Genomic DNA, 50,820 nt, shown 5'->3' on the forward strand with positions numbered 1-50,820 from the left:
GGCACCTACTGGATCATCTAATTTCAATTTATCAATTAATGCCACGCCAAAAACGATTACTGCACCCGCAATAGCACCGATTAAAACGGCATCAGTTGGAGACATTTGATCAGCTCCAGCAGTAATACCTACAAGTCCTCCAAGAATACCATTTAAGAACATAGTAAGGTCGTAGTTTTTGTACATTAAAGTCGATACTAAAAATGCAACTACTCCACCTGCTGCCGCTGCTAAAGATGTGGTAACTAATGTTAATGAAGTTCCGGCTGCATCTGCTGATAGAACCGACCCACCATTAAATCCAAACCATCCTAACCAAAGAATAAGTACACCTGCAGCTGCTAGAGGTATGTTGTGACCAGGAATAGCTTGAGGTTTACCGTCTGAGCTAAATTTCCCAATTCTCGAACCTAATAAATATACAGCAATTAAAGCTGCCCATCCACCTACAGAATGTACAAGAGTAGATCCGGCAAAGTCATAAAAACCTTCTGCGTCACCGATTTGGAAAGTAGATAAGAATCCGCCTCCCCATTGCCAAGAACCAACGATAGGGTATATAACTCCAACATAGATAATGGTAAAAATCATAAATGCACTAAGCTTAATACGCTCTGCTACCGCTCCAGATACAATTGTAGCTGCAGTTGCAGCAAACATTCCTTGGAACAAGAAATCAGTCCAATATGTATAGCCTTCATTATAGGCTAGATCTAAACCACCTTCTGCAGTAAGGGGAGAATCTAATCCAAAACCAGCAAATCCAAAAAAACCAGCTGCACCTTCTTCAAAACCAGGATACATCAAGTTAAAACCTACTAGACAGTATAATAATAATCCCACACAGATTATAAATACATTTTTAAAAAGTATATTAATTGTATTTTTTTGACGGGTTAATCCTATTTCTAAAAAAGAAAACCCTAAGTGCATGAAAAATACGAGTGCAGTACACACCATCATCCATACATTATTTATAGTTAACATTTCCATTGTTTAAGTACTATTTAAATTATTTTTTTGTTTTCGGTTGGTTAATCTTGCAGAGAATTAGCTTAGAGTTCCTCCGCCTTTTTCAGAAGTACGAATTCTGTAGGCTTCTTTGATGTCGGATACAAAAATCTTTCCATCTCCAACTTCACCTGTTTTCGCAGCTTCTAATATTGTAGATATAGTTACTTCTTCAAATTCATCATTTACTATTATTGATAAATAGCGTCTTTGTATATCTGTTGTGCTATACGATACACCACGATACACACTTCCTTTTTGTTCGTTACCTACACCGGTAACATCCCAATAAGAAAAAAACGTGACTCCTTTTTCGTGCAAAGCTTCTTTCACAACTCTATATTTAGATCTTCTAATGATTGCTTCTATTTTTTTCATAAAGAATAAAAGTTAAAATTAATGTTAAATTCGAATCAAAAATATGTCAAATTATATTTTACATCCAAATTTTATAGGGTAAAGACGTAATTTTTATCATTTATTGATATTTACCCCCTAAAAAATTAGGGGTATGTATTTTTAAAGTAAAAAAATGAAGATTTTGCACTTGGTTAAATCCTCATTTTTTACGAAAACGTTTTCATTAGAGTTTATTGATAATCAGAACCCTATAATTTTATGAAAAGCCACGTTTTATTTGCTGTTTTTTGCAAAAATGGCATTATCAAATTCGTAAATAGAGGTCCTTATTTTGTGATTATTTTATCCATTCGCGCCTTTTTTTATTGAGCTCAGAAAATTGGTATTGAATGTTTTGTTTTTCTTTCTGGTTCCTTAATGATTTGTTAATTTCATGAACTTGAAATACTATTAGATCGGAAATATTATGAAGAAACAAGGAATGTATCTACCAGAATTTGAGCACGACGCTTGTGGTGCCGGATTTATATGTAGCTTAGAAGGGAAAAAGTCAAATGACATCATACACAAAGCATTAGAAATTCTCGAAAAATTAGAACATCGTGGCGCGGTAAGTGCAGATGGCAAAACTGGAGATGGTGCTGGTATATTGATCGATATCCCGCATGACTTTTTTGTAGAGCATTGTGACTTTGATCTTCCTGAGTTTGGTGAGTATGCAGTAAGTAATGTTTTTCTGCCAAAAAAAGAAAATCAAAGACAATTTTGTATAGATACATTCGAAAAGAATATTATTGATCAAGGTCTTGTACTGTTAGGTTGGAGAGATGTACCTGTAGATCATATACATTTGGGAGAAATAGCTGCTACGACTGAACCTTTTATTAAGCAAATATTTATTGGTAAAGGAGATAAGGATCAAAGCTATTTTGATTTCAATCTTAAATTGTTTACCGCAAGAAAAGTTACAGAGCATACTATTTATGGTTCTAAACTCTCAGAAAATAAGTTTTTCTACTTACCTAGCTTATCAACAAAAACCTTGATATTTAAAGGTCTTTTAATGCCAGAGGACATTAAGTTATACTATAAGGACTTGTTAGACCCAAAAGTGGTTACTAGGTTAGCATTAGTGCATCAGAGATTCTCTACCAATACATTTCCAACTTGGGACTTGGCACAACCTTTCCGATATATGTGTCACAATGGAGAGATTAATACCCTAAGAGGTAATGTAACCAGAATGCGCTCTAGAGAAGAGTTGTTAAAGAGTGATTGGTTTGGTGAAGATATTAAAAAAGTACTACCTGTTGTATTAAAAGGAAAATCTGATTCTGCTTCAATGGATATGGTTGTCGAATTATTATTAATGACAGGAAGATCACTACCTGAAGTAATGATGATGATGGTTCCGGAAGCATGGGAGAAGAATCCTGAAATGTCTGAAGCCAAAAAAGCATTTTACGAGTATAATTCTTGTGCGATGGAGCCTTGGGATGGTCCGGCTTCAATTCCATTTACCGATGGTAATTATATAGGTGCGGTACTAGATAGGAATGGATTGAGACCTTCTCGCTATAGTGTTACAAAAGATGGTTATGTAATCATGTCATCAGAAACTGGTGTAGTAGATATAGAACCAAACAATATTGAGTTCCACGGTCGATTAGAACCGGGTAAAATGTTCCTGGTGAATATGGATGAAGGTAGAATCGTAAATGACGAAGAGATAAAAGAAGAAATTGCTTCAAAATATCCATATAGAGAATGGTTAGACAATAATTTGGTACATCTAAAAGATATACCATATAATGATTGTCCTTTATTTTTAGGCGAAGAAACCATTACAAAACGTAAAGAAGTATTTGGGTATACACAAGAAGATATAGATACAATCATTGCTCCGATGGGGCAATTAGGTAAAGAACCTATTGGTTCTATGGGATCAGATACACCAATTGCTGTACTTTCTGAACGTCCTCAATTGATTTATAATTATTTCAAACAATTGTTTGCACAGGTTACCAATCCGCCATTAGATGGTATTCGTGAAGAATTGATTTGTGATATAAGCTTAACATTAGGAGCAGATTACAATATATTTGATATTGATCAAAAGCATTGTAATAAATTAAAGATCCAAAATCCAGTAATTTCTAAAGAGGATCTTGATAAAATAAAAACGTATTCGGATAAAGGGTTTAAGTCTACTTCGGTTTCAATGTTATATAATATTAACCGTGGATTAAATGGCCTTGAAGATGCTTTAGATAAGCTGTTAAAAGAGGTGTCAGACGCGATTGATGAGGGAACCAATATTATAATTCTTTCTGATAGAAATGTTAGTAAACATAGAGCTCCGATTCCGGCACTTTTAACTTGTTCTTATGTAAATAGTGGATTACAAAAGCTAGGTAAACGATCAAAAGTTAGTATCATTATCGAATCTGCTGAGCCAAGAGAAGTACATCATTTTGCATTATTATTTGGATACGGAGCCAGTGCTATTAATCCATATATGGTGAATGAAATTATAGGGGAGCAGATCAAAGAAAATAATATTACAGATCTAGTTTTTGAAGATGCAATCTATAACTATAACAAAGCAGTAGGTAAAGGAGTATTAAAAGTAATGAATAAGATAGGTATTTCTACTTTAAACTCTTACCGAAGCTCTCAATTGTTTGAATGTATTGGTATTAATACCAAAGTTGTGGATCAATATTTCCCAAATACGGCAACTCGTATAGAAGGAATTGGGCTATATGAAATAGAAAAAGAAATTGCAAAGCGTCATAAAAGGGCATATGTTGAGCAAGAAGTGGCTGCCGATTTAGATTTAGAAATTGGGGGACAATATCGATGGAGACGTAATGGAGAAAAACATCAGTTTAACCCATTGTCGGTTGCAAAACTTCAAAAATCTGTTCGCGATAACGATCCTAAAACATATAAAGAGTATGCAGAATTGATCAATGAACAATCCAAGAGTTTAATGACAATTCGAGGGTTGTTGGAGTTTTCTAATTATGATCCAATTCCATTAGAAGAAGTTGAACCTTGGACCGAAATTGTAAAACGTTTTAAAACAGGAGCGATGTCCTATGGCTCAATTAGTAAAGAAGCTCATGAAAATCTTGCTGTGGCAATGAATCGTATTGGTGGTAAAAGTAACTCTGGAGAAGGAGGGGAAAACCCACTGAGATTTTATAAAGATGTTAATGGAGATTGGAAAAATAGTGCGATTAAACAAGTTGCTTCTGGGCGATTCGGAGTTTCTTCGAATTATTTAACTAGCGCAGCCGAGATTCAGATAAAAATGGCTCAAGGTGCAAAACCAGGTGAAGGAGGGCAATTGCCAGGACCAAAAGTAAATCCCGAAATAGCTAAAACACGTAATTCAACTCCTTATGTTGGATTGATTTCACCTCCACCGCATCATGATATTTATTCTATAGAAGATTTATCACAATTAATTTATGATCTTAAATCTGCAAATAGAGACGCAAGAATTAACGTAAAACTAGTTTCTGAAGTTGGGGTTGGTACTGTTGCTGCTGGTGTTGCTAAGGCAAAAGCAGATGTAGTTTTAATTTCTGGATTTGACGGAGGAACTGGGGCATCACCTTTAACTTCGTTAAAGCATGCTGGATTACCTTGGGAACTTGGTATTGCAGAGGCACAGCAAACGTTGGTAGGTAATAATTTAAGAAGTAGAGTAGTTGTGGAGTGTGACGGGCAATTAAAAACTGGTCGTGATGTTGCTATTGCTTGTTTACTGGGAGCAGAAGAGTTTGGATTTGCTACCGCACCATTGGTTGCTTCTGGTTGTGTCATGATGCGTGTATGCCATTTGAATACATGTCCTGTAGGGATTGCAACGCAAAACCCAGAATTGCGTAAGAAATTCAAAGGAAAACCAGAACATGTAGTGAACTATATGTATTTCGTAGCTCAGGAATTACGAGAGATTATGGCACAACTTGGTTTCCGTACTGTTAATGAAATGGTAGGACAAGTAAATAAGTTAGATCATAATAAAGCTATAGAACATTATAAAGCAGCTGGCGTTGATTTAACACCAATCCTACATCAAGTTGAAGCACCCGAGGGAGTAGATATTTATAATACAGAAACTCAAGATCATGGACTTGGAAAGTCTATTGATTTTGAAATTACTGAACAAGCCCATCCAGCGCTTTTCCGTAAAGAAAAAACCACCTTAGATTTTGATATTTGTAATACAGATAGAGCAGTAGGAGCAATATTAAGTAATGAAATCTCTAAGATATATGGAGCTCAAGGACTACCAGATAATACCTTGAAACTAAACTTCACTGGATCTGCAGGACAAAGTTTTGGTGCATTTGCCACCAAAGGATTAACAATGGTCGTCAATGGAAATACCAATGATTATTTAGGAAAAGGACTTTCTGGTGCAAAACTAATTATTAAAGTGCCCGAAGAAGCTACAATTGTACCAGAAGAAAATATCATTACAGGAAATGTAACCTTATACGGTGCAACAGCTGGAGAAGTATACATTAATGGTAAAGCAGGTGAAAGATTCTGTGTTCGTAACTCAGGAGCTAAAGCCGTAGTAGAAGGAATAGGAGACCATGGATGTGAATATATGACCGGAGGAGTTGCCGTAATTCTTGGAGAGGTTGGTCGAAACTTTGGAGCCGGTATGTCAGGTGGTATCGCTTATATCTATGATGATAAAAAGACTTTTGAAGCACATTGTAACAAAGAAGCATTAAATCTTGATCCTGTTATAGAACAAGCAGATATCAATGAATTGAAAGAGCTAATCGAGAATCATTACAATGCAACATTAAGTCCTCTTGCACAACGAATCCTTGAAAATTGGGAACAAGAATTACCGAAATTTATAAAGATATTCCCAGAGGAATATAAGCAAGCCCTAAAACGATTAGAAGAAGAAAAATTAGCACAAGCATAAAAAACGATAATAAACATGGGAAAGATAACTGGATTTTTAGAATTTGAAAGAGAGATTGAACAGTACCAACCTGTTAAAGATCGTATAAAAGATTATAAGGAGTTTACGGTAGAAATGCCTGAAAAGAAACTCAAAAATCAAGGTGCACGTTGTATGGATTGTGGTATCCCATTTTGTCATAGTGGGTGTCCTCTTGGCAATTTGATTCCTGATTTTAATGATGCTGTGTATCGTGGTAAATGGGAAAAAGCAGCAAACATTCTTCACTCAACAAATAATTTTCCTGAGTTTACAGGAAGATTATGCCCGGCACCCTGCGAAGAAGCATGTGTATTAGGAATTAATGAAGACCCTGTTACCATAGAAAATATAGAGAAAAACATTGTTGAACAAGCGTTTAAGAAGGGATGGGTAAAAGCAAACCCACCAAAAGAAAGAACAGGAAAAACGGTAGCGGTAATAGGATCAGGTCCTGCTGGATTAGCAACAGCGCAACAATTAAATCGTGCAGGGCATTTAATAACAGTTTTTGAAAGAGATGAAAAAGTTGGAGGATTACTTCGTTATGGAATACCGGATTTTAAAATGGAAAAGCAGGTAATAGATCGTCGTATTGCAATACTCGAAGAAGAAGGAATCATTTTTAAAACCAACACACATATAGGAAAGGATATCAAAGCAGATGATCTAAAAAGTGAGTATGATGCTGTAGTATTATGTACAGGAGCAACGGTACGTCGCAATTTACCAGTTAAGGGAGCTAATCTAAAGGGGGTTGTACAAGCCATGGATTTTCTACCTCAAAACAACAGACGAGTTGATGGGATCAAAGATCTTGGAGAAGAAATTATGGCGACCAATAAAGACGTAATTGTTATTGGAGGGGGAGATACCGGATCTGACTGTATTGGGACTTCCGTACGCCATGGGGCAACATCTGTCACTAATTTTGAGATTATGGGTAAAGCCACTATAGAACGCCCAGCACATCAACCATGGCCATTTTGGCCAATGCGTTTGCGCACTAGTTCTTCTCATGAAGAAGGAGTAGAGCGTAATTGGAGTATTTCTACCAAAGAGTTCTTAGGAGATGAAAAAGGAAATCTAAGAGGTTTAATTACTTCTGAAGTAGAATGGGTAAAAGAAAATGGACGATTTACCTTAAAAGAAATCCCAAATACTGAAAAAGAATGGAAATGTGAGCTAGCACTATTGGCCCTAGGGTTTACAGGTTCAGAACCCACTATTGCAGAACAACTAGGAGTTGATATGGATGCTAGAACAAATATAAAAGCTACCGAAGATAATTATGCTACTAATGTAAAAGGTGTTTTTGCCGCAGGCGATACGCGTAGAGGTCAATCTTTGATTGTTTGGGCCATCGCCGAAGGTCGACAAGCAGCATATCATATAGATACATATTTAATGGGATCTTCTAATCTTCCACTTAAAGGAGAAGGAGATTTACCAAGAATTTAAGCTGAATTAATATTTTAATTATTAGTGTTAATAAAAAGGCTGCTAACATGGGAATTAGCAGCCTTTTTTTATTTTAAAAAATAGGCTTGATATTAACTTTCTAATATTCCAATATAGGTTGTTTTTTATGGCTTACTATACTTAGATTAGATGTTAAAATGGTAAGTTCTTTAAATCAACATTACCACCGGAAAGGATGATTCCAACTTTTTTATTTTTGAATTTATCCTTTTCTCTAAGTAATGCCGCAAAAGGAACAGCACAAGAAGGCTCGATTATAATTTTCATACGCTCCCAAATTAATCGCATAGAAGATATGATTTCATCTTCTTCGACCCTTATGATTTCCGAAACATAATTTTGTATAATAGGAAAGTTGATATCCCCTAACTGGGTTTTTAACCCATCCGCAATAGTATTTGTGGTTGTATTACTTTCAATTTTACCGCTTTGTAATGATCGATATGCATCATCGACTTCAAAAGGTTCACCACCGATTACTTTACAGTGATTACTATAAAAATGTGCAGCAAGAGCAGTACCGGCAATTAATCCACCACCTCCAACTGGGGTAATGATATAATCAAGATCAGCATGATCTTCTAATAACTCTAACGCTGCAGTGCCTTGTCCCAATATAACATCTAAATTGTTGGATGGATGTAAAAAAGTAGCGCCTTTCTCTTCTTGAACTTGAATCGCAGTTTTCTCGCGATCTTCAAGAGTAGGAGGGCATTCAATAATTATACCTCCGTAGCCTTTTACGGCATCTTTTTTTACTTGCGGAGCAGTAGAAGGCATAACAATGTATGCTTTAACGCCTAGCCTTTTAGCGGCTAAAGATAATGCTTGAGCAAAATTACCAGAAGAATGAGTAACTACACCCTTTGATTTTTGGTTTTTGGATAATCTAGAAATAGCACACGTTGCTCCCCTCATTTTAAAAGCTCCCATTCGCTGGAAGTTTTCACATTTAAAAAACAATGTAGCTCCAGAAATTTCATTAAGTAATCTCGAAGTCAATACTGGAGTTCTGTGAACATGCGATTTGATTAACTTATGACAATCTTTTAACTCATTTTGGGTCATGTTGACTATAGAATTGAAGTTGCCTAAAATTAAGTTTTTTTTAGATACCTGGTATATTTATACGTTGTTTTTGATCCAAGGTGTATATCGATATTCTTCTGTTCGAGAAGCGGTTTCTCGATTTTTTATAGTAAGATAGTTCTTATCCATTTGTTTGCTTCGATATCCTAAAAGATGAAAAAAGGGTTTAGTAAAAAAACGTGCGATTTTTCGGTTTACTGTTAGCGTATCTTTTTTTCTAGATTTCCATTGTACTCCTGGTAAAAGAGTGAGTAAATTATCAATGTTGGCATTCCGCAATATTGCAGATAAATGTAGAAAGAAAGTCGGAATTCTTTTTATGGCAAAAAATCCATCGTTACCCTGACTTTGATATAGTGGCATAAAAATTTTTCCGTGTTTACTGGAAGTAATAATTTTTTGATTGCTAATTGCCAACTCTTGGCCTTTCCGTATTTTTTGGAAGTTGACAAATCCAGGTTTCATTGTAAAGGTATCTCCATTCAAAATTTCATGCCGCCAATAGATTTCATAAACGTTTTGATGATCTAGTGTTCTCTTAGATAATTCCTGATGAAAGTGTTTGTAATCAATATCGGTTCTAGACACACTTCCAGTAAAAGCAAGTGTGAGATATATAAAAGCAATATTGTTTGTTATTGAGACAATATCATCATGGTGACCCGCCTCGAAACCAAAAGCTACATAGCCTAGTTCATTGATGTAACTCAGCAATGGCCCTTCTAAATATTCTTCAATACCTAGAATAACAGGGACAGGATATTGCATAGTGTATTTTCTGTTTAACAGACTATCATTAACCGTAAGAAAAGGTATAGTTTTGCTTGAGGTAGTATGCAGATCCATAAAATAGAATGGACCATTTTCAGTTTTAAGAATACTTTTAATAAGGGCATAAATTTCTTTTTGCTGAGCAATATCCGTATTAGTAGCATTGGATTTACACTGAATAAGAGATTCTATATTTTTGCTAGTCCATAATCTATTTAAATCTTGTTTATCATATCTTTTATTGTGTTCTAATGCCCAGAGATTACCACTAATGGCATAAATATTCCCCTTAACGGGCGTTTTTTTTTCATTAAGTTCTTCAATTACTTTGTGCAATGCAAATACACCAGCAGGTTCGTTTCCGTGAATTCCACCAATAAAAATGAGTGTAGGACCTTCATGTGACCCTTTTATACAACCTATTATACGTTCTGTTTCTAATGTTTCGTTTAACGCTTTGCTATATACTTTAATCATGATCAAACGCAATTACATCTTTTATAGTTATAATACCTACCAGATCTTGTTCTTGCACTACAGGTAAACAACCAATTTCATGCATTTTCATAAGGTCAATCGCTTGTTTTATGTTCGTTTTTGGTTGCACTGTTACTACTTTTTTAACCATAATATCTGATACAATACGTTGATCATTAATCTTTTCTTGATCCTGAATTTTTTTTACATGATTCCAAGTTAACAAGCCAGAGAGTTTACCTGATTCGCTTTCTACTGGTACATGGTGAATCTTTTTCCATTTCATTATACTTGTTGCAAGGCTTGCCAAATCGTATTCATCTACCGTGAATAAATTAGTAGACATGATATGGCCTACCAGAGATGTATCATCTAAAATTTCAGGAATGCTTTTAATTGTTGGCCAATCATGACCAGGAAATCTATTTTGTTGGTTTTGGTATATGGTTTTAGTAAGCGCTCGTAGCGCATTATCTTTTTTCATGCTTTTCTTAAGAAAACGATAGTTTTTAACAGCCCATTCATTTGGGGTATTACCTTTTGTTCGATTTTCTATGACCTTCAGAAGTCTTTCGATATCATTGTTGTCAATATTTGCTTTTTTTAATCCGGTATATGCAATTGGTAAAAGTTCATGCAATATAAGGTCTTGAACCGAAATTGATTTATTCATCCATCGTAAAATAGAGTCTTTACCCATCCTGGCAGCCTTAATAAAATTTCCTTTAGCATCTCTAAAATCCATATTTGCAGGCATGTTATCAAACTTTGAAGGACGTCCGATCATTAGGCCTGCCCAAAACGCAAAATTAGAGACTTCATCAAGTATGGTGGGGCCAGATGGGATATAACGATTTTCAATTCTTACATGGGGTTTTCCTTCACTTATTCCATAGCAAGGTCTATTCCATCTGTATACCGTGCCGTTATGCAAATTGAGCGCTTGAAGTTTTGGAATAATACCTTTTTTGATTTCTGAGAGTGAATTTTTAGAAATATCCCTGGACAATACGACCTTATGTAATGCAATATCGTTTTTAAATATTTCTAATACCGAACCTGATGCCCATTGATTACTAAAAGTTACTCGTGCTCGTCGATCTTTGAGAGCATTAGAGGCACTACGAATATCCATACTTTGTCTAAAAAGCGCAATGCGTGTTTCGCTCCACAATTCTCTACCAAATAATAAAGGAGAGTTTGCACTTACTCCTAGTACAGGAGCTGATATGGCTTGTGCCCAATTATAGCTAGATACAAAATCTTGAGGAGGAATTTGCAAGTGCATTTGAAAGCTGGTATTGCAAGCTTCAAAAAGTACATTTTTATGATGTATATTTAATTCATCAACCCCTCTGATATGAAGTTCAAAATCAGTACCTCTTTGCGCTCTTAATATTTCATTAAGCATCTGATATCTTGGATTGGGAGTCATATAAGCTAGTTCGAGATGACGTTTTCTGATAGTGGGTAAAATACCAGTAAGTAAAACTTTAGTGTCAAATTCTCTAGAAGTAATTTTGGCTTTGGTTAATAAGTTGTTTAGTTGCTTTTCGACTTTTGAAAAACAGTCTTTTTTTAATTCTAACGGATCCAGGTTGATTTCCAGATTGTACCTGGCCAATTCTGTCGTAAAATGAGTATCGTTAATGCGTTTTAATATTTCTTCCGAATTTTTTGCAGGTCTCCAGTGGTTGTTAACCAAGCAAAACTCTTGCTCGGCACCTATTCGAATAATATCATCTTCAATTAAGCCTTCTTCTAGCATGATTTCTAAGGCTTCTATATCATCAAGTAAGTGTTCTATAAATCTTGCTCGACTTTTTTTGTCGACTTGACCTTTTACATTATGTTCCCCCATAATTAATAAATATTAAAAATCTGATAGTTACAAACCGCACTATACTAATTTTAAAAATATTAGCTTTTTTAGTCAAAAAGAATGCTATTTGTCATAGTTCATCAAATATTTGGGATTATTAGCTTGTTTTTGTTCGTAATACGGCAGATGGCAGACTTGTGTCTATACTTTTAATCTATAAGTAATATTACTTTTTTTTACCTATTAGAAGTGTATTTACACCCTCTACATTATTGTGTTCAGTCCAGGTTATATTATTTGTGAATTTAGATTTCAAACTTTCAATTTTTGAAGTATCTTTTAGCAATATTCCTGCGTTAAAGAGAATATATCCTCCAGATTGTAAAAGTCGTAGCGATTGTTGCCAAAATTTTTCTTTATAAAATAATTCGGGAACTATTTGATCAATAAAAATATCGATAACGATAATCTGATATAGGTTTGTGCTTTCTTTTACATAGTTTGAGGCATCTTCACAAATGATATTTAGATGTTTGCTATTACATATATTAAACTCGTTTTTAGCAATTTCAATTACTATTTCATCAATCTCTACGGCAGTAATTTTACCTTGATGATTGAATCTGTTTTGTAGTACAGGAATGATACTACCACCACCTAATCCTAATAATAATATTTCTGCTGTATGGGAAACTTCAATTTTTGAAAGCCCAAAGGTCAGTACTTTCTCTAATGCACCATAAGAATAATTAGCATGTTCACTATCCAATACCTTTTTACCATTAATCCATGTTACCTCAAGAGTACCATTAATCTTTGAAGTAATTCGTTTGGTTAATGGCCAGATATGACTAATAATCTTCTTCATGTATCCAAGTTTCTAAGATAAAAACACTGATCTCTTATTTTTTAGAATGTAAGAGATCAGTGTTTTTCTTATGTATTATGATAATTATAGTGCTAAGGAACCTGCTAAAGCAACGGCATGATCATTTTCGACACTACTGCCACTTACTCCTATGGCTCCTATAATTTCGCCTTTCTTATTTTTAATAGGTACGCCGCCTGGAAAAGAAATTAATCCATTATTAGAATGTTCTATGTTGAATAGAGGTCCTCCAGGTTGAGAAAGTTCTCCTATAGCTCCTGTATTCATATCAAAGAAGCGAGCGGTTTTAGCTTTTTTAATTGAAATATCAGCAGATCCTAACCAGGCTCCGTCCATACGTACAAATGCCAAAAGATTTGCACCTGTATCGACAACAGATATGTTCATTTTGGTGTTTAATGAAATTGATTTTTCTTTTGCAACTTCAATAATTTTTTCGGCTTGTTCTAAAGTAATGTTCATGTGTTACTAAATTAAGTTGGTATACATTTTTATTTTTTGTGGATGTAAGATATTATATAAATGTATTAAAATGCGACTTGTATTCTTATATTTTTTATAAATTAATAAGCAACCTTAAAACCTATAGATTATGAAAAAACATCAATTATTATTAATTGTAATTGTTTTACAACTTATTTACTCATTTACATACAGAGCACAAGCTCAAAATGAATCAGATTACTACCAGAGAGAAAGAAATTCCCCTTATCTAAGAGAAGGACCCTACCAAGTTGTGACCGATTCAAATTATACTATTTCTCCTAATATATTGGTGCATCGTCCTAATAATACAAAAAGAGGTCCTTTTCCGATAATGTTATTTCATCAAGGTGGTCCGGGTATTGTAACTCCAAGAAGTTATGATGTTTTTATGAAGCACTTAGCTTCTTATGGTTATGTAGTAGTAGTACAGGCTATTACATTTCCTCCGAATCCATTGAGAGATGATATGAAATTGATTTTGGATTGGATAGAACAACAAGTTGCTGAGGGAGCAGATGGGTGGAGAGGCTATGTTGATACTTCAAAACTCATTGTGGGAGGGCATTCTTATGGAGGTGTCGTGGCTTCTTCATTTATTGTTAATCAACCAGAAAGAGCATTAGGTATTGTTTACTTTGCTTCTAATGCCGCACCAGCACCTTTGCACGCATTAGAAAATTTTAAAGGAAAAGTATTGATGATTGGTGGTTCGGAAGACACAGTTGCAAGTCCTGATGTACAGAATGAAACTTTTGACAGATTTACTAGTACTTCTTGTAAAACGAATTTGTATATAGAAGGAGCAGACCATGGTGCTTTTGGTGTATATGATAGAGATTCACCTGGTAGTATTGGTAGAGAGAAAGCGACAGAATCAGTACGTCATTTTTTTGTCAGTTTTATGGATGCAAATTTTAAAAATAGTTTAAGAGGACTTTTTTACTTTTTTATTCCCAGGCTCCAACCTAATACAGTAGCTAGCTTTACTTCTTCTTGCAACCCTTTTGAAAACGTTTTAGTTAAAGATGAATTAAATAATGTCACAGTGTACCCTAATCCTGTTATGAACACCGATCTTAATATAAAAGTTAATGATGTAATCAAGTATAGTTATAAACTTCATGATGTCTGGGGTATGGAAAAGAAATCAGATACCAATATTATGGGAAATATCACTATACCTGTTGCTGAATTACCCAAGGGAATTTACTATATTACGGTAAGAGCAAAAGGAAAGAAAAAGGTAATAAAATTGAGAAAGAATTAACACTTTTAATACAATAAATCCATCTGTTCTATAATAGTTGGATTTATTTGTTTTAATCCACTCAAGATACCTGAACATGGACTTTTTATTTTATTGTTTTATCGCTAAATAGTATCGAACCAGTTTAACGTTTTTATCCAAAGTGGATCTTGAAACTTTCGCCTAAAAAAACCAAAATGACCAATTTTATTTGTAGGAACCGAAGCTAATTTGATAATCTCTAGTTCTTTATCTGATTTTTCAAATTCCTCATGTATTCTTGTAATAGCCTTTTTGGTACCTATAGGATCGTCTTCGATGCCTAAGGTTAGTAATTTATTGGTATAGTTGTCATAAAAAAAATGCATCCCGTTACTTTCCAATTGCCCTTTCATATCTACTTGCTTTCTTCGATTATGCCATTGGTCGATAACTCCTTTGGGTATATCTTCTAACATTCCTAGTTTTTTTCCAGGAAAGTAACCATAGATTCTGGTAATTGAGGGGAAAAAAATATGCCACAGAAAATATATTTTAGTTTTTTGATTTTTGGACCAATCTTTATAATAGGCCGTTTGTGCACCAATATTTATAACACCACTAATAGCTGCATTCTTTTCTGTCATTCCTATAATAGTGCCACCTATACTATGGCCAAGAGTTACAATTTTATGTTCTGGAAATTCTTTTTTTGCAAAATCAATAACAGCGGCAAAATCTTTTTGACCCCAATCTGCAAATGAAGCTTTAAACCCTCTTAGTTTTTTTGGTCGAGACTCCGCAATACCTCTATAATCATAGGTGATTACGTTATATCCATTATTTGCCATAAATATAGCATAATGATGATATAGTTTTTTGTCTACAGCAGTAGCTGAATTGACTATTAGGGTTTTATGTTTATCAATTGACGGGTTACATCGGTATACCATGCTTGATAAAACATAGCCATCAATTGTGTGAATTTGTACCATCAATATAATTATTTTGTTCAAACCATGTTATGGTTCTTTTGAGAGTCTCGTCAATAGATACTTTTGGCTCATATCCTAATTCATTTTTAGCCTTATCTCCGTTCAAAAATTGGCCTGCAGACATTACAGCTATTGCCGTATCGTCGAGTAGAGGTAATTTGCCCCCATATAACTTGTATTTTGTCATTTTAATTTTGGAAACCAGTTTTGCTAGCCCTAGAGGAACCTCTTTTGGCATCGTATCAATACCTGCGATAGTTATGATTTTCTGTATTAAATCTTCCATGGTGATATTTTCTCCAGTAATAAGATAACGATCACCTATATTACCATCAATACATGCTGACAATAACCCTCGAGCTGCATCACCAGCATAAACAACATTTCTGTTTCCATTGACATAACCGGGTAAAGTTTGATTTACGGTGTTTGTAATAATACGCCCTGTTGAAGGTCCGTAATCGTATTCGCCAAAAGTCATAGAAGGTATTCCGATAACTATCGGAATACCTTTTTTTCCCGCTTCTCGGGCCATATTATCCATAAGCCATTTTACATGAACATATGCAGATTTACTTTTTGGACTAGCGGTATAGTATTCATCTTCATTGGCTATACCTTCCTTGGATTTTGGAATTGCAATTGCCCCTCCAAGATATAATGCTTTTTTAACACCACTTTCTTTAACAGCATCGATAAAATTATTCATTTGGTGTTTTGCTATTTTGATTTCCTCTTTAAGAGATTTAGGAACAGTAGGGTAGTAGGCACCACAATTTAGAACATAATCGAGATCTCTAAATGATTGGATAAGACTTTCTTTATCATTTAGATCGGCAATTTTGCTTTGGTATTTTAAATCGCTAATAGAGGATAGGTCTGAAGTAGTTCTATGTATTGCAATCAAAATATTTTCATGATTACTCTGAATATGTTTAGCGACATGATGCCCTAACATTCCGGTGGCTCCTATAACTCCAATTTTTTTCATATGGTTGGGCTATTACATTTCTTAATAAAAGACATAGCATCCTAACAGGATGCTATGATGTAATGTGTAAAAGTATGTATTTTAAGCTTCTTCTTGCTCCTGTTCTTGTTTTTGTTCTTGTTGCTGTTGTAGTTCAAGAGCTTTTTGCTTTTCTTCCTCTAGTTGTTTTTTATAGCTTTCTTCGCAGAGTTGTTTAAGTTTTGATAAACCATTACTCCAGGTATCACCCATTGCTTCTTCCATATCACTAAAAACCATCATTAAATTAAATGGATAAGGCATTTCACTATGAAAACCCCATGTGATTTTTGTCGCATCCGCTTCTTTCGCTAATTTTATATATCCTTTAGCTTCGCTTTCATAAGGAGCGTAAAACTTTAAGTCGGTCTCAAATAGATTAGGAGCTTCCATCTTTGCTATAGTTTGACTTCCTTTACCAACATCTTTGACTTCGCTATCCCAACTAGCAGTAGCACCTATTTCTCCATCGGTTCCCGTCATTTCTTTTTTCATATTAGGATCTATATCATTCCAGGGACTCCAATTGTCTAAATCCTCTAAACTATTTACATTTTCCCAGGCAGTTTCAATAGGAGTATTAACAGTGATAGATTTTTCATAGACCATTTCTTTAGATACAAAAGCAGCTGCGATTAATACAATTGCTATAAGTATAATAAGTACGAGTACTATTTTTTTTAAAGCTTTCATAAGGTTGCTATTTATTTTGTTATTTATTGAGTTGTTAACCAAAAAGTTACTTTTGGTTTGTAGTAAATTTATTGATTTTTCTTACATCTTTCAAATTTGTGCGCGGTAAGCCTTCTGTTGGGCAATAGATTATGGGTATATACAACAAAAAAATCCAACCACATTGGGTTGGATTTTTAGTATACTAAAATTATTGAACAGTATATCTTAGAAAATACTATAACCTACTATAATCGAGGTGATTGGGTATTTTGCTTCACGATTAACAAAGCTACTCAGCAAATCTCTATTAGTATTATATCTAAACTCTACACTGTATTTGCTTTTATAGTTAAATCCGATACCTAGTCCAAAATTACCTTTGCTCGAGAGTTCTAAACTGTTTTCTGTAACAGAAGTTCTGCCTGTGAGATTATTAGTGATTGTCTCTTTTCTATCAAGTTTTGAATTTACGTCTATATCGATGACATATGCTCCTGTTATAAATAAACTGGAGAAATTGTTAATAAAAATATAGTGCCTTAAACCGATAGGCAATTCTATCGATTTATAATCAATGCTTGCATTTAACAATCTACTATTACCAGAAAAAGATTGATCTTGTATTACTACTTCTGCATCCGATTGAAAATATTGATATGTAGGTTCTATAAATAGTCCCCATTTTCCTTTATTGAAAGGTAAAATATACTCTGCCTCGATACCCAAACTAAAGTTTTGTTTGCTCCCAAAGTCATAAACCCTTAGAGTTTCATCACGCTCTTCAAGTTTCAAAGAAGCAAGATTCATTCGGGGTCTTATTGTCAGATTAAATGAACCCTCATTTTGATTTTTCTCATAAAGAACAGCTTCGACATCTGGATTACTACATGTGTTGTAATCAACAAATAAGTTTATCATTTGATTTTTATAATATCGAAGTGCTTCTACCTTTTTAAGAGATATTTTATCACATTTTAGAGTGTTCCATAGCTGTTGTTTATATCTTGTGTTTTTCCCAATTTCGCTTTGCGATACTTTATACCTTTTATAGATCAGTTGTTCAATAGGTTTATCTTCTGTTTTAAAGAAAAATTTTCGCAAAGTTTGATTTTCATATAGATATAGATTTGCTTTTCCTTCAACCAGTACTTTTAGAAAAAGTGTTTCAAGTTGAAACTCAGGGTTTCTATCTGTACTTAAATTATCTATTTCTTCTTTTGATTTATCTATATTGACCTGGTGTTTTTGGTATTTTGATTTACCAATAATTCCGAATTCTTTAATTGTACGTATGGTTTCAGATTTTGATTCAGCATCTTCAGAGGTTTTATATTCAATTTGAGTAGGATTGTTTTTCCAATCCATGTTTTTGATTAGGCATTCAACTTTTTCTCCTGCATTCGTAATAAAGTAACCGCTTTCAAATTTAATTTGAGCTTGACTATAATAGCTCAAAAGTAAAAACAGTATGGTTAATGTTTGTTTGTTCATTGATTTTGACATTTTAACGTTTTAATATATAATATAGGTGTCATAACACAGCAAATCTTACCTAGCTATCGACATTTTTTTTGTTTTGATTTTTTTATCATGAATTTTTGAGCTGCTTGGACAGCTCACGATCTTCTCTCTATTTTTAATTTTGTGCAAAGCAAAAAAAATCCAGTCTCATTTAATGAAACTGGAAAAATTTAGATATGAAATTATTTCTTAGTTATTCAACATCACGGGCATAACCAGCATGGTTACATGTTCTCCCTCGTCTAAGCCATCGACAGGTGTAAGTATTCCTGCTCTATTTGGTAATGACATTTCTAACTGTACATCATCAGCATTTAGGTTATTAAGCATTTCGCTCAAAAAACGTGAGTTAAATCCGATTTGCATATCATCACCATGATAATCACAGGTTAATCGCTCTTCAGCTTTATTAGAATAGTCAATATCTTCTGCAGATACATTAAGCTCTGCTCCAGCAATTTTTAGACGTATTTGATGCGTTGTTTTATTGGAGAAAATAGATACTCTTCGCACAGAATTTAAAAACTGGGTACGTGCAATAGTAAGTTTATTAGGATTCTCTTTCGGGATTACAGCTTCATAATTGGGGTATTTACCATCAATTAATCTACAGATTAGTTGTGTCTCGTCAAAAGTGAACTTTGCATTCGATTCGTTATACTCGATCAATACTTCACTGTCACTTCCTGCTAAAATACCTTTTAATAAATTCAGAGGTTTTTTTGGCATTATAAACTCTGCCGATTGCGATGCTTTAACATCTTCACGACTATATTTTACTAATTTATGAGCATCTGTGGCCACAAAAGTTAGTCCTTCTGTAGAGAATTGAAAAAAGACACCACTCATTACGGGTCTTAAATCATCATTACCAGTTGCAAAAATGGTCTTACTAACAGCAGTTGCTAAAATATCTCCTAATAATGTCGTTGCACTTGGATCTTCTAGTTCTACTGCTTTTGGAAACTCTTCACCATCTGCATATGCTAAGGCATATTTACCATGATTTGAGCTAATTTCTACAGTGCTATTATCTCCAGAAACAAAAGTTAGAGGTTGCTCTGGAAAAGTTTTAAGTGTTTCAAGAAGTAATTTGGCCGGTACTGCAATAGTTCCTTGATCAGAAGATTCTACTTCTAACTTTGCAGACATCGTAGTTTCTAGGTCTGATGCAGAAACGGTTAATGAGTTGTTATCTAATTCGAACAAGAAGTTATCTAAAATAGGTAAGGTGTTACTATTATTAATGACCCCTCCTAATACTTGTAATTGCTTTAATAAGTATGAACTGGATACTATAAATTTCATCTGTTTTTCTTTATTGTTTATTAGTTGTCAGATGAAATTCGCCTCAATAGACCGTAGTTAAACATTACCAGGATCCTATCGGCTCATTTCATAAGTGTGTGACTAGTTTTGTACAGTTTTACGCAAATATAATTGTAATCTATAAGGAATAGTGTATTCAAAAAACCATAGTTATTAACAAACCTAAAGGAGTTATTGACTATCTTGAATATTTACGAATTGCGAATTGCGAATTGCGAATTGCGAATTAAGGTTTGGAGCCGTCATCCATAAGTTTATCCGTATAATGTGCTTTATGTTTTGGTGTAGAAAAACGCTCTTTATTATAAGATGCCGATTTACCTTTAGGAATTGATAAACTTTGCCATTCTTCATTTTTTATCATTTTTCCGATAAAGACAATCTGCCCAATGTGATATGCATAATGTGCTAATTGTCTATTTATAGCTTCGGTGATCGAGTGTTCTATATTTCGAATGTATACAGGTTGATCAAAATTAGTTGAATTGATACTTTCCAGAGCTTCAAATAGACATTGCCAACCTTCTTCCCATTTTAACATGAGTTCTTCTTTTGCTTTAATGTCATCTTCAAACTCAGCATCCCGCTCTCGCCATTCTTTTTCACCATCAGAGGTTAAGAAATCCGTCCATCGTGATTTCATGTTTCCCCATAGGTGTTTTACAATAATGGCTATACTATTACTCTCGTTATTATACTGCCAAAAGAGTTTTTGACCTGGTAGCTGATCCATAGTTTTTTCACCTAAGGATTTATAGTATTTAAATTGTTTTAGTATTCCTTCAAGATAGGCTTCAGTATTCATTGGTTTGTGCTTTTATTCTAAAGATACTTATTTTTCACACGTTCATGATATATTATGGGGATTGTATTTTGATAGCGAAACCTTCCTGCATGCTGCAGGGAGTTTTCATCACTACAACAAAACCTTCCTGCATGCTGCAGGGCGTTTTCGTTACTACAACAAAACCTTCCTGCATGTTGCAGGGCGTTTTCGTTACTACAACAAAACCTTCCTGCATGTTGCAGGGCGTTTTCGTTACTACAACAAAACCTTCCTGCATGTTACAGGACGTTTTCGTTATTATAATAAAGCCTTAAGCAATGGATATTTCCCTTGAAATAAGAGTTTAGAATAACATTTTACGTTTTCTCACTAACAACCATATTACAACGGGGGCTCCAATTAATGAGGTTATGGCATTAATGGGCAAAGTATATTCGCTAGATGGTAATTGCGCTATACTATCACATATAAGCATTATAATACTACCAATTAGTACTACTGCAGGAATTAATGTTTTATGATTCGAGGTATGAAACAATTGCCTGGTAAGATGCGGTACTGCTAGCCCAATAAATGCAATAGGACCTGCAAAGGCAGTACTGCTACCAGCTAATAACCCAGTAGCAATAATGATGGTAAAACGACTGGTTTTGATGTTTAATCCTAGACTACGAGCGTAGTTTTCTCCTAAAAGTAAGGTGTTTAATGGTTTAATTGAAGCAACAGAAAGTAACATCCCTAAGAATGAGATACCAAAAAATATAAGAACATCTAACCAAGATAAGTTACCAAGACTTCCAAATCCCCAGAAAACATATTGTTGTAATTGATCAGCAGGAGCAAAGTAGGAGAGTACACTTACAATAGCGGAAGTAATACTACCAAACATAAGCCCTATAATTAGTATTGCCATAGTATCTCTTACTTTTATAGACATGAGCATCACGGCAAATAGTACCAAAACACTTCCTAAGCTGGCGGCAATAACCAACCCCCATTTAGAAACCAAAAAGCTGGAGAAGGTTGCACCGGCAAAAGTACTACCCAATATTAATAAAGCTACCCCTAGAGTTGATCCTGAGCTAATACCTAAAACAAAAGGACCGGCCAAAGGATTTCTAAATAAAGTTTGCATTAATAAACCCGAAACGCCTAAGCCGCTACCTACAATAATTGCGGTAAGTGCTTTTGGTAATCGGTAATCTACAATGATATGTCTCCAGGATTCTTTTTCTACAGGTCCACCAATTAGACTGCTTAAGGTATCTATCCAAGGAATAAAAACAGAACCTAAGCTTATGTTGGCAATAAAACAAATGAGCATGAATACAGTAATACCTGCAAAAACCTTCTTATATGATTTGTTTGGGGTCAAATTACTTAAGTTTTTCGAAAAAATAAGGTTCGTAATCAACTAATACTTCTGGATGCGCAATGTGGATAATGTCTTTAAGAATAAGATCAGGTCGCATTGGACCTAACTCATAATAAATCAATCCTCCTTTTGGACCCATTTTTAATGTTGAAGAATATACGGTTTTATTTTTAAATGCATCAAATGCCTCATACTTATGATTTGTTTCTCTAAGTTCGGATAGAGATTTAGAATTTCCGGATCCAATCCATAGTTCTGCTTTTTGCGCTTTTTCAAGTACACTTTCAAAACTTAAGGCTTGGCTTCCGGTTTTTGGGATGTCGGCCCATAAATACGTAGTATTGGCATCTTTTAGAAATCGAGCAATAAAACTATTTCCTCCTGGTACATGCCATACATCTTTAAACATATTACCAGACATCACCGTAGGAGAGTTTGTTGTGTTTTTAGCTAATGTTGAAGCCTTATTATACTCTTTTTTGATATTCTGAAAAACATCTTCGGCAATAGTTTCTTTTCCAAAAAATGCAGCTACAAACTTTATCCATTCTGCTCTACCAATTGGATGTTCTTCCATCCAAGAGCCATTCATTACCACCGGAATGCCTGTTTTTTGAATGAGATCATAGGCCTTGGTATCTCCTGAGGCTGAAAAACCAATAATAAGTTCAGGGGAAAGCTCTAATACAACTTCAGTATTTAGATTATACTCTTTGCCTAGTTCTTGGATAGAACCATTATCAACTAATGCTCTTGTTTTTTCTGAAGAAATATAATCTGTGTGCGGAAACCCTACTAGTTTTTGTTCGAGGTTTAAATACTCAAGCATAGGCACATCGGTAGTCGAAGTTACAACAACCCTCTCAACAGGTACTTCTACAAAGACGGCACTGTTGGAGTCAAAAGGTCTTTCAGTTCCTTTAGGGTGTAAAATGTAGGTGAGTTCATATTTTGCATCGGGCCACGGAGTGGTGACTTTGATTTCTTTATAGGTGCCATGATTTTGTATGGTAAATCCTTTGGCATATTCAATACTTTGAGGTGCCAGATACATAACAGTAAGCTGATCGGTAGTATTGGCCTTTTTTTTGCAAGAACCGCTAACTAGAAATAAAGATATGATGATAAAGATGTTACGCATGTACTATCGTTTTGTGAAAATTGCATTGTATTGATTCGTGATTAAACTTAGATATTTTTTTGGGAATCCCGATAAAATTTGACGTTAATTTGTGATTCAGAAATTGTAAAAAAGCAATAATTATAATGATTATAGCACCTGATCAAATGAATAATGTACCGTTTTTATGCTCCTGGAGTGGAGGGAAAGATAGTTGTTATGCATTACATATGGCAGCAGCACAAGGGTTAAAACCTGTTGTCCTGCTTAATGTATTGAACGAATATGGAGATCGTTCCCGATCACATGGTATACCCAAAGAAATATTACAGGCGCAAGCGAAAGCACTTGAATTACCCATTCATTTTTTTGAAAGCACCTGGAGCGATTATGAACGTTTATATATTGAAAATCTTATTGCGTTAACACAACGCTATAGTCTTAAGGCTTCTGTATTTGGAGATATAGATATAGAATCTCATAGAGCTTGGGAAGAGAAAGTTTCTAATGCTGCAAATCTGAACGCAGTTTTACCAATATGGCAACAGCCAAGAAAGAAATTAGTGCTCGATATGATAACGTATGGAATCGAAGCCATTATAGTTTCTTGCAATCACACTTTGGGACCCGATTTTTTAGGCCGAACGGTAGATAAAACATTGATTAAGGATTTAGAAGCTTTAGGGGTGGATGCCTGTGGAGAAAATGGAGAGTATCATACACTGGTGACTAACGCACCTCTTTTTAAGAAAAGGGTAAAAGTGACAATAACAGATAAAGAAGAATCTTCGAACTATAATTTTGCTAGATTAGAATTGCTTTAGGTTATATAGAGATCACCTCACCATAAGCAACCTGAATGGTAAACGAATCTTTAAGGTGCAGGTGTCTAATATTGGAAAGTAATGCTCTAATCGGGCCGGCATGAGTAACAATTACAATTTTCTCTTCGCGGATATGGTCTAAAGTATTGTAGAAGTCCAATATTCGTTGTTGAAGCATTACGTAGGACTCTCCGTTAGGAACCTGAATATTGACAAAATCATTCATCCAGGGATCCAACTCTTTGCTGTGAATAGTATCCCAAGGCTTTAATTCCCAATCTCCAAAATTGAGTTCTTTAAGACGATCGTCATAAATTATTTCTTTTTTGAACGTTTTGGCTAAGAGTTTACAACGCTGTAACGGGCTACTATATACTCTAGAAATAAGTTCTACCGGAATCTGCTCATGAATTTTTTTCACTTCTGAAGGAAAAGAGTCAGTTATCCCCAGATCACTTTGCCCGTAGCAAATGCCTTTTTCGATATTGGGAGTTGTATGTCTTACCAGATAAATTTCCATAAGGATATAAAGGTAAGATAAAATACGACTTCGCTAAGTTGCTGAACAGCACCGGCACAGTCACCAGTCTGACCACCAATCCATTTTTTAAATTTTGCTGCAAGAAACATTTTTGAGATATACATAGGTACAATAACAAAAAATACCCATGGGTTCTTGAAAAAAAACAAAGGCGCAATACCAAAAATACCACTTGTTATTATCATATTTATGCTCATACTTTTTGCAGCCGGTTTGACCTTACTATCGTCTGTATCCCGAACATAAGGATGTGTAAAAATCAAAGTGGTAGCAATAAACCGACTTAGACTATGTCCAGAAATTAAAACCAGAGGGATATAATGCATTTCAGTTTCTCGTAATGCCGCAAATTTTATAGATAAAATTAGAAGTAACCCGGTGGTGCCATAAGTTCCTAAGCGAGAGTCTTTCATGATTAAAAGAATTTTACTCTTAGTCCAACCTCCGCCAAACCCATCACATACATCTGCAAACCCATCTTCATGAAAAGCCCCCGTAGTGTATATGGTTGCTAGCATTGAAAGTAGTATTGAAATTTCTACCGAGAAAATAAAGGAAGCACCATAAAATACTAAAGCCCCAATACCACCTACTATACTTCCAACTAGTGGGAAATATTTTGAGCTTAATCGCAGGTATTGGGGGTTGTGATTTACCCATTTAGGACAAGGGATACGAGTAAAAAACATTAATGCCGTGAAGAAGATATGTATTTCTTTTTTCATTGAAGTAAAAATGTATCAACATAGTATTTCCAAAGAGGAATAAAGGATAAAACAATTGCACTGATCGATATTGTGATTCCAATGATTCCAATTTTGTGTTTTTGCATCACAGAAATAACCCCTAGTAGTAAGGCTAAAAGTGCCAGAATAATAGCGCCTATTGTATAGATGTTATAGATCGTCTCAATAAAATATGTTTCAGACCAAGATACTATATCCTCTTTGGTTACATCTTCTTGATGTGTTAATGCGATTAACTCATTTCGATTTTTTAGGTATACCATAAAAATTCCGATAAAAGCAATAACAATAGATAGGATTCCTTTTTTCATTTTATCTATAATTTAATTATTACAACTTTCTAATTGCTAGATACTCCAGCACTCTCAAAACTAGCCATCTGGTTTAAAAAATTAATTGAAGACACTATAATGGGATATGCTACTGCTGTTCCGGTGCCTTCTCCCAAGCGCATACCTAAATTAACAAGAGGTTCTTTTTTTAGAAAATCTAGCATTTTTTGATGCCCTTGCTCTCCTGATGTATGTGCAAATATACAGTAGTCGAGAACTTCGGGATGCATGGCATTAGCGGCTAATAATGCAGAGGTAACTATAAAACCATCGATAATAATAGTCATTTTTAATTCTGCCGCCCTTAATATAGCTCCAACCATCATTACAATTTCAAAACCACCATAGTACATTAACATATCCATATGGGTTGAAGGAGTGTATGTATTATAGACTTCAGTAAGGACTTTTTGTTTTACTTTAATAGCTTCGCCATGAAGCCCCGTACCAGAGCCAACACATTCAGCAATGGGAGTTTTTGTATAAAATGACATCAATAGTGATGCAGAAGAGGTATTGCCTATTCCCATTTCACCAAAACCTATAATATTACTACCGTCATTATACGTTTCAGTAACGATATCTGCCCCTTTCTTGATGGCTGCATTACATTGTTTTGGACTCATGGCTGATTGGTGTTGATAATTTTGGGTGCCAAAGTCAATTTTTGCATCGATTAGGCCAGTGATACTCCCAAAATCATGATTTACACCGGCGTCTACAATCTTAAGATCAATGTTATTTTGTTTGCATAATACATTAATTGCTGCTCCGCCATTTAAGAAGTTATATACCATTTGTGCTGTAACTTCTTGGGGATAGGGGTTAACTTCTCCTTTTTTTGCGATGCCGTGATCTCCTGCAAAAACAAGAATTGTGGGTTTGGTAAGTTTAGGAAGATCTGTATTTTGAATCATTCCTATTTGCAATGCAACTTTTTCTAACATACCAAGAGCACCAATCGGTTTTGTTTTATTATCTATTTTCTCTTGAATTGTTTTCTCTAGGGTGAGATTTGAAATCTTTTTAATATGAAAATCCATACATGTTGTGTGATTTATTTAGCGTTTTTGATTTCGACAGGTATCCCAGAGACCATTAGAATGGCTTTATCGGCATGCTTGGCTATATGTTGATTCATCCATCCTTGCAGCTCTGTAAATTTTCTACCTATTTCAGTTGCAGCATGTACTCCCATACCAATTTCATTTGAAATAATGATTATGGTAGCATCTTTTTCTAAAAGCTTATCAAATTCGTTTTTGGCCTGTGATAGTGATAACTCAATATCGTTTTTAGTATCAACAAAAAAATTGGTAAGCCATAAAGTAACACAATCAATTACAACTACGCTTTTATCCTGAATTACCTTAGCGAGTTGTTTTTCTTCTTCGATAGAAGTCCATCGTTGATCCCGATCTGCAATATGTCTATCAATGCGTTTGCGATGATTATCGTCCCAAATCCTCGAAGTAGCAAGGTAATAAGGAGTGTTAGAAAGTTGCAAGGCAAGATTTTGAGCATAACTGCTTTTTCCTGATCGCTCACCTCCCGTTATGTAATACAACATTAAAATTCGGTTTTTAGAGAAACAAAGTTAATCGAATACATTATTTATTTGTGAATATTACTTCGAATTCATCAAAATATAATACATTCGCGCAGAATTTTGGTTTTGATACACTATTCTATGGTGTTGAAAATTAAAAGGGAATCAGGTGAAACGAAGTACGATGGAAAAAGTGCAATTTACGATTTTTATAAATCGTAAATCTAAAGTCGTAAATCATAATTCCTGAGCTGTTCCCGCAACTGTAAGCTATGCCGACAGACACTGATGTTTAAAAATATCAGTACAAAGTAGGTGCTCGTTGTTACTTCTTATAAAACCACTGCCTGAATAGGTGGGAAGGTAAACAACAAGACGCAAGCCAGGAGACCTGCCTTAATTCGATTAATATCAAACTTTCGGGATAAAGGTTTGGGTATGGGTAAACTACATACTTTTTTCCGGTAATTGTAAAATTAAGTAAGTAAAATAATGAACAAAAAAATGTTTTTTGGGGCAGCATTTTTAATGCTGGGATCTTCTTTAGTATTTGGACAAGAAGAAACTCAAGTAGATGAGAACGTGAACGAATTAGAAGAAGTTGTTATTTCGGATTCTAAATTTAATTTGAAACGTGAGCAAAGTGGTAAAGTGATTACTAAAATAACTGCCGAAGAGTTAGAAAGAAGCCAGGGGCTATCAGTAGCAACTGTTTTAACTAGAACTGCAGGGGTATTTATTAATGGAAGTAATAGTGCACCAGGACAAAACTTAGGGGTGTATATTAGAGGTGGTCGAAACCGTCAGGTAGTTATTAGAGTAGACGGAGTAACGGTTAGTGACCCTTCAACTTCTGCAGGAGATTTTGACTTACGATTGTTATCGGTTAATCAAATCAAAGAAATCGAAATTCTTAAAGGAGCTTCTAGTACGTTATATGGATCAGGAGCTGCAGCTGCTGTAATTAACATTACAACCAAATCAGAAAGTAAAAAACCGATTTCAGCTACTTTTCAATCTAGTATAGGAACTAATCAATCTCAGGAAGATCAGGATTATGACATTAATGAGTTTGTAAATCTGGCATCTGTTAATGGTACCTTAGGAAAGGTAAGTTATTTTGGAAGTATCGGAAATCAGTTTAGTAATGGTTTATCTGCTGCAGAGGCTGTGGGAGCTGAAGGCGATGCGTTTTCGAAATTTAATGTATATGCAAAACTTGGATATAAATGGGATAACAACTTTAAATTTCACTTTTTTGGAAATTTAGATCAATATAAAAATGATTTCGATACTGCTGCAGGGATCGATGGCGATAATCAATTTGATAGTAAACAATTGAGAGTAGGGTCTTTTTGGGAAGTAAAATACCCAAATGGGAGTTTTACATTTACAAATAGTTATGCTTCTTTAGAAAGAGATCTAACACAGTCAAGTTTTCCATCGAAGTATGAAAGTGATGTATTTACTTTTGATGCCTACAATAAATACACGTTTAACGATATGTTTTATACTGTAATAGGGGCAAATGGATCATACAGCGATTTTAGTTTATTGAGTGTTCCTTTTGGAAATACAGATTTAGAAGAAACAATTGATAATGAACTAGCAACTTTTGATATTATTGATCCTTATGTAAATGTAGTGTATGCTTCAGAATTTGGTCTTAATGTTAACGCTGGTGCTAGGTTAAATATTCATAGTGTTTATGGAAATCAAATGGTGTATAATATAAACCCATCATACACATACAAATTTGGGGATAATTATATCAAAGGATTAGCATCATATAGTACAGCATACATAACACCCTCTTTATTTCAATTGTTCGATACTGCTTTCTTGTCTGGAAATCCAGACTTGGAACCAGAAGAGAGTACTACTATAGAAGGTGGGGTAGAATTATCTCATGAGAAAAAGGCGATCGTAAGTGTAGTTTATTTTAATCGTAATATCGAAAACTTCATCGCATTTGACCCTAATACATTTGTAAATTTGAATTCTGCAGATGAAATTGAAGTAGATGGGATTGAGGTAGAATTAGCTGCTACTATGTTGGAAGACAAGTTATCAGTAAAAACAAATTATACGTATACCAATATTGATAAATTGGATGATAATGTTCGAATTCCAGAGCATATGATTAATGCTACTGTAGGGTATCAACTGGGAGAAAAAACATTTACTTCATTAAGTTATCAATATAACACCGAAAGGGCAGATACAGATTTTGCTACTGCTACACCGGTAACCTTAGATGAATTTGGAGTTTTAGATTTTTACATTAGCCATAAATTAATGAAAAATTTTAATGTGTATGCTGCAATGAACAATATCACTAATGAAGATTATCAAGAGATTTTTGGATTTAGTACCAGAGGAAGAAACGCCAGAATTGGATTTAGCTTAGATTTCTAAACCAAAACAAGACATAAATGTAAAAACCTCCTAAACATTTTGTTTAGGAGGTTTTTTATAATGTCGAAATATTTATTAAAAATTTGACTCGTATAATTTAAGAACATCATTTTGATGATACATACTTTCATAGCCTGCATCTTGCATGTTACTATTTCCTACTTCTTCAAAATGATGTGTGCTGCTCTTTTGTCTACTGCTAACCCCTAAGATGTCATCTATGGCTGCTTTAAGTAAAGGCTCATTAGTATCTCCTAAGACACCAAGGTTAGAAAAATCTTCTTCTAAGGCTATTTCTGGAGCAAAACCATCAAAGTAGTCAGTAAACCCAACAGAATTTATAGATTTAAGAACAAGAGGTTGCATAGCATATGTATGACCTGTATTGGCACCTTGTCTACGAAAATTATCAGAATCATATATCGTAATAGAGGCCTGAAACTTACCTCTTGTGGTATCACCAACCTGTATTACATTGATATAAGGATCAAGACCATTAATGATTAGTTCACTTGCAGAAGCAGAACTTCGGGTAGTTAATACATATAGTTTGGATAAATTTAAACTATTAATTGCCGCTCCAGTGCTAATTTGATTGTCAAAATTATTAATCAATCTACCAGGGTCATTTTCTTGAAAATTTTGTTGAAACTCATCATTCCATTCTTCTGTAGTAAATAATTTCTCATTAAACTGACCAGTAATCATACTTGATAGATCAATAGCAGTTTCTACAGCACCTCCTCCGTTATATCTTAGATCTAAAATTAAATCTGTAACATTATCAGATTTAAGTTTTGCAAAAGCGGCATTTAATTGCTCGTCAAAATCTAATGTAAAGGCATTATACATTAAATACCCAACAGGGTTACCACCTACATCAATAGTTTTATTGATAAAAACCGGATTTTCTGTGTATTGAACTTTGGTAAGCGAAATAGACTCGCCTGTAGAAGTGATTGTATTGCCATTGATATTGGCCAGTCCAATGGTATAGCTATCGGGAGCTATAAGTTGTCTAAAGTTGTCAGCGGTAATCTGAGTGCCATCAATAGTATTAAAAATATCACCTCTTTTAACTCCTTTGGCTTCTGCATCTGTACCAGGAAGTATATATCGTACAAATCCAAAAACGTTGTTTGGGTCGTCTGGATAGCGTACTAGTCCAAACTCCATACCATTATTTCTTGAGATACCATCAAAAGATTGCTCTAATGTTACAAAATCACTTACTAAAAAACTAAACTCATCAATAGTTGACTTTAAAGACTCAAAAATAGCTTCAGGAGAAGAAAATCCTCTTAAATACTCTGTATATTGTTGATCTGAAGAAAATCTATTATCCTGAAGATCGGCAACATCACTTTTGTATAAATACCATGTTCTCATGCCCCTGTAAATGAAATCATTAATTTCGGTCGTACCAGAAGGCTGTATTACATCATCATTATCATCAAAACATCCAGTGAGTAAATTTCCCAATAGAAGCAATAGCATAAAATGCTTCAAGTATTTCATAGTTTCTTTTTTTGTAATAGGTGTTAAATGTAACTATTTATTATAATTTTAAAAAAGATTGTAACAAATTACATATATAGTCGTCTCCCTTATATAAAGCTGACAAAGCTTTATCATCAACCAATCAAAAAATGAAAGAAAGAGCATTTATAACGCTTACTAATGGATTCAAGGATAAACTTTTTAGATTAGCCAAACGTTTATTAGTGAGTAATGAGGAGGCAGAAGACGCGACGCAAGAAGTGCTGCTCAAGTTATGGAAAAACAAAGGCAAAATGGCAGGGTATAAAAATGTGGAAGCTTTTGCAATGACAATGACAAAGAATTACTGTTTTGATAAATTAAAAGCTAAAGAAACAGCTAATCTTAAAATCGTTCATAGTAATTATAAAGATGAACGCCCTTCGTTACAAAGACAGGTTGAAGCCAAGGATAGCCTGGACTGGGTAGGTAAAATATTGAACGATCTACCAGAACAACAGCGTATGATTATCCAGTTAAGGGATATAGAGCAATATGATAATGCAGAGATTGCCGAGATGTTAAAAATTAACGAAACAGCAGTTAGAGTAGCATTATCAAGAGGAAGAAAAAAAATTAGAGAAGAATTATTAAAAAAACATAATTATGGAATTGTCTAACATAGAAAAATTACTTGAAAAGTATTTTGAAGGCGAAACGACCATTTCTGAAGAAAAAGAATTAAAGGTTTATTTTACCAGAGAAACTGTGCCGTCGCATCTGGAGAGATACAAAGATTTGTTTCAGTATTTTTCTGAAGAGAGTACCATAAAGGCTACAAAGGATCTAAAATTAAACACCAGTAGAAAGTTTACATATGCTTGGATTGGTGTTGCGGCATCAGTAGCGTTGATCGCGGGTATCTTTTTAACAAGAACTGCACCATCTAAGTCTGTTGATACTTTTGAGGATCCGGAAATAGCATTACAGGAAACCAAAAAAATCCTCAATATGGTTTCTCAATATATGAATGAGGGTAAGCAGGAACTAGTGTACCTGAAAGAATTTGAAAACACTAAAAATAAGTTTATAAAATAAAAATTGATTAGCGCTGAAAAAGCGTGACTTTAAAATTATTTAATCATGAAAAAAGTAGTAATTGTTTTAATATTAGCTGTTTTGCCATACGTATCAAATGCACAAAGCTATTTTGATAAATATGAGAATATGAAAGATGTTACCTCTATGGTAATGACTAGTAAAATGTTTAAGCTTTTAAGCAAAATAGATCTGGAAAGCCAGGACGAAGAAACACAGCAATATCTTAATTTGGTAGAGAATATTAACAACATAAAAGTATTTGTAACCGAAAATAAAGAAGTAAGTAATAAAATGCGAGGTGATGTAAGTAGTTATCTTAAAAGTTCTTCTTTAGATGAATTAATGCGAATCAAAAGTGATGATGGCGAGAATATTAAATTCTATATTAAGCCAGGTAATGATGAAGATCATGTAAGAGAATTGTTCATGTATCTGGAAGGGAATGATGAAAAAGATGGTCCGGAAACGGTAATATTAACGATCACAGGTAATATAGACCTTAAGCAAGTATCTAAATTAGCAAACGATCTTAATATTCCTGGAGGGAAAGAGTTGAAAAATGTAAAAAAAGGAAACTAAAAGTATTCCCTTTTTATGATCAGGCTTCTTAGAATCTATACTTCTTAAGAAGCCTGATTTAATAAGTATCAATCAAAAACAATCAAAAAATGAAAAATGTATTTAAAACGTTAAGTCTAATAGGTGTGTTGCTATTGGCGAGTTGTAATGATAATGCTTCGTTGCAACGGTATTTTGTCGACCATCAGGAAGATAATGATTTTATTGCTGTAGATGTACCTTCTAGTCTTTTAGATAAAGAAAGTATTAATCTTGATGAAGAAGAATTAGAGGCATTAGAGAGTATAAAGAAAGTTAACTTTTTAGCCTTACCTCTAAATAGTGATACCGAGACTAAATTTAATGAAGAAAGTGCAGCCATAGCTAAGATTCTTAACTCAGACAAATACGAAACATTAATGCGGTTTGGTACCAACGGTACCAAAGCCGTACTAAAATATCAGGGCGATGACGATGATATCGATGAGGTTATTGTGTTCGCTACAGATCAGAAAAAAGGATTGGCATTAGTACGTGTGTTAGGAGATAATATGAGACCTGAAAAAATGGCAAAACTTATGAAATCTGTAGAGCGTGGTAAAATAGATCTCGAGGCTTTTAAGAAAATAGGAGAAACTATAGACGTACATATAGGCGATTAACAAACAATATAAGTTAATGAAAAAGCCCTGATGTATCTTACATCAGGGCTTTTTTATATTGACAACAAAGTGCACACTAATATATCTTAAATCCCGGTATAATTAGAAGGTGTAATTTGTTTTAATTCAGATTTTATAGCATCAGATACGTCCAAGGTTTCTATAAAACTAGCAATAGATCCTTGATTTATAGTTTCGTTTGTTCGGGTTAAACCTTTTAAAGCTTCATAAGGATTAGGATATCCTTCTCTTCTAAGAATTGTTTGAATGGCTTCAGCAACAACAGCCCAGTTATTTTCTAAATCGCTAGCAAACTTTTCTTCATTCAATAAGAGTTTATTTAACCCTTTAAGTGTGGCCTGGAAAGCTATCAATGTATGCCCGAAAGGAACACCAACATTTCTAAGTACTGTACTATCTGTTAGGTCTCGTTGTAAACGACTCACCGGTAATTTTGCCGAAAGATGCTCAAATAAGGCATTTGCTATTCCTAAATTACCTTCACTATTTTCAAAATCTATAGGATTAACTTTATGAGGCATTGCAGAAGATCCTACTTCGCCCTTCTTAATTTTTTGTTTAAAATAATCCATCGATACATAGGTCCATATATCTCGATCAAGATCTAATAGTATGGTATTGATTCGTTTTAGCCCATCAAACAAAGCCGCCATATGATCATAATGCTCTATTTGCGTAGTAGGGAAAGAATGATGTAATCCCAGTTTTCCTTGAACAAAGTTGGTTCCAAATGCTTTCCAGTCAATATCTGGATATGCAACTTTATGTGCGTTATAGTTTCCTGTTGCTCCTCCAAATTTTGCGGCACTTGGGATATCATTTAATAAATCAAATTGTGCTTCTAAACGGGTAACATATACCTGGATTTCTTTACCTAATCGGGTAGGAGAGGCAGGTTGTCCGTGGGTTCGTGCCAACATCGGTATTGCAGACCACTCACTAACCAAAGATTTTAGTTTATCTTTTAATTCTAAGTATGCAGGGATATACACATCACCAATAGCTTCTTTAATACTTAATGGTATTGCTGTATTGTTTATGTCCTGAGAAGTTAATCCAAAATGAATAAACTCTTTGTACTTCTGTAACCCTAATTGATCAAATTTTTCTTTAATAAAATATTCTACAGCCTTAACATCGTGATTGGTCACCTTTTCTATATTCTTAATGGCCATAGCATCATCACTAGAAAAACTAGTATAAATCTCTCTAAGTTTTGGAAATAAAGAAGTGTCAACTTTTTGTAATTGTGGTAAAGGCAATTCGCATAGCGCAATAAAATATTCAATTTCTACCAGTACACGATACTTGATCAAGGCTTCTTCGCTAAAAAAAGCACTAAGAGCTTGAGTTTTTGATGCATAACGACCATCTATAGGAGAGATGGCTTGCAAAGGAAATATGGACATAATGTTGTGTTTTTTAAAAGCTGCAAAGATAATTCAATTAATTACGAATTACGAAGTACGAGTAAGGATTTTTTAAACCCAAAACTTAAATCCAGTATTCAAAATCCAAAACTCAAAAAAGCTAAAACCAAATCCCAAAAACTTAGAATAAGAAACATGGAGTCAAATTTCAATACACAAACCCAAAAAAATACTGATAACCGATACCCGAAACCTATAAAAGCTTTTTTAATATCATTCTAGATCTGGCTTTATAGGCAGCACTTCCGGAGTTATAATTGTTTTCAAGCGTGATTTTGAGTTCTGGGTGTATCCAATCAAATTCGGTGCCCAATAAATATAACGAAGTCATTGAATAAGCTTTTGGAGCCACTTTCTGATCGGTAATTAACCAATCAAAACAGGTTTCGGTGATTTTTTGTCGATGTATTTTGGATAAAGACTGTCTTACTGCCAAAGACTTTTTTTGATAATAGGCTACAATTAAGTATTCGAATATTTTTGCGATGGGTCGTACTGCCGGGTGTTGATATACTTTTGGAGCCAAAACAGTAAGATCATCCAGATACGGTAAAATAGCTTCTAAGTTATTTTTGCATAAAAATTCAAGACCCCATGAAGCCCGGCAAGAAATTTCATCATCAATTTTGCCACAGATTTTAAGCAAATCAGGAAGCAATTCTGGATTATCCAGGACCAGATTCGCAAAATAATTTCGTTTTTCACGAGAGTGATTTACTGTATTTAATACCTCTTCTAATATAATCATACGACCTTAAAGTGTTGCAGTTTCAAAAATAGCAATAATAATAATTAAGGCTTTAGATCGTTATCTGTTCTGTAACAGATAATTACCAGAGATGGTTGTTGTCATACAAAATCAACCACACAATGCTTACTAAAATTAAAAACTTTTTTATTGTGTTATTGCTTGTTCTAGTGATTTCACAATTCTTACGACCAGAAAAAAATGAGGCAAGCTATGATAGTATTACAGCTTTTGAAGAGGCTACATTAGTTTCTTCAGACGTAAAAACTATCTTAGAAAACAACTGTTATGATTGTCATACCAATAGTACACGATATCCGTTGCATATGGAAGTTAGTCCTGTTTCTCATTGGATGGCCTATCATATCGAAGAAGGAAAAGAACACTTTAATATATCTGAATGGGAATCGTATACCATTGAAGAAAAAGATCATAAACTAGAAGAGTTCATAGAAGAGATAAGGATGATGAAAATGCCGCTAAAACCATATACCTGGATTAATGGAGAACTGTCAAGCCAGGATAGAGAGAAATTAATCAAATGGGCTAAGGAAACCAGAATAAAAATCAAAGAAAAACCCTTAGATTCATTGCCTAAAGCAGAGTCTGATACCATTGTCGTGGATAGTGTAAAGGTAGATAGTATTAAATAGATCACTTGTTAATCCTTGCGCCGGCTGAAACCCGTTGTTATTACTTATAGTGTACTTGCCGAGTAACACCTCAAAAAAGCGTTAATTCAAGTAATTTTCTATAGTGAAACAAAGAAAAATTGTATCAAGAATAGCTTTTTAGAGGTAAAAATCTATTTATGAAAGTCCTGTTAAGTATTCTGTATATACTAAGCTTATAAACTCATCAAGACATCTACTACCTTAGGAACTCCTGTAGTTGCTTTTTCTGCAACGATAGTAAGGTTCTCTTGAGGCGAAATTGCCGGATTTGGATCGATAAAGTATACCGGAGTTTGGTGCGGGGCATATTGAAGCAGTCCTGCAGCAGGGTATACCTGCATTGATGTACCGATAATAAGTAAAACATCGGCTTTTTCGGTAATGGCAATGGCGCTATCCATCATGGGTACCTCTTCACCAAACCATACGATATGTGGGCGTAATTGAGAATTGTGTTCGCAAAAATCACCAAGATGCAAGTCTTGTTTCCAATCCAGGATCAAATCATGATCAAACTGGCTTCTTACTTTTAAAAGCTCTCCATGCAAATGTATAATAGAAGTACTACCTGCTCTTTCGTGCAAATCATCCACATTTTGCGTTATGATAGTTACGTTGTGTTTCTCTTCTAGGGTTACCAAAGAAAGGTGCCCATTATTTGGGTGAACGGTATGTAATTGGCTACGTCTTTTATTATAAAAATCGAGAACCAGTTCTGGATTATTTTCCCAACCGATAGGGGAGGCTACTTCCATAATATCATGACCTTCCCATAAGCCATTGGCATCTCTAAAGGTATTTATTCCGCTCTCTGCACTAATTCCTGCTCCGGTGAGTACAACAATATTTTTCATAAATTTTAAATATTATACCTGTGATACTTTTTAAATTTTGAGGTTAAAATTCGTCAATTCGAGTGCTTCGGCCAAAGGAAGAAGTGTATCGAGAATAGAATTTTATTCGATAATCGAGATTTGAATGCTCCAAGGCTTGCTTCGAAATCTAAATCATCTTTCCATCGAATGCTCAATGGGTTTACCCTTAAGTGGTTTACTTAAAACTCCCAAAATACACCACAGATGGTATTACGTATTTAGAAGTAAATCTATTCAAAATTGTTGAGTAATAACAGTCATTTTTGCGAGTTACTCAACGATTTTACACGATTTTTTCTTAAAAATGAAGTTTTTTTATGAAATCACATACTGATACTTAATTTTGCGCGTTCTAGTCTCTCTGGTTTTTTATCGACGAAAAGTAAAAATACTAGACAAATGAATCTCACACAACATCTTGATCTAGAGTCATTTCCGTATCAATTTTACGGTTTTACCGTATCTAAAAAAATGATAAATAACCTATCTTGTAAGTAGAATAATACAACATTTACTAACCAGCACTAATTTTTTAATTGCCAACCCTATGAAATATCCCTATGTAATAATCGATAATGATCAGAAGATTGCAGATTCTATACAAATTGCTTTAGAAGAACAAACCGACTATATCTGTACAGGAATTGCAAAAGACGAGCAAGACGCATTGGATTTAATTTTAGAGAGAAAGCCCCGATTAGTATTTTTAGAACCAGAGGTTCCTGGTATGCACTGTGATAAGACTCAGTATTCTTTAATGACAGAACTAAACAAGTATATGTCGCAATTACCAGAGTTTATTGTGGTAACAAAAACGTCGGATTATGCTATCGAAGGGATACGCAATCGCGTTATGGATTATATCCTAAAGCCTTTTAATAAGAGTCAGATAACCAGGACGTTAATGAGATTTGAGAAAGACTTTGATCTGGTTGAAGATACTACATTATGCTTTAAATCATATGGAGATTATCGCTTTGTTGATGTTGACGAAGTACTGTATCTAAAAGCCGATAATAATACCACAGATTTTATTATGAGTAATGGTAATAAAGTGGAAGCGTTTAAGACATTAAAACATTTCCAAAATTTATTACCCGATCATTTTGTACGCATTCATAACAGTTATATTATCAATACACATTATGTGTCCAGAATACATTTTGGTAAAGCAAAATGTGCTATAAAAAATACGAATGATATGATTCCATTTTCTAAATCGTATAAAACTAATGTCGAGGAGATTAAAGATAACTTATCTAAGAAAAGTTTGATTAACATTTGATTTAACAAAATTTTATCTAAATATTAACCGATAACTAACCCAATTTGTCGGTTTTTTTATTATCACTTGCGTTATTTCCCACATAAATATTTGTAGGTTTTTTCTTTCTTATTTTTTGCACGTTTAAAATCGATACAATCACCCGTATACTAGGTGCATTTACCTCTATTTGGGGTCAAAGTACTAAACAGACCTTAATATGTTGGGCGCGCGCGAGGTTTTAACATACATTTGTAGTGTACAATTAGAGATACAAATCAAAAAAAAGGACTTGTATTTTTATAAAAATATCGCCTTGCGCAGCGAAAAACCCCAAAGTAAAATTTAAAAAAATTAATTTACCCCATTTAGAGAAGTAATATTCTTTAAAAATTAAACTAAAAATTAACAGTTATGAAAACTATAAAAACTATAAAAACATTATTCGCTATATTATTTTTAAGTACTTTTTTTATCGCCTGTGAAGCAGATTCAGTAAATGAGGAGATTGGGATTGAGATAAATGATGGTATTGAAAAATTGAGTTTGGAAGATGACGAAGGTAGTGTACAGCCAGAGTCTTCTAGCAATTAATAATAAATAAGATATATCAACTAACAATATAAAAGCATATACTATGAAAACTATAAAAACTTTATTCGTTATACTATTTTTTGGCACTATGTTCATTGCTTGTGAAAATGATACTGTAGATGAAGAAATTGGAATAGAAGTGAATGACGATATAAGAGGTGAGGATGATGAGGGTTACGTTAAGCCGGAATAAACAATAGAATTAAATAGAATTAAATATAAAAGAACCTTATTAAGGTTCTTTTATATTTTTTTAATGAAACCAAATTAATTAATTTAGGGTAGAAATAGTATAGTTTTATGATTACCTCTTTTTTTTATAGGCTTGTTATAATTTTTTTAGTCATTACTTTATTTGGATGTAATAACACAGATAAGGTTGTGGATGAAGAGGAGCTAAAATCTAATTTAGTAATATCTCATATTGAGGAGGCGAGGAATACTGAAATTCCTAATGATGAACGAAAGGCAATTTTGGACAAAGCTTATGCGATATGTTCGACACTCAAAAATAGTACTTATAAAAGGGATAAAATTAACGATATTTCTATAGGATATTATACGATAAAAGATTATGAAAGCTATAAAAGGATGAATGAAAAATCTTTGAAGCTAGCTACTTTAATAAGTGATTCTTTGGGTATAGCAAAGTCATATGGAAATTTGGGTATATACTATAGGACTTCGAAAATAGACAGTGCATACTATTTTTTCGATAAAGCTGATCAGATTTACTCAAAAATGCCCGGTAATGAATATAGTCACGGTAAGATATTAATTGATTTAGGACAAATACTTCGAAAGGCTAAGGATTATAGTGAAAGCGAATCTGTAACTATTGAAGCTATAGAGAAATTTGTATCTGCGGATAATGAAAAATATCTGCCAATATGTTACACTAACCTAGGTATATTGGCTAAATTTTTAGAACGTTATGAAGAGGCTGTGAATTATCATTTAAAGGCTATAGAATATACTATTGGAACTAAAGATGAAGTTTCACAAACGTTAAGATCTTTTAATAATATTGGTACCGTTTATAAATCACAAAAAAAATATGATAAAGCTAAAGAATACTACAATAAGGCTTTATCCTATAAAGATTTTTTGAATAAAAGACCAAAGAGGCATGCTTTGTTATTAGATAATCTAGCCTATGTTAATTTTTTGTCTAATGATTTGTTGGACATTCCTGATCTTTTCTATGAGTCTTTAAAAATACGTGATAGTATAAAAGATAGATATGGTATTGCGACCAATACCTTGCATTTAGCAGAATATTATAAATCAAGGGGAGAGGATAGTATTTCAAGGGTTTACGCTTTAGAATCAAGTAAAATGTCCTCAGAATTGCAAAGTAATGAAGAACTATTAAAGGCGTATCAGATATTGTCTGATGTTTCTGATAGTGAAAAAGGTTTAGAGTATGCTAATAGATATATCAAACTGAATGATAGTTTAATAAAGGAAGAACGTTTATTTCGAGATAAATTTGCTCGAATAAAGTTCGAAACCGATGAAATTGCAGAAAAAAACCTTCAAATCAGTCGCGAAAATGAAATTCTGATCATTGCGATATTAGGATTAACGGCTTTGTTTTTATTAGGATATATCATTTTTAGGCAGCAACAAAGCAACAAAGAATTACTATTTGCTCAAACCCAGCAAGAAGCTAATCAAGAGATCTATCGATTACTACTTAATCAACAAATCAAATTAGAAGAAGGCCGACAACTAGAACAGCAACGCATGTCTGAAGAATTGCATGATGGGGTGCTGGGTAGGTTGTTTGGCGTGCGCTTAAGCCTTGATGGTATAAACCAACGTGCTAACGATGGGTTTACCGAGGCCAGAAACAAATATATAGAAGAACTTAAATCTATAGAAAAAGAAATACGATTAATCTCTCATGATTTGGGTACAGAGTCGCTGCCTTCTGATGTAGCCTATATTGATGCTGTAGAGAGTTTGATTAGTGATTTGTGTGATGTAAATAAGATTAATTTCGAATTTAATAATGACGAAAACATCGATTGGGAACATATAGACGATCAAAAAAAGGTAAACTTGTTTAGGATTCTACAAGAATCATTGCAGAATATTTTTAAGCATGCCAATGCAAAAAGTATAAAAATTAATTTCGATTTTATAGAAGATAAAATAAATCTTACTATCTTGGATGATGGAATAGGATTCAAAAGTGAAAAGGTTAAAAAAGGAATTGGTTTAAAGAATATTACCTCCAGGGTTAGTCAGATGAGTGGAGTAGTTCAATTTTTAAGTAATAAAGATTCGGGAACCGTAGTTTCTGTTAGTGTCCCGACTTAAAAAAATTAAACGTATCATTCTAAAGAGTTGTCATAATATTTTGCAGCTAACAAAGTTTACATAGTATGACATTTTATTTTAGAGCTAAAAACAACAAATTTTTGAAATGAAGAAAAAGCTAAAAGTTCTTATGATTGATGATCACCCTATGATCATTGAAGGGTATAAGAATACCTTATTAGGTGAAAATCAAAAAGAATATCAAATCAAGATCGATATCGCATCTAACTGTGACGATGCCTATGATAAAATCTTGAAATCTTCTCAGTCTACTCCTTATGACATGCTTTTTGTAGATATAAAATTACCTCCATCATCAGACGGTACGATTACTTCTGGAGAGGATCTGGCAAAGCATGCAAAAGAACTACTTCCAAAAGCAAAGATCATCATCCTAACCATGCATCGAGAAGATCATAGAATTCATAATATTCTAAAAAATATAAATCCGACTGGCTTTTTGATCAAAAGTGACCTTACCTCTAGTGAGTTGTTATTAGCATTTAATAATATCGTTAAAGGTAAAGCATATTATAGTGCAACGGTAAATGATCACTTCAGAAAAATGATGACCAATAAGTTTTCTTTGGATGAGAAAAACTTAAAGATTTTATATCACCTGTCTAGAGGAGTTAAAACAAAAAATCTTCCTAATTATGTAAGTCTTTCATTAAGTGCAATCGAAAAGAGAAAAAATCAAATAAAGGAAATGTTTTCTATCGCTAAGGCCGATGACCAAAAGCTTTTAGAAGAGGCTCGTAAAAGAGGATTTATATAATCCTTTCACCATAAATTATATTAAAAAGAGGTTGCCATGTAGGTGGCCTTTTTTTGATTATATATAAATATTGATCAGATTGATATTCTTTTTTAAAAAAATGCTCTGTTTTTTTTGAAATCCCAAATAAATACATAAATTTATATTGTTAAAAAAAACTTAACAAAAATAGTGTTTAATAAATAATTTATCCTATCGAGAAAAAAATACTTTAAGACATTTACTTCATATCCACCCCTTACAATATATAGCATGTCTATGTCTATAAAGTGTTTGATGTATTAAGTTATTTATTAAGTAATGGTAGAATATCGTCAAAATTAAATTTTGATTATTGTGCATTTGCCCCTATGCATATCAACTTAACCAATTAACCTTTCTATTATGGTTAATTATAAATACTTAATGATGAGTTACTACTTCTTATTGTCTATGTGTATAGCTTTATTATTTTTAAAGTCTATTCCGATTTCTTCTTATTTACAGAATCACCTTTGTAAATTCTTATTGGCGCATTTGAAACGTAAATCAAATGTTATGGATGAAAAAATTATTGAGTTAGTTACTCAATCATATAACCCATTGTTAAAACATACAGCTATTCCAAAAATATAATGTTTATGAAAAAGATTACTTTTCCTGCTAATCAAAAAACGAGAGTCTTATTATTTTCTGTATTTCTGGTATGCATGATTTTTCAAACTAGAGCACAGGTGGTAACTACATGGGGAAGTTTATCCGGTACAGTACCCGAAAACAATTTTTTAACCAGTAGCTTATCGGCTGTAGGCGACGGAACGACATTTGTGACCGTTGATATTACCAGAACACCGTCGGCAACGGTAGGGGGAGCTGTTAATGCAATCCCACCAGCGCTAACACTAGCCAATAGTTTTAACAACTCCAGAGTTACTGTTGGAGTTTCAGGTAATACATATACCTATACCTTTAGCGAACCGGTATATGTAATCTTGAGTTCACAAGAACATAGTGACTTTGTTAGAACCGAAAACATAAAAATTTCCAGTCCGGATGCCGGTGCTTTATTTTCAGGTAATCTTACCGGGGCTCAAGCGGGTCATTTTATAAACAATAATAATACTTCAGAGATTCATATTGGCTCTAATGCATCGATTACTGCCGCCGGTACTTATTGGACAGTACAAAGTAGTATTGCTGTTACAACGTTATCGGTAGAATATTATGTAACTGATGCAGCAGAAGCCGCTTCAGGAGAACCCTTTACATTAAACCTGGCGCCACTACCTTTTGTTAGACTTGATGATACTAATGCTACAGGAGCAGGAGGGATTAACCTTAATTCAACAGCTTGCGCCACAGGTTGGGAACCCTTGGATAACACCAATACGGGTGCTACTTCAGATTTGGTTGCTCCTCATGGAATTCAATCTATGACAGTAACACTTACAAATCCACAAGATATTGGTCAGGAAGAACTAACTATGAATGGAGGTTTTACTGGTATTTTAGTGTCTGGCAATAATACAACTACTGTAACAATATCTAATGATGGTAATGCAACCGAATCAGAATTTAGATCAGCACTGGATGATATTTTCTACTTAAACAATTTAGTAAATCCAACTATTGGTCCAAATAGATTGATTGACGTACAGATTACCGATATTTACGGAAATACCTCTAATATTGCTACAGCATCATTTCCTATAACCAGAGGCCCCCAGTCAGGAACAACATCAGGTCCTTTAATAATTTTTACTGGCGATGGCCCTACAGATCTATTTACAGGAATGGATGGTACAGAGGACTCGGGAGGAACTTGGGTAGATGTAAGTGCTACAGGAGCATTAACAGGAAGCATAGTTGATGAAGCAACTTTACCTCTGGGCGGTAGTATTTTTAGATATGATGTAACCGGTGCGGCACCGTGTAGTAATGCATCAACCACAGTAGTGGTGATTAAGATGAGTAATACTGAGATTGCATTGACCTCGCCTTCAGCTTGTGGAGAACTGGTTACTACTTATACTAACCCATTAGAATCTGCGAATTCTGATGATCCTATATTTGTATTTGATTCGGGATCAGGAGAATTAGTGTGTCCTGCCGGAGGAGTTGGAACCATTTATGACTGGTATATTTTTAATCCAACCACAAATTCGTATGACCCTTTTGCTTTAGGATCAACACCTACACAAACAGGTTTAGCCGATGGAGGATATTTAGTAGTAAGAAATGATGGAGGTACAGTTGAAGAGGGTAGAGCATGGATCTGGAATTCATCTTTAGTAATGGATGCTGGGCCAGATCAAGTGGCCTGTGCTGGAGATACGGTAAACCTAGCAGGTGCTGGTACCGTTACAAATCCTACTTATACCTATTATGATCCGGTACCTAGGCCATTTCCTATTACAGCGACCACACAAATAACAATAACATTTGATGCTACCCATACCTATGTGTCTGATTTAGGTTTTTTCACTGTAGCTCCAGATGGTACTACTACTGTCACTTTAGGACCAAATCAAGGTAATGCTTGTAATCCTGGTGACGATGTAACTAGTTTGACATTTACTTCAAACACAGTAAATGATATTTTTAATTTTTGTGAGCTACCATTACAAGCACCTTTAACAGGAACTTATGATCAATATTTTGATGGTGTAGGAACCTTTTCCATCGATTGGTCTCCCTTTATCGGTTTTGACGCCAGGCAAGGAGGATGGGCAGTACAGATTTATGATTGTGTACCTGCAGATACAGGATCATTAGATGGTGTTACCATAGTATTTGATGATGGACTGGGTAATGTTGCGACATATACCAGTGGGTCAATATCGGTGCCTATAAATGATAACTCTTGTACACCTGCTTTAGCCTCAATTTATGTGGTACCTTTTACTCCAGCTACACCAGGAGTAGATAATTCAATATCATTATCAGATGGTATAGGTGTTGGTGGAGCAGGAGGATATGAATGGTCTTACAGTACTGCAGGACCTGCAGGACCTTGGTCAGGGTCTTTTGAAAATAATACATTAACACCATCAAGGATCGTTAATGAAACTACATGGTTCAGAATAATAGGAGATAATGGTGTAAGCTGTGCTACGGAAGATGTCGTACAAATTACGGTTACAAACCCACCTAATTCCGGTACAGGTACAGACGAATATGCCTGTGCAGGTGATGCAGTGGTTAATCTAAATGCATTATTATCAGGAGCTGATATTGGAGGTGCATGGAGTGTTTCTGGTACTTCACCTGATAATCCGGGAGGAGATTTTAGCGCCGTAGCCGGTACATATGATCCAACAACAGGAGGAGTGTATATTTTTGATTATACAGTGAATGCAACCGCCCCTTGTACAATAAATGCGGTGACCTCAGTTACAGTATCGGTGCAAGCTGCCCCTAATACAGGGATCAATAATACAATAAATGCAGATGGGGCTTCTGGAGTAATTACATTATTTAATGAACTGTTAGGAACGCCAGAAGTAGGAGGAACATGGAGTTTGGATGTTGCTGGAGATGATCCTGGTGCTAATTTTGACCAAGGATTAGGTACATTAGATAGTTCTGGGCTAGGAGATGGTACTTATATTTTTGAATATACGTTAACAAACTGTACGACTGCCATGTCTACAGTGACTGTTATTTTTAGTGCATTAGATACAGATATGGATGGCGCAGGAGATCTGGCCGATTTAGACGATGATAATGATGGTATTTTAGATACAGCTGAAAATTCTTTAGGAGTTGATCCCTCTGCCGATGCTGATATGGATGGTATTCCAAATTATCAGGATTTTGATGATAACGGTAGTGCTACTGCTCCTGTGTGTACAGATGGAGACCTGAATGGTATTTGTGATGCCTTGGATCCTGTATTTGATTCTGATGGTGATGGGGTGCCCAATCACTTTGATTTAGATAGTGATAATGATGGTATTTATGATGTTGTAGAGACAGGAGGAATAGATACAAATGATGACGGGAGGGCGGATGATGACGATAATAATACCGATAATACAGCCAGTAATGGTGTACCTACTTCTGCAGGAGGAGGAGTTTCTAGTCCTACCGATACAGGAAGCGATGGTAGTTTTGATTTTCTAACTCTAGATAGCGATGGTGATGGGTGTAGTGATGCCAATGAAGCTTATGCAGATATCAATGCCGATGGAGGGGATACAGGAATATATGGCCCTGACCCGGCAACAGTTGATCCGGCTACAGGATTAGTAACTTCTGGTGCACCAGCACCTGCGTATGCAGATCCTGTAGATGGAGATAGTGACTTAACAGATGATTATCAACAAATAGGAGGTCCTGATGCAGATGCCGACGGTATATCTGATGCCTGTGATCCTGTATTCAACGACGTTGATAATGATGGTGTAGGAGATGCTGTTGATCTTGATAATGATAATGATGGTATTCAGGATCTTACAGAATGTTTTGTTGAATATGTTGATTTCACCGGTGCTGTGGTCTCAGGAGCAGCAGGACCAATAGAAACAATTACGGGAATTGATTTTACTTCACTGGATGCTACTGCAGATCTTACTATTACCGAAAGTGGTGGAGACCTGAACGCTTTAAGCGTTGGAGGTCCTTCAGGAGCTTTTAATAACACTGATCATACACCAGCACCAGGAGGAGCAATACAATTTATAAGTGCGGGTGCTAGTAATAGTAATGCATTGGGTAATACTGTCGACTTTGTGTTAGCATTCAATAAACCAGTGTATGATATTATATTTCATTTTAGAGGTGTTGCCCGATCTAATTATCAGTTCACTGGAGCACAACATACTGAAGAATTAGTGTCTTCAAATACAGTAATGACTTATAATTCGGGAACCAGAATATTAGAAAACATTGCTGTTTTACCTCCTGAAGTAGGAGGTAATGGAAGTATCAGAATTAGTGCTTCGGGACCAGCTGGAATTACACAAATAGAATGGTCCTTGATAGATAATACTTCTAATCCAACTGCATCTGGTAATAGCTTACTTACCTTTTCAGCAGATTGTGATTTTGATGGTGATGGTGTGCCAAACAGATTTGATTTAGATGCCGATAATGATGGTGTTTATGATGTAGTAGAAGCTGGTGGAGTAGATTCAAATAATGATGGGCGACATGATGATGATGATAACAATACTGATAATACCGCAACTAATGGAATTCCTTCAGGTACTCCACTTAGTAATGGAATTCCAAATCCAACTGATACTGGTGGTGATGGTTCTAGGGATTATTTAAATTTAGATAGTGATGGTGACGGGTGTAGTGATGCTAATGAAGCTTATGATAATGCCAATGCAGATGGCGGTGATACAGGAGTATTTGGTGTAGATCCTGCAGGAGGTTTTGCTACAATTGTAGATGCAAATGGAGCGGTCATAACTGCATTACCATATGCATCCCCTGCCGATACAAACACTAATACTATGGCGGATTATCAGGAAGTTGGTCCTGATAGCGATAATGACGGGATATCAGATGCCTGTGATTTAGTTTTTAACGATATTGATGGTGATGGTGTAGGAGATGGCAATGATATTGATGATGATGGTGATGGAATTTTAGATACAGTAGAAAACTCTTTAGGTGTAGATCCATCTGCAGATGCTGACAATGACGGTATTCCGAACTACCAGGATTTTGATGATAATGGTAGTGCTACCACTCCTGTGTGTACAGATGGAGACCTTAATGGTATTTGTGATACTTTAGATCCTGTTTTTGATGCTGATGGCGATGGCGTAGCGAATCACTTTGATTTAGATGCTGATAATGATGGTATTCCAGATAATGTAGAGGCACAAACCACAGGTGGATATATTGCACCTATTGCCACAACTCCAGCAGAGTATATTGCTAACAATGGTGTCAATAATGCGTATTTAATGACCAATGGAGGTGGTCCGGGCTTGAATCCTGTTAATACTGATGGTCCTGCAGATACGATTCCAGATTATTTAGATACTGATAGTGATGAAGATACAGTTTTAGATATTGAAGAGAATGGAGATACTGATAATGCTATTGTCGTTTTTGCTGATGCTGATGGCGATGGAATAGATGATCTATTCGATACTATAGATAATACGGTTACCTGGGATGTTAATGACGCAGTAACGACAGGAGATGTTGCTAATTTACAAACGGTGTATGGAGATTTTGATAATGACGCTGCTCCAACACCAGTGCCTTTGGCAAGTGATCTTTCCTTTAGAGATAATTGCCAGATCATTGCTGGTGTGATTGCAGCGGATGAGACGATTTGTGAGGGTGGAGATCCAACAGCCTTTACAGAAACGACTGCAACTAGTATTGATGCTGGTGTTATTACGTACCAATGGCAGAGTAGTACTACCGGAGCTGCAGGACCGTTTACTGATATTGCAGGGGCCACGACAGCTACTTTTGATAGTGGCGTGTTAACTCAAGATACCTGGTTCCAAAGAGTAGATACGAGTACCTTAAATACGATAGCGTGTACAGCAACCACCAATGTGATTGCAGTGACAGTAAATAACATTACAGCAGGAGTGATTGCAGCGGATGAGACGATTTGTGAGGGTGGAGATCCAATAGCCTTTACTGAGACTACTGCTACTGTTGCTGATGGTACCGTTACCTTCCAATGGCAGAGTAGTACTACCGGAGCTGCAGGACCGTTTACTGATATTGCAGGGGCCACGACAGCTACTTTTGATAGTGGCGTGTTAACTCAAGACACTTGGTTCCAAAGAGTAGATACGAGTACGTTAAATACGATAGCATGTACAGCCACGACCAATGTGATTGCAGTGACAGTAAATAACATTACAGCTGGCGTAATTGCAGCGGATGAGACGATTTGTGAAGGTGGAGATCCAATAGCCTTTACCGAGACTACGGCTACTGTTGCTGATGGTACCGTTACCTTCCAATGGCAGAGTAGTACTACTGGAGCTGCAGGACCGTTTACTGATATTGCAGGGGCCACGACAGCCACTTTTGATAGTGGCGTGTTAACTCAAGACACTTGGTTCCAAAGAGTAGATACGAGTACCTTAAATACGATAGCGTGTACAGCCACCACCAACGTGATTGCAGTGACAGTAAATAACATTACAGCAGGAGTAATTGCAGCCGATGAGACGATTTGTGAGGGTGGAGATCCAATAGCTTTTACCGAGACTACGGCTACTGTTGCTGATGGTACGGTGACCTTCCAATGGCAGAGTAGTACGACTGGAGCAGCAGGACCTTTTGCAGATATTGCAGGGGCCACTACAGCTACTTTTGATAGTGGCGTGTTAACTCAAGACACTTGGTTCCAAAGAGTAGATACATCTACCTTAAATACAGTGGCCTGTACGGCAACGACCAATGTAGTTGCAGTGACAGTAAATAACATTACAGCAGGAGTGATTGCAGCCGATGAGACAATCTGTGAGGGTGGTGATCCAATAGCCTTTACCGAGACTACGGCTACCGTTGCTGATGGTACGGTGACCTTCCAATGGCAGAGTAGTACCACTGGAGCAGCAGGACCGTTTACTGATATTGCAGGGGCCACGACAGCCACTTTTGATAGTGGCGTGTTAACTCAAGACACTTGGTTCCAAAGAGTAGATACATCTACCTTAAATACGATAGCGTGTACAGCCACCACCAACGTGATTGCAGTGACAGTAAATAACATTACAGCTGGCGTGATTGCAGCGGATGAGACGATTTGTGAGGGAGGAGATCCAATAGCTTTTACCGAGACCACGGCTACCGTTGCCGATGGTACGGTTACCTTCCAATGGCAGAGTAGTACGACTGGAGCTGCAGGACCGTTTACTGATATTGCAGGAGAGACATTATCAACATACAACAGTCCCGCCTTAACCCAGGATACCTGGTTCCAAAGAGTAGATACGAGTACGTTAAATACGATAGCGTGTACAGCCACGACCAATGTGATTGCAGTGATAGTAAATAACATTACAGCTGGCGTGATTGCAGCGGATGAGACGATTTGTGAGGGTGGAGATCCAATAGCCTTTACTGAGACCACGGCTACTGTTGCTGATGGTACCGTTACCTTCCAATGGCAGAGTAGTACTACTGGAGCTGCAGGACCTTTTGCAGATATTGCAGGGGCCACGACAGCCACTTTTGATAGTGGAGTCTTAACCCAGGATACCTGGTTCCAAAGAGTGGATACGTCTACCTTAAATACGATAGCATGTACAGTCACGACCAACGTGATTGCAGTGACAGTAAATAACATTACAGCTGGCGTGATTGCAGCCGATGAGACGATTTGTGAGGGAGGAGATCCAATAGCTTTTACTGAGACCACGGCTACTGTTGCCGATGGTACGGTGACCTTCCAATGGCAGAGTAGTACCACTGGAGCAGCAGGACCGTTTACTGATATTGCAGGGGCCACGACAGCCACTTTTGATAGTGGCGTGTTAACTCAAGACACTTGGTTCCAAAGAGTAGATACATC

General features: G+C 35.1%; 40 protein-coding genes, 1 pseudogene and 1 riboswitch (1 of these 42 only partly in view). Of the genes and pseudogenes, 17 read left to right on the forward strand and 24 right to left on the reverse strand.

Features of this window, described 5'->3' with window-relative positions; genetic code table 11:
• Nucleotides 1–993, reverse strand: partial view of an ammonium transporter gene (locus JJQ60_RS04540; protein ID WP_201917059.1) — the 5' portion only. 264 nt of this gene lie to the left of the window's left edge; 993 of the gene's 1,257 nt are visible here — the first part of the coding sequence; it begins with the start codon at nt 991–993; its stop codon lies beyond the left edge, outside the window.
• A gap of 57 nt (nt 994–1,050) precedes the next feature.
• Entirely contained in the window at nt 1,051–1,389 is a 339-nt protein-coding gene (locus JJQ60_RS04545) for a P-II family nitrogen regulator (RefSeq protein ID WP_201917061.1), read from the reverse strand.
• Between the two features lie 448 nt (nt 1,390–1,837).
• Here JJQ60_RS04545 and gltB point away from each other — a divergent pair, with 448 nt between their 5' ends.
• Both gltB and JJQ60_RS04555 read left to right on the forward strand, forming a co-directional pair.
• On the forward strand, nt 1,838–6,337 hold the full coding sequence (gltB, locus tag JJQ60_RS04550) for a glutamate synthase large subunit (RefSeq protein WP_201917063.1): 4,500 nt from the start codon (nt 1,838–1,840) through the stop codon (nt 6,335–6,337).
• Nucleotides 6,338–6,352: 15 nt separating this feature from the next.
• Nucleotides 6,353–7,816, forward strand: a complete 1,464-nt coding sequence (locus JJQ60_RS04555; RefSeq protein WP_201917065.1) for a glutamate synthase subunit beta — start codon at nt 6,353–6,355, stop codon at nt 7,814–7,816.
• Nucleotides 7,817–7,969: 153 nt separating this feature from the next.
• On the opposite strand, the gene JJQ60_RS04560 is transcribed toward JJQ60_RS04555, so the two are convergent.
• From JJQ60_RS04560 to JJQ60_RS04580, 5 genes are all read right to left on the reverse strand, one after another.
• A complete protein-coding gene (locus tag JJQ60_RS04560; RefSeq protein ID WP_201917067.1) occupies nt 7,970–8,905 on the reverse strand; it encodes a threonine ammonia-lyase in 936 nt (311 codons plus the stop codon).
• A 57-nt stretch (nt 8,906–8,962) separates the two neighbouring features.
• A complete protein-coding gene (locus JJQ60_RS04565) occupies nt 8,963–10,174 on the reverse strand; it encodes a succinylglutamate desuccinylase/aspartoacylase family protein (protein WP_201917069.1) in 1,212 nt (403 codons plus the stop codon).
• Nucleotides 10,167–12,035, reverse strand: a complete 1,869-nt coding sequence (locus JJQ60_RS04570; RefSeq protein ID WP_201917071.1) for a CBS domain-containing protein — start codon at nt 12,033–12,035, stop codon at nt 10,167–10,169. Before JJQ60_RS04570 ends, JJQ60_RS04565 begins: the two co-directional genes overlap by 8 nt.
• Nucleotides 12,036–12,222: 187 nt before the next feature.
• On the reverse strand, nt 12,223–12,864 hold the full coding sequence (locus JJQ60_RS04575; RefSeq protein ID WP_201917074.1) for a spermidine synthase: 642 nt from the start codon (nt 12,862–12,864) through the stop codon (nt 12,223–12,225).
• An 84-nt stretch (nt 12,865–12,948) separates the two neighbouring features.
• Complete coding sequence (locus tag JJQ60_RS04580) at nt 12,949–13,347, reverse strand: GlcG/HbpS family heme-binding protein (protein ID WP_201917076.1); 399 nt, start codon at nt 13,345–13,347, stop codon at nt 12,949–12,951.
• Nucleotides 13,348–13,477: 130 nt separating this feature from the next.
• Between JJQ60_RS04580 and JJQ60_RS04585 the strand changes: the two genes are divergently transcribed.
• A complete protein-coding gene (locus tag JJQ60_RS04585; protein WP_201917078.1) occupies nt 13,478–14,638 on the forward strand; it encodes an alpha/beta hydrolase in 1,161 nt (386 codons plus the stop codon).
• Nucleotides 14,639–14,742: 104 nt separating this feature from the next.
• On the opposite strand, the gene JJQ60_RS04590 is transcribed toward JJQ60_RS04585, so the two are convergent.
• From JJQ60_RS04590 to JJQ60_RS04615, 6 genes are all read right to left on the reverse strand, one after another.
• Entirely contained in the window at nt 14,743–15,591 is an 849-nt protein-coding gene (locus JJQ60_RS04590; protein WP_201917080.1) for an alpha/beta hydrolase family protein, read from the reverse strand.
• Nucleotides 15,569–16,582: an NAD-dependent epimerase/dehydratase family protein gene (locus JJQ60_RS04595; RefSeq protein ID WP_201917082.1), complete on the reverse strand. Its 1,014-nt coding sequence runs from the start codon at nt 16,580–16,582 to the stop codon at nt 15,569–15,571. Before JJQ60_RS04595 ends, JJQ60_RS04590 begins: the two co-directional genes overlap by 23 nt.
• A gap of 81 nt (nt 16,583–16,663) precedes the next feature.
• Nucleotides 16,664–17,293, reverse strand: a complete 630-nt coding sequence (locus JJQ60_RS04600; RefSeq protein ID WP_201917084.1) for an SRPBCC family protein — start codon at nt 17,291–17,293, stop codon at nt 16,664–16,666.
• Nucleotides 17,294–17,500: 207 nt separating this feature from the next.
• Nucleotides 17,501–18,766, reverse strand: a complete 1,266-nt coding sequence (locus JJQ60_RS04605; RefSeq protein ID WP_201917086.1) for a tRNA modification GTPase — start codon at nt 18,764–18,766, stop codon at nt 17,501–17,503.
• Nucleotides 18,767–18,985: 219 nt separating this feature from the next.
• Nucleotides 18,986–20,104 carry a DNA polymerase III subunit beta gene (dnaN, locus tag JJQ60_RS04610; RefSeq protein WP_201917087.1) on the reverse strand — a complete coding sequence of 373 codons (1,119 nt, stop codon included), beginning with the start codon at nt 20,102–20,104 and terminating at the stop codon, nt 18,986–18,988.
• Between the two features lie 247 nt (nt 20,105–20,351).
• Complete coding sequence (locus JJQ60_RS04615; RefSeq protein WP_201917088.1) at nt 20,352–20,930, reverse strand: DUF1572 family protein; 579 nt, start codon at nt 20,928–20,930, stop codon at nt 20,352–20,354.
• Nucleotides 20,931–20,991: 61 nt separating this feature from the next.
• Here JJQ60_RS04615 and JJQ60_RS04620 point away from each other — a divergent pair, with 61 nt between their 5' ends.
• A complete protein-coding gene (locus JJQ60_RS04620; RefSeq protein ID WP_201917090.1) occupies nt 20,992–21,246 on the forward strand; it encodes a hypothetical protein in 255 nt (84 codons plus the stop codon).
• A gap of 9 nt (nt 21,247–21,255) precedes the next feature.
• Here JJQ60_RS04620 and JJQ60_RS04625 read toward each other — a convergent pair whose 3' ends face one another.
• A complete protein-coding gene (locus tag JJQ60_RS04625) occupies nt 21,256–22,287 on the reverse strand; it encodes a FecCD family ABC transporter permease (protein WP_236669031.1) in 1,032 nt (343 codons plus the stop codon).
• Between the two features lies 1 nt (nt 22,288).
• Complete coding sequence (locus tag JJQ60_RS04630) at nt 22,289–23,428, reverse strand: ABC transporter substrate-binding protein (protein WP_201917097.1); 1,140 nt, start codon at nt 23,426–23,428, stop codon at nt 22,289–22,291.
• A 125-nt stretch (nt 23,429–23,553) separates the two neighbouring features.
• Here JJQ60_RS04630 and JJQ60_RS04635 point away from each other — a divergent pair, with 125 nt between their 5' ends.
• Nucleotides 23,554–24,231, forward strand: a complete 678-nt coding sequence (locus JJQ60_RS04635; RefSeq protein WP_236669032.1) for a Dph6-related ATP pyrophosphatase — start codon at nt 23,554–23,556, stop codon at nt 24,229–24,231.
• Nucleotide 24,232: 1 nt separating this feature from the next.
• Here JJQ60_RS04635 and cobC read toward each other — a convergent pair whose 3' ends face one another.
• The 5 genes from cobC to JJQ60_RS04660 are packed head-to-tail and all read right to left on the reverse strand — an operon-like array spanning nt 24,233 to nt 27,420.
• Entirely contained in the window at nt 24,233–24,751 is a 519-nt protein-coding gene (gene cobC / locus JJQ60_RS04640) for an alpha-ribazole phosphatase (protein ID WP_201917099.1), read from the reverse strand.
• Entirely contained in the window at nt 24,733–25,497 is a 765-nt protein-coding gene (locus JJQ60_RS04645) for an adenosylcobinamide-GDP ribazoletransferase (protein WP_201917101.1), read from the reverse strand. The genes cobC and JJQ60_RS04645 overlap by 19 nt, the downstream gene beginning before the upstream one ends.
• Complete coding sequence (locus tag JJQ60_RS04650) at nt 25,494–25,829, reverse strand: hypothetical protein (protein WP_201917103.1); 336 nt, start codon at nt 25,827–25,829, stop codon at nt 25,494–25,496. Before JJQ60_RS04650 ends, JJQ60_RS04645 begins: the two co-directional genes overlap by 4 nt.
• Nucleotides 25,830–25,858: 29 nt before the next feature.
• Nucleotides 25,859–26,893, reverse strand: a complete 1,035-nt coding sequence (gene cobT, locus JJQ60_RS04655; protein ID WP_201917105.1) for a nicotinate-nucleotide--dimethylbenzimidazole phosphoribosyltransferase — start codon at nt 26,891–26,893, stop codon at nt 25,859–25,861.
• Between the two features lie 14 nt (nt 26,894–26,907).
• Complete coding sequence (locus tag JJQ60_RS04660; RefSeq protein ID WP_201917106.1) at nt 26,908–27,420, reverse strand: bifunctional adenosylcobinamide kinase/adenosylcobinamide-phosphate guanylyltransferase; 513 nt, start codon at nt 27,418–27,420, stop codon at nt 26,908–26,910.
• Nucleotides 27,421–27,503: 83 nt separating this feature from the next.
• Nucleotides 27,504–27,812, forward strand: a riboswitch (cobalamin riboswitch).
• A 79-nt stretch (nt 27,813–27,891) separates the two neighbouring features.
• Here JJQ60_RS04660 and JJQ60_RS04665 point away from each other — a divergent pair.
• Nucleotides 27,892–29,817, forward strand: a complete 1,926-nt coding sequence (locus tag JJQ60_RS04665) for a TonB-dependent receptor plug domain-containing protein (protein WP_201917108.1) — start codon at nt 27,892–27,894, stop codon at nt 29,815–29,817.
• Nucleotides 29,818–29,892: 75 nt separating this feature from the next.
• Here JJQ60_RS04665 and JJQ60_RS04670 read toward each other — a convergent pair whose 3' ends face one another.
• A complete protein-coding gene (locus JJQ60_RS04670; RefSeq protein WP_201917110.1) occupies nt 29,893–31,335 on the reverse strand; it encodes a S41 family peptidase in 1,443 nt (480 codons plus the stop codon).
• 131 nt (nt 31,336–31,466) lie between these two features.
• On the opposite strand from JJQ60_RS04670, the gene JJQ60_RS04675 reads away from it, so the two are divergent.
• From JJQ60_RS04675 to JJQ60_RS04690, 4 genes are all read left to right on the forward strand, one after another.
• Complete coding sequence (locus JJQ60_RS04675; RefSeq protein WP_201917112.1) at nt 31,467–31,976, forward strand: RNA polymerase sigma factor; 510 nt, start codon at nt 31,467–31,469, stop codon at nt 31,974–31,976.
• Complete coding sequence (locus JJQ60_RS04680) at nt 31,963–32,394, forward strand: hypothetical protein (RefSeq protein ID WP_201917114.1); 432 nt, start codon at nt 31,963–31,965, stop codon at nt 32,392–32,394. Before JJQ60_RS04675 ends, JJQ60_RS04680 begins: the two co-directional genes overlap by 14 nt.
• 45 nt (nt 32,395–32,439) lie before the next feature.
• Nucleotides 32,440–32,976: a DUF4252 domain-containing protein gene (locus tag JJQ60_RS04685; protein WP_201917116.1), complete on the forward strand. Its 537-nt coding sequence runs from the start codon at nt 32,440–32,442 to the stop codon at nt 32,974–32,976.
• An 89-nt stretch (nt 32,977–33,065) separates the two neighbouring features.
• The gene (locus JJQ60_RS04690; RefSeq protein ID WP_201917118.1) at nt 33,066–33,617 is read left to right on the forward strand and encodes a DUF4252 domain-containing protein; all 552 of its coding nucleotides are present in this window, start codon (nt 33,066–33,068) and stop codon (nt 33,615–33,617) included.
• 86 nt (nt 33,618–33,703) lie between these two features.
• On the opposite strand, the gene purB is transcribed toward JJQ60_RS04690, so the two are convergent.
• Both purB and JJQ60_RS04700 read right to left on the reverse strand, forming a co-directional pair.
• A complete protein-coding gene (gene purB / locus JJQ60_RS04695; RefSeq protein ID WP_201917120.1) occupies nt 33,704–35,047 on the reverse strand; it encodes an adenylosuccinate lyase in 1,344 nt (447 codons plus the stop codon).
• A 214-nt stretch (nt 35,048–35,261) separates the two neighbouring features.
• The gene (locus JJQ60_RS04700; protein WP_201917122.1) at nt 35,262–35,816 is read right to left on the reverse strand and encodes an adenylosuccinate lyase; all 555 of its coding nucleotides are present in this window, start codon (nt 35,814–35,816) and stop codon (nt 35,262–35,264) included.
• A 122-nt stretch (nt 35,817–35,938) separates the two neighbouring features.
• Here JJQ60_RS04700 and JJQ60_RS04705 point away from each other — a divergent pair, with 122 nt between their 5' ends.
• On the forward strand, nt 35,939–36,469 hold the full coding sequence (locus JJQ60_RS04705) for a heme-binding domain-containing protein (RefSeq protein WP_201917124.1): 531 nt from the start codon (nt 35,939–35,941) through the stop codon (nt 36,467–36,469).
• A gap of 194 nt (nt 36,470–36,663) precedes the next feature.
• Here the strand turns inward: JJQ60_RS04705 and JJQ60_RS04710 are convergent, their stop codons facing one another.
• Nucleotides 36,664–37,344: an SIR2 family NAD-dependent protein deacylase gene (locus JJQ60_RS04710; protein ID WP_201917126.1), complete on the reverse strand. Its 681-nt coding sequence runs from the start codon at nt 37,342–37,344 to the stop codon at nt 36,664–36,666.
• A 568-nt stretch (nt 37,345–37,912) separates the two neighbouring features.
• Here JJQ60_RS04710 and JJQ60_RS04715 point away from each other — a divergent pair.
• The 6 genes and pseudogenes from JJQ60_RS04715 to JJQ60_RS04740 form a co-directional block, all read left to right on the forward strand.
• Nucleotides 37,913–38,650, forward strand: coding sequence for a LytR/AlgR family response regulator transcription factor (locus JJQ60_RS04715; RefSeq protein WP_201917128.1), 738 nt, complete (start codon nt 37,913–37,915; stop codon nt 38,648–38,650).
• Nucleotides 38,651–39,043: 393 nt separating this feature from the next.
• Nucleotides 39,044–39,223, forward strand: a complete 180-nt coding sequence (locus tag JJQ60_RS04720; RefSeq protein ID WP_201917130.1) for a hypothetical protein — start codon at nt 39,044–39,046, stop codon at nt 39,221–39,223.
• A gap of 43 nt (nt 39,224–39,266) precedes the next feature.
• On the forward strand, nt 39,267–39,416 hold the full coding sequence (locus JJQ60_RS04725; protein WP_201917132.1) for a hypothetical protein: 150 nt from the start codon (nt 39,267–39,269) through the stop codon (nt 39,414–39,416).
• A gap of 107 nt (nt 39,417–39,523) precedes the next feature.
• Nucleotides 39,524–41,551: a tetratricopeptide repeat-containing sensor histidine kinase gene (locus tag JJQ60_RS04730; protein ID WP_201917134.1), complete on the forward strand. Its 2,028-nt coding sequence runs from the start codon at nt 39,524–39,526 to the stop codon at nt 41,549–41,551.
• Nucleotides 41,552–41,657: 106 nt separating this feature from the next.
• A complete protein-coding gene (locus JJQ60_RS04735; protein WP_201917136.1) occupies nt 41,658–42,329 on the forward strand; it encodes a response regulator in 672 nt (223 codons plus the stop codon).
• A gap of 620 nt (nt 42,330–42,949) precedes the next feature.
• A pseudogene (locus tag JJQ60_RS04740) lies at nt 42,950–50,820 on the forward strand (thrombospondin type 3 repeat-containing protein); the annotation flags it as partial.

It is taken from the genome of Aquimarina mytili (genome assembly GCF_016735115.1).
GTDB lineage: Bacteria > Bacteroidota > Bacteroidia > Flavobacteriales > Flavobacteriaceae > Aquimarina > Aquimarina mytili.

Coding starts and splice junctions, on each gene's coding strand:
- JJQ60_RS04545 (WP_201917061.1), bottom strand. CDS start 1,389: ATGAAAAAAATAGAAGCAATCATTAGAAGATCTAAATATAGAGTTGTG.
- gltB (WP_201917063.1), top strand. CDS start 1,838: ATGAAGAAACAAGGAATGTATCTACCAGAATTTGAGCACGACGCTTGT.
- JJQ60_RS04555 (WP_201917065.1), top strand. CDS start 6,353: ATGGGAAAGATAACTGGATTTTTAGAATTTGAAAGAGAGATTGAACAG.
- JJQ60_RS04560 (WP_201917067.1), bottom strand. CDS start 8,905: ATGACCCAAAATGAGTTAAAAGATTGTCATAAGTTAATCAAATCGCAT.
- JJQ60_RS04565 (WP_201917069.1), bottom strand. CDS start 10,174: ATGATTAAAGTATATAGCAAAGCGTTAAACGAAACATTAGAAACAGAA.
- JJQ60_RS04570 (WP_201917071.1), bottom strand. CDS start 12,035: ATGGGGGAACATAATGTAAAAGGTCAAGTCGACAAAAAAAGTCGAGCA.
- JJQ60_RS04575 (WP_201917074.1), bottom strand. CDS start 12,864: ATGAAGAAGATTATTAGTCATATCTGGCCATTAACCAAACGAATTACT.
- JJQ60_RS04580 (WP_201917076.1), bottom strand. CDS start 13,347: ATGAACATTACTTTAGAACAAGCCGAAAAAATTATTGAAGTTGCAAAA.
- JJQ60_RS04585 (WP_201917078.1), top strand. CDS start 13,478: ATGAAAAAACATCAATTATTATTAATTGTAATTGTTTTACAACTTATT.
- JJQ60_RS04590 (WP_201917080.1), bottom strand. CDS start 15,591: ATGGTACAAATTCACACAATTGATGGCTATGTTTTATCAAGCATGGTA.
- JJQ60_RS04595 (WP_201917082.1), bottom strand. CDS start 16,582: ATGAAAAAAATTGGAGTTATAGGAGCCACCGGAATGTTAGGGCATCAT.
- JJQ60_RS04600 (WP_201917084.1), bottom strand. CDS start 17,293: ATGAAAGCTTTAAAAAAAATAGTACTCGTACTTATTATACTTATAGCA.
- JJQ60_RS04605 (WP_201917086.1), bottom strand. CDS start 18,766: ATGAACAAACAAACATTAACCATACTGTTTTTACTTTTGAGCTATTAT.
- dnaN (WP_201917087.1), bottom strand. CDS start 20,104: ATGAAATTTATAGTATCCAGTTCATACTTATTAAAGCAATTACAAGTA.
- JJQ60_RS04615 (WP_201917088.1), bottom strand. CDS start 20,930: ATGAATACTGAAGCCTATCTTGAAGGAATACTAAAACAATTTAAATAC.
- JJQ60_RS04630 (WP_201917097.1), bottom strand. CDS start 23,428: ATGCGTAACATCTTTATCATCATATCTTTATTTCTAGTTAGCGGTTCT.
- JJQ60_RS04635 (WP_236669032.1), top strand. CDS start 23,554: ATGATTATAGCACCTGATCAAATGAATAATGTACCGTTTTTATGCTCC.
- cobC (WP_201917099.1), bottom strand. CDS start 24,751: ATGGAAATTTATCTGGTAAGACATACAACTCCCAATATCGAAAAAGGC.
- JJQ60_RS04645 (WP_201917101.1), bottom strand. CDS start 25,497: ATGAAAAAAGAAATACATATCTTCTTCACGGCATTAATGTTTTTTACT.
- JJQ60_RS04650 (WP_201917103.1), bottom strand. CDS start 25,829: ATGAAAAAAGGAATCCTATCTATTGTTATTGCTTTTATCGGAATTTTT.
- cobT (WP_201917105.1), bottom strand. CDS start 26,893: ATGGATTTTCATATTAAAAAGATTTCAAATCTCACCCTAGAGAAAACA.
- JJQ60_RS04660 (WP_201917106.1), bottom strand. CDS start 27,420: ATGTTGTATTACATAACGGGAGGTGAGCGATCAGGAAAAAGCAGTTAT.
- JJQ60_RS04665 (WP_201917108.1), top strand. CDS start 27,892: ATGAACAAAAAAATGTTTTTTGGGGCAGCATTTTTAATGCTGGGATCT.
- JJQ60_RS04670 (WP_201917110.1), bottom strand. CDS start 31,335: ATGAAATACTTGAAGCATTTTATGCTATTGCTTCTATTGGGAAATTTA.
- JJQ60_RS04675 (WP_201917112.1), top strand. CDS start 31,467: ATGAAAGAAAGAGCATTTATAACGCTTACTAATGGATTCAAGGATAAA.
- JJQ60_RS04680 (WP_201917114.1), top strand. CDS start 31,963: ATGGAATTGTCTAACATAGAAAAATTACTTGAAAAGTATTTTGAAGGC.
- JJQ60_RS04685 (WP_201917116.1), top strand. CDS start 32,440: ATGAAAAAAGTAGTAATTGTTTTAATATTAGCTGTTTTGCCATACGTA.
- JJQ60_RS04690 (WP_201917118.1), top strand. CDS start 33,066: ATGAAAAATGTATTTAAAACGTTAAGTCTAATAGGTGTGTTGCTATTG.
- purB (WP_201917120.1), bottom strand. CDS start 35,047: ATGTCCATATTTCCTTTGCAAGCCATCTCTCCTATAGATGGTCGTTAT.
- JJQ60_RS04700 (WP_201917122.1), bottom strand. CDS start 35,816: ATGATTATATTAGAAGAGGTATTAAATACAGTAAATCACTCTCGTGAA.
- JJQ60_RS04705 (WP_201917124.1), top strand. CDS start 35,939: ATGCTTACTAAAATTAAAAACTTTTTTATTGTGTTATTGCTTGTTCTA.
- JJQ60_RS04710 (WP_201917126.1), bottom strand. CDS start 37,344: ATGAAAAATATTGTTGTACTCACCGGAGCAGGAATTAGTGCAGAGAGC.
- JJQ60_RS04715 (WP_201917128.1), top strand. CDS start 37,913: ATGAAATATCCCTATGTAATAATCGATAATGATCAGAAGATTGCAGAT.
- JJQ60_RS04720 (WP_201917130.1), top strand. CDS start 39,044: ATGAAAACTATAAAAACTATAAAAACATTATTCGCTATATTATTTTTA.
- JJQ60_RS04725 (WP_201917132.1), top strand. CDS start 39,267: ATGAAAACTATAAAAACTTTATTCGTTATACTATTTTTTGGCACTATG.
- JJQ60_RS04730 (WP_201917134.1), top strand. CDS start 39,524: ATGATTACCTCTTTTTTTTATAGGCTTGTTATAATTTTTTTAGTCATT.
- JJQ60_RS04735 (WP_201917136.1), top strand. CDS start 41,658: ATGAAGAAAAAGCTAAAAGTTCTTATGATTGATGATCACCCTATGATC.